The sequence below is a fragment of the Bacillus sp. FSL R5-0443 genome (assembly GCF_038608285.1).
GTDB classification, from domain to species: domain Bacteria; phylum Bacillota; class Bacilli; order Bacillales; family Bacillaceae; genus Bacillus; species Bacillus velezensis.
On the sequence record NZ_CP152013.1, the window covers coordinates 2,430,179 to 2,485,967 of the forward strand.

Here is a 55,789-nt window from a genome sequence, read left to right on the forward strand (position 1 = left end):
TTAACTCATTTATTATATCAGTTTTCACTGAGATCACAATGTATTCTTCAAAATGTTTCGCATTCATGTAACAGTCTCCGTCTGTTTTCAAGACATTTTTGTCGCTCCTTTGCCCTGCTTTTTGCTTTTTTGGCTGATGCGCGCCGCAAGCTGTTCATATGTAGTCAGCCCGACGAGGAGAATCACTCCCGCCGAACAGCCTGAAAGCCATTGATAATCCCCGACGGCTGCCGCACCCGCAATGTTGCGGATGACCGCAGCATACAATAGCTCCCCCTGGCACATGCCGAGAACAAAAAGACAAAGCCTCTCAGGGAACCGCCCCTCAACGGAAAGCGTAATAACGGTAAGCAGTATAACCGCCGCCCATTCAGGTTTTATGATAAACCAAACAGGATCATATAATGCAAAAAGAAAAATAAAGCCGTACGCCGCAGACGCCGTCAGATGAATCACAATATTACGGAGCCGTTTATGCATGCCGAGGCTTCCCGCATAAACAAATGCCGCAGCAAAAAACATGACATATGCCGCATTCAGCGTAAAATAAGCCGTAATCTGATGTATGCTTGCCATCATATTAGTCAAAATAAAGACTGATACGTAAAAACGGCTTTTCGTTTTGGCAAAAATAAAAGTCGCAAGTATCCATAAAAACCACATTGACCAGTAATAATAAAACGGTTCCATAATCGCTCCTCCTCTGATCAGTATGGAGCGGGAACGCATTTTTTAAACCAATTATGCCTGAAAGGAGCGGATAAGGATGGGAAAAGACAGACAGGAGAAAAAACTGAAAGCCTCCCGCCGGGTGGAATCTGATCGTGATGATTCGATTCACCATAAAGGAGCGACAAGCCTTGAGCAGAACGGGGAATTCCGAAAAAGAAAATCGTAAAAAACAGAAAAAGGCATGCGGGTTCGCATGTCTTTTAACGTCTGCTGAAACGGGACGTGTCAATCCCCCGTTCAGAAAGCCAGTGATGTGTGTCACCTTTTATGACCAAAGGCGCCTTTTGCAATTGGGAAACCGATCGGCATCCGAGGGCGGTCATAATCATTTTCAGCTCTTGTAAAAGCGCCGTCATCTCGTCAAACAGGCCCTCTTCTCCTTTAGAGGTGAGAGCTTTCAGGAAAGTGCCCGCCATTCCCGCGCCGGAAGCGCCGAGGGCAATCGATTTGGCGACATCCAGGGCGCTTTGCAGCCCGCCGGATGCGATAATTGATTGATCAGCGGAGAGCGAATGGATTTCCGCTAAGCTTGCGGCAGTGGAAATTCCCCACGTATTAAAAAATTGAAGCGCCTTCTCTCTGCGCATATTTTCGATCTTAGAGAAATTTGTACCGCCGTATCCGCCGGCATCAACTGCTGCTGCGCCAGCATCAAATAACTGCCGTGCCGATTCCCTGCTCATTCCGAAGCCGACTTCTTTGACAAAAACGGGCACTCCCGCTTCCGCCGCAATCCGCTCAATACGGCCGAGAGCGCCGGTAAAGCTTCTGTCACCCTCTGGCATGACGATCTCCTGAATCACATTTAAATGAATCTGGAGGGCATCTGCTTGAATCATATCAACTGCCCTTTTCGCCTGCTCGGCATCCGCCTCGCTGCCTAAATTGGCAAATATCAGCCCGTCCGGATTCTCTTTTCTGACGATCTCGTAAGAACACCGTTCGGAGGGATCTTTTAAAGCTGACATTTGCGAACCGACAGCCAGCGGCATGCCGGCTTTGCGCGCGGCTCTTGCCAGCGATCTGTTAATTTCGTATGTAAGCTGTCCGCCGCCGCCTGTCATCGCATTGATAAAAATCGGCGAACTGCTTGTGAGTCCGCCGATTTTCGTTGATATATCCACTTTTTCCAATGCTAGGTTCGGTAGGCTGACATGAACAAACGTAATATCATCAAGCCCCGTTTCCCGGTTTTGGCCGGTAGACAGCGCATGATTTATATGTTCTCTTTTTCGTTCTGCTCGTGTCACGTTTTATCACCAATTTATTTTAATTTATTAAGCTTGTCTCCGATTAAATCGCCAAGCTGGAAGCCGGTGCTCGGCTCTTCTTTCGCCTGGTATTGGCGGAAGTCCTCCTGATCGGCTTTCGGCGCTTCTTCAAGCTCACGCATGCTTAAGGAAATGCGCTCTTCGCTTTCGTTCACGTCAAGCACTTTCACTTTAACAGTCTGTCCTTCTTCAAGCACTTCATGCGGCGTTCCGATATGTTTATTGGAAATTTGCGAAATGTGCACAAGTCCTTCCACGCCCGGAAGAATTTCAACGAAGGCGCCGAAGCTTACAAGGCGCTGCACTTTTCCTTCAAGCACATCTCCCTGTTTTACCTTTTCGCCGATCTGGCTCCAAGGTCCCGGCAGCGTTTCTTTAATAGATAAAGAAATACGTTCGTTATCGCGGTCTACGGACAGTACTTTCACTTTTACGTCCTGACCTTCTTCCACCACGTCAGACGGTTTTTCGACGTGTGAATGAGACAGCTGCGAAATATGAACAAGCCCGTCAATTCCGCCGATGTCGACAAATGCGCCGAAATCAGTCAGACGCTGCACTTTTCCTTCAAGCACGCTTCCAACCTCAAGTGTTTGGAGAAAATCATGCTTTTTGGCTGTCTGTTCTTTTTCCACTACAGCCCGGTGTGACAGAATCACCCGGTTTTTATCACGGTCGAGTTCAACGACGATAAGAGAGAGGGTTTTCCCTTTATAGTCAGTGAAATCCTCGACGAAATGAGCTTCGACAAGTGATGCGGGAATGAAGCCGCGAACGCCGATATCAACGACGAGACCGCCTTTCACCACATCTTTCACTTCAGCTTCAAACACTTCTTTTGTGTCGAATTTTTTTTCAAGGTCTTCCCAAGCGCGGTCAGCATCAACGGCACGTTTAGATAAAATCAAAGCATCGTCTTCCACTTTTGTTACTTTCAGGTCAAGCTCGTCGTCAACTTTTACGACATCCGATGCTTTCTCTACATGAAGACTTGATAATTCACTGATTGGAATGATTCCGGACTGTTTGACATTGACAATTTCGACATCTACATGCTTGTCCTCTACCTTTGTCACAATCCCTTTTACTACATCTCCAACCTCTGGCACTTGAACATCAATTTGATTCATTTCCTCTGTCATTTGAATAACCTCCTTGGTCCAAACCTACACAGCTTAATTAATACGGTTTGAAAGCTGAACATGTGAATGTCCGCTTTTCAGCCGAATATGTATTAAAGAATCATCCAAAAAAGATTTTGAATGATCAATAAAAAGTTTTATTAGTATTAACTTCTAATAAATGGACTGGTTTGTCAAGCAATAACATCTTGTCTTTCGAAAAAAATTATAAAGCGCTCCGCCCGAAGTTAACGTGATTTCTGTTCGACGATCTCCAGAATTTTTCCTGCGACTTCAGCAATGCTGAGTGACGTCGTATCGATTTCAATCGCGTCTTCCGCTTTGCGCAGCGGGGAAACTTCCCTCTCTGAATCGAGTTTGTCGCGTCTGGAAATTTCTTCAATGAGCGTCTCGTAATTCACGTCATAGCCTTTTTTCTTATTCTCTTCATATCGGCGCTTCGCTCTTTCCTCTACGGACGCGAGCAGAAAAATTTTCACTTCGGCATCAGGCAGCACATGAGTACCGATATCACGGCCGTCCATGACGACACCGCCTTTTTGTCCGAGCTGCTGCTGTCTTTTGACCATTTCTTCTCTGACGCCTTTATGCTTGGCGGCGATTGATACTTGGTTGCTGACTTCGTCTTTACGGATTTCTTCTGTCACATCTTCTCCGTTTACCAGAACGATTTGTCCTTCCGGAGCGGATACAAGCTCAATTTCCGTACGCTTCAGCAGCTCTGTAAGCGCGGCTTCATCAGTTAAATCGGCATTCTGCTTGAGCGCCGTATATGTAATGGCACGATACATCGCTCCTGTATCAATGTACACATATGATTTTTTCTCAGCCACTATTTTAGCAACGGTGCTTTTTCCGGCAGCGGCCGGCCCGTCGATCGCAATTGATAATTTCTTGTCCATAATCTCTCTCCTTGCTCTTTACTCCTCTATGGATTGTATCATGAACTGCCGGAAAAGGGGCGAAAAAATTGAGCTGATTTACCGCTTTACCGTTTCAATCCATTCTTTTTTCTCCATTTTATCAACTCCCTCATATTTCACAGCTTTCGAAATATAAGGTTCAATAGGCTGATAATGAAGCAAAAATTGCACCGCGCCCAAAATTATAAGCTGAATACAGACCAATTTGACCAGCAGACGTTCAAACGTTTTCATATACGCGCACCTCCATTAGGATTAGTATGGAAAAGTGCGCTGCTGTTTATTCCGACAGACTGTTTCTTCTCTGCTGAAGCTGCGCGCGCATACAATATTGGAGTAAAAGCTGCTGTGATGCGGGATCGATTTCTGCAAATTCAAGCGTCATTTTTTGTTTATCCGCCTTTTCATCATAAAAAATCCGCTGGGTAACAGCCTCGGCCGTAATATCGGCTGTATTTTCCTTGCCGGGAAGAGAAAATGAGACATACAGCTTTTCACCTGGTTCCGCGGAAATATGCTCAGGCATCACAACAGCGATTCCGCCGGCGCTGATATTAGAGGAAACCGTTTGGAAAGCGGTTTTTTCCGCTTCCATTTTGACGGATACATCCAATACTGCGTCTGCACGGACGTATCGGCGTCTTTGAATCCGCTTCATTTCCTCCTGAGGGGGGATGTCCAATCCGATCATCGGGATGGGGTCTTTTTTCTTTCCTTTGATTATGCTTTTAAATTGATACGGCACGTGGCCATTCCCCATAAATTCCGCTGTTATTTCCAATCCTTTATGCAAAAAGACCGTCCGTCCCGAATCCAGATCGACGGGATATGAGATGTGCAGTTCGCCGTTTTCAACGCTTACTGCTTTGCTCCTCGCTTTTTTGGGCTCATTGTTCTCTATGTATTCAATCCAAATATAATCTCCGACAGCTATCATGGGCCTTCACTCTTTCATTATTTATGCTTTTATTAAAGCATGTAACGAAAAAAAGGAAAAGACTTTTAGTCCTTTCCTCCTTTATTTTTATAGGTCTTTATATATAGGTTCTGCACTTTTTAACTTTTCTATTTTTTCCTCTTTTCCGTCGTCCGCATTAATGAACATTTGATACGTGTCTTTCCCGATCGTCCCAAGCATTTCGTAGCAAAGCACTTCCTGACCGAGTTCATTCGTGATCAGCGCCTGCCGCGTCTCCCGCACTTCAACATTTTTATTCAGCTTCGCTTTCGCTTCATCAGCTGACAAAGCGGGAGCCGGAATCGTTCTCGTGCGGTGCGCCGCCAGGTAATCACGCGCGGAAAAACCGACGACTTCACCATCATCCAGCGCCACTTTCATTCGGATGGCTTCCGGATAAATGCGGACGTTTTTCTCCACGGGGATAAAAGAAAAGACGCCGATGTTATTATATTGCGCGCTTTCATCAATTTCGAGGCCTTTTGTTTCATATCCATTTTTCTTTAAAAACGCGACGGCCCGGTTAGATGCTTCATTGAGGCTGATCTTTTGTTTCTTCACGGCCCGTTTTTGAATCAAATAGACCGGATGTCCGCCTTTTTGGGTAATATCCATATAGATAAAAGACTTGTTGTCCGCGTCTTTCATGCGGATGCTGTATACGTCCCGATTCGTCTTCCTGCCGCTTTTGACCACTTTAATTGAATAATTATGATCAGGCGCAAACCGTTGTGCGATTTTGACCGCTTCTTTTTCCGTAATTTGTTTTCCTTTCAGATGCGTAAAACCTTTTCGTTCTGTATTTGCTCCCGTAAATGTGGGGCTGATGCTGTCTTCAGAAAAAGCGCCTACATTTTTTTCGACTGTTTTAAAGCTGTCGACGATCGTATTATCGCTTTGTTTTTTGTCAGAGGCGAGCGCCATCTCAACATCCATCCACCGTAAATTTTTGCTCATGACGAGATGCTGAACGCTGCGGAGCTGGTTTTGAATGTTCTCCGCCTGTTTGTACAGGCTGTTCAGTGTTGTATATTCTTTCTTATCAAGCGGTTTTTGATCTAAATCCCGGACGGATGTTTTATAGCTGAAATCTCCTATGTTGGATAAAAACTCCTCCGTCTTATTAAAAGGCATGAGAGTCAGCGGCAGCTGGCTCACATTGTTATGTGCTTCAGATGTAATTCTCCATACATCAATGAGCGCCGGAGACAGAGATTTTTTACTGTTCATTGCAAGCGTCGTCCCGATTTTGTCGTGAAGCTGATCAACATGGTACGTCAATTCATGAAAAGCCCTCTGATAATTATTTTCCGCATGCAGAAGGACCGCATCTTTTTCCTGATGCTCTTTATATCCCCAGTATCCGGTTGCGGCGATCGCGACACCGAGAACAGCGATAATGATTCCTCTAATCATGTTAACACCTCATTTTGCGTACTTTTACTCACAGAAAATGTGTTTTCCGATTCTTTTTATCTGCGGACGTCCCCAAATCCATTTGCTTGTCGCCGTATCAGGATTGAAATAATAAATCGCGTTTTCAGAAGGATCCCAGCCGTTGATCGCATCAAGAACCGCTTCTTTTGCTCTTTCATTCGGCTGCATATATATTTGGCCGTCGGCAACGGCGGTAAACGCGAGCGGTTCGAAAATGACGCCGGCCACCGTATTCGGAAATAACGGGCTTTTAATACGGTTTAAAATAACCGCGGCGATGGCAACCTGCCCTTCAAACGGCTCACCGCGTGCTTCCCCGTACACAGCCTGTGCCAGAAGATTGATGTCGTTGTTTGAGAAACCGCCAGGCATATTGGCCGCTGTCGTATTTTGCTTTTGATTTGACTGACCGCCTGTTTTGTTTTGCGGCTTTTGAGCAGGCTTATTCGTTCCCGCCGGCTTCTGCGTTCCGGCTCTCGGTTTTGTTTGGTTTTCCAATGGGACGTTGCCATAATGAGTGAACGTATTCCCTTTTTGGATCTGCTCCATTACATATTCACGGTAATATTTTGATTTAGAAATCAGCACCTGTTTGGTTTTCGCGCCGACGAGGCCGTCAACCGGCTTCATGCCGAATTTCTCCTGAAAATTTCTCACGGCCCAGTATGTGGTCCAGCCGTAAACACCATCGATTTTCCCGTTATAAAATCCGTTATATTGAAGACGGGCCTGCAATTCTATAACATCATCACCCGTCGCGCCTCTTTGAATCACTTGATTTGAAAACGCATGAACCGTTTCATGATGATCGAAGAAAGCGGCGGCGAAAGAAAATAGAATGAGACATGCCATAAAGGCTCCTTTGCACTTCATCTCTTCAAGCCTCCTACTGCAAAATTTAAAGTGTACCCGTATTGTCTGTCACGAGGTTATTTTTATGCACGTTTCCTTCTTATCCCCTGTCAAGGCATAAAAAAGAAACCGCACGCGACGCGCGGTTTCTTCACACTTGGATCATATTGACGGAGCGTGCTTTTTTTGCCTTTCGCAGCCCGAACCACCATAAAAACAGCATAAACGGCAGCATATAATATACCCAATGATTGAGGGCGGTAAGAATAAAATCGTAAGAACCGTGCAGACATGAAGGCACGGCCAGCGAAATCACAAGCCATTTGACACGGGCTTTTTTCTGCGAAAAGCGGGCTTTTCCGAGATAAAATCCCATAATCACTCCGATCAGCGCATGGCAGGAGACCGGCAGAAGCGCCCTGATGAAAGCATGCTCAACGCCGTGGCCAAATAGATACAGAATATTTTCAAGCGTGGCAAATCCTAAAGACACACTGGCCCCGTAAACGATTCCGTCATAATGCTCATCAAAATGAGCATGCGGATACACACTGATCATCAGAACGAACCATTTCACCGATTCTTCCAGAAATCCCGAAGACAAAAACGAAACGAAAAAGCTTCCTCCCCCCACATGCTCTTTTTCAAGAACATATTGGATAAACATGGTCGGAAACACAAGGACAACCCCGAGAAAAAAAGACCTCAGCACCATATGTACGGGTTCATTGTCATACTGATCTTTTAAATAAAAATAGCTTAACAGCGCAATGCCGGGAGCAATTCCTGCAGAGATGATTGCAAACATCAGGCAACCTCTTTCCTTTATATTCCTATATCTATCGTACCATGTTGTTCACATTTTTACATCTTTCAATTTTTTTAAAAAAGAGCATATGAATGATCATATGCTCTCTGCACCCAGCCGTTTTGATATTTCATTTGCGATCAAGCCGCCGTGAAAACGGCCGTTCTCGATAAAAATTTCGTTGGCGTTATTTCCAGCCGCAATGACTCCGGCGATAAAAACACCGTCAACATTTGTTTCCATCGTTTCTTCCCGGAAAAACGGCCGGCCTGATTCCGCATCAATCCGCACACCGATTTTTTCGAGGAAACCGTGATCGGGATGGTATCCCGTCATGGCAAATACGAAATCGTTTTTCAGCCGGACCGTCTCATTTCGGCCGGAGCGGAAAATGATTTCATCTTCCGTCACTTCTTCAAGACAAGCGCCGAATTCCATCCGGATTGTGCCGTTTCTGACGAGGGCCTCAAACTCAGGCAGAATCCACGGCTTGATGCTCGGGGAGTACTCATGTCCTCTGTAGAGCACCGTGACGCGCGCACCGGACTTCACCAGTTCCAAAGCCGCGTCCACACTTGAGTTTTTCCCGCCGATCACAGCAACATCTTTATCAAAATAAGGATGGCCTTCTTTAAAGTAATGAAATACCTTAGGAAGCCCTTCACCCGGTATGTTCATATAATTCGGATGATCATAATATCCTGTCGCAATGATACAAAACGGAGTGAGGTAGCGGTCTTTTGATGTTTCTACAAGAAAACGGCCGTCTTCCTGTTTCGTTACGCGCTCCACCGTTTCAAAGGCGTTTACGCGCAGCTCTTTTCTTCTGACAACCTCTCTGTAGTAAGAGAGAGCCTGTATTCGGACCGGTTTTCTGTTTTCCGTAATAAAGGCGACATCGCCGATCTCCAATTTTTCACTTGAACTGAAAAAAGTTTGGTGGGTCGGATAGTTATAAATGCTGTTTACGACATTCCCTTTTTCGATCACAAGCGCGTTCACGCCAATTTGCTTCAGATGTATAGCCGCCGATAATCCGCAAGGACCTCCGCCTATTATAATTGCTTTTTCTTCTGTCATGTCCTTCAACTCCTGCGATTGGCATTTCCATCATAAGTTTCCACTCATATAAAAAATCTCCTATATTATCATAGGAGATTTTTTTTGTTTATGCAAACGATTGGTTTATATCCAGCCTCTGAAACGCGAAGCCTCCGCCATTTTCCGCACGCCGACCATGTAAGCCGCAAGCCTCATGTCAATCCGGCGGTTTTGGGACATTTCATAAATATTATTAAACGATTTTATCATCATATTTTCCAGTTTTTCCTCGACTTCTTCTTCACTCCAGTAGAAGCCTTGGTTGTTTTGAACCCATTCGAAATAAGAAACCGTTACACCGCCGGCGCTCGCCAGAACATCGGGAACCAGCAGCGTTCCTTTGTCTGTCAGGATTTTCGTTCCTTCCAGTGTCGTCGGTCCGTTTGCCGCTTCTACAACGATTTTCGCTTTGATGCGGTCAGCGTTCTCTTCTGTAATTTGGTTTTCGATCGCCGCCGGGACAAGTATATCACAGTCCAGCTCAAGCAGCTCCTGATTCGTAATGGTGTCATTGAAAAGCTTCGTCACCGTTCCGAAGCTGTCTCTGCGATCAAGCAGATAATCAATATCAAGACCGTCCGGATCGTAAAGGCCTCCGTACGCGTCAGAAATTCCGACAACTTTCGCGCCGGCGTCATGCATAAACTTGGCCAGATAGCTGCCCGCGTTTCCGAAACCTTGTACGACGACGCGCGCGTTCTGAATATCGAGACCTTTTTTCTTGGCCGCTTCTTTTATGCAGATGGTGACGCCTTTTGCCGTCGCTGATTCCCTGCCGTGGGATCCGCCGAGTACAAGCGGTTTTCCCGTAATAAAGCCGGGTGAGTTAAATTCATCAATTCTTGAATATTCATCCATCATCCAAGCCATAATCTGTGAGTTTGTAAATACGTCAGGTGCCGGGACGTCTTTAGTCGGTCCGACAATCTGACTGATTGCTCTGACATATCCCCTGCTCAGTCTTTCAAGCTCTCTGAATGACATATTTCTCGGATCACAAACAATTCCGCCTTTACCACCGCCATAAGGAAGATCAATAATTCCGCATTTTAAACTCATCCAGATGGAAAGTGCTTTCACCTCTTTTTCAGTTACATTCGGGTGAAAACGAATGCCGCCTTTTGTCGGACCTACGGAATCATTGTGCTGCGCACGATAGCCTGTAAATATTTTCACAGACCCGTCATCCATCCGAACAGGAATTTTAACCGTTAATAATCTGAGCGGCTCTTTCAGCAGTTCATACACTTCTTCTGGATACCCCAATTTTTCCAGAGCTTTATGTATTACGGTTTGGGTTGATTTTAATACATCATGTTTGTCTTCTTCATTATGACCGGTGAATCGATCGGCTGCCATTTGAGTTAACCTCCTAAAATCTTCTGTTTCTCTCATGCTCCCTTTCAGTGACTAGTATACACCTTCAATATCTCCGTGCATAGAAGAAAGACAATGATTTTTCCATTATTTCGCTTAAAAAAAGACGGCCGCTGAAAACAGCTGCCGTTTCAAATCTTTTTTATGAAAAATGTTTCTGGATGGTCTCCACAGCATTGCCGTCCATGATGAGTTTTCCGTACTCATGGAGCCTGTAAATCGTAATCGTCGCCGGGTGTCCGTATTCAGCCAGCACCGCGATGACGCCTTCGGCGGAACGGGAGCCGAGGTCTTCAAGGCTTACATAGTATTGGTTCTCATAGTGGTAGACGGTGCCGCCGGTAATCCCGATTCGGTGAAGGCTTCCGGCAAGCTGAATGATATCTTCAAACGAATGGAACTGATAAATAATATCCGGGCTTTCGTCAAGTTTGACCTGCATCTCGATATAATCATCGTCATATTCGTCATCTTCTGCGTCCGCGTCATGATTTTTCGTTACAATCACAACCATGCCTTGTGCCTGAAGAGAATATACTTCCACCGCGATCGGACCATTCGCTTCAAAGCCGAGCTCTGTATTTGCTTCATTCATCATATCTTTAAATAACTGGTGGACTTTAAACGAGTCCTTCCAGAGGTCTTCTTTTGTCAGTCCCCGATCAGTCAGATCGTCGAGGGTTAAAAAGATTTTAATCTTATTATAGTTCAGACGCTCAAGCCGCATAATGTTCCCTCCTGCCTCTTCTTGCACACAAATCATATAACACAGTATATGAATAAATGAGTCATAGGTTCTTAATTTGTTATCAGTTTACACCGTGTACAGCGGGAAGACAAGCAGAATGCCGTTTTTTATCACCGCGGCCGGGTTTGTTTCAGGAAGACGGCTCATCCGGTCCGCACAGCGTAATCATATGCGTCTCCGGTTTCGCCCCGAGCCTCAGCGGAACTTTTGTCGTCCCGTAGCCGTTGCTGATCAGGTAATGCGCTTTTTTCACCGTTCCCGTCCCGCCCAATTCGTACGGCCCGAACCGGCCGAAACGGATTTGGCCGCCATGCGTATGGCCGCTGAACACAGCGTCAATCCCGTCTGACTCCCTCATCTGCTCATGGATGTCCGGGTTATGGCAAAGCAGGAGGTTTACTTTGTCAGCATCCGTATATCTGATTGCAGCATCGTAATCATCCATCATCATCCTGATATCATCCACGCCGCAGATCGTAACGGTTTCCCCTTTATAAGCAAACTGAACCGATTCATTTCTCAGTGGGATCACTTTGTATGCCCGTAAAAGAGAGAGCAGTTTTTGCTGGCTGACCTCGTAATCGTTATTTCCCCACACATACATGACAGGCGCGAGAGCCGTCAGACGTTTGATGTTTTCTTCAATTCTGGCGTAAGGAACTCCGCCCTCCGCCATATCACCGCCGAGCAAAACGGCATCCGGCTTATAACCTGCCGCTTCGCGGAGAAGCTTTTCATCAATTAAACGGCGGTGCACGTCAGATATAAAAAAGATGGTGAGCGGCTTCATCCCCTTCATTTTATCAAGCGTAAATGTATGTGTTTTCAGATGGCTGCCGTTTGCCGTTTTGTACATAACGGCCGCCATAACCGCAGCCGCTCCCGCCAATGAGCCGAGAATTCCCGCTGTAAGCTTCATAAACGCACTCTCCATTCTGTCATTGTCTTATATTAGACGGACAAACAAAAAAAGACGTTTCTATCCTTTCCGGAAAACGCCTCATTTTATTTGCTTTCAAAATAAAGATTGATATCATACCGATGTTTCATCAAGTGAAAAACAGATTCTCTCGCCCTCCATTTTTCAGGCTGGGGCCATAAATCCGTGCTTTTTTGGATAATTTCACATCTCAGTTTATGAAATTCACCCTCAGCTTTTTCTTCCTTTTTTTTGAAATAATAAGAAGTGCAATACGCAAAAGCGGAAGCCATAATCCAGCACAAGTAAACCGTATGGCCTAATATTTCCTGCAGAATCAGCTGCGGAGAGGCTTGGGGGGCATTAAAGCTTTTAAACATCAGCAGTATGCACATCAGGGAAAAACAAACGAGGGACGCCCACTGCCATCTTCGGCATTGTGCGGCATAATTTTCGTATTTTAATTTCCGTTTCACCAGCGCCTGAAGCATTTGTTTCGTCGGTCCGTCAGCAAATCGGTCTAATTGCTTCCATAAAGAATCCATGCGCTTCACACCTTGTCCGTTTTCATTGGTACACTATATGAAAAACGCGGTGAAAACATGCATTTATTTTAATCAGACAGCGGAATGTTCAGAACCTGGCCGGTGTACACGTCGTTTCCGTTTAATCCGTTGTAGCTGCGGATTTTTTCTTCACCCGCCCGGCTTTTATAGTATTTCATTGAAATGCGGTAAAGCGTTTCTTTCGGCTGTACAGTATGCTGTACGGTCCGCACTTTTTTTGGGACAGTCCCGGCTTGATCACTCGCCTCAGCCGGAGCCGCTTTTTCACGGACAGCCGGCGGAGACTGCTGTTTTGTCTCCGCGTATTCGGTGTCTGTCGGCTTTACTTGTTTTTCTGAGGGCGTTTCCGTTTTTTTAGGTGTTTTTTCACTTTGTTTTTCACTTGGTTTTTCTTTCGTTTTTTCAGGTGCAGCCGCTTCTTTCTTATCTTTGTCGTCAGACTTTTTTTTCGGTTGTTCTAAAAGAGCAGTTTCTGACGTTTCTTTCTGAGCGCCTTTCGGAATAACGGCAGGCGCGCTTTCACTGTGGTCTATAAAGACATCTTCATAGTCCTTCGGGTCAAATCTGCTGCTGTTCGTCATATAAAGAAGACCGAAAAAGACACCGATTGTTACGATAATGAACAGGACGGTCAGAAAAGTGAACAGCGGCGTTTTTGTTTTGGTTTTTTCCTTCACCTGCTCTTCCTTTTTTTTACGCTCCTCTTTTACAGATTGTCTTGTCGGGAGGCTGTCTTCAAGATATTCAATTTGTTCATCCGCGGCCGCGGCAACCTGCTGCTCGGCACGCAGCTGAGCTTTTCTTCTTTCAACTCTTGACATTTCCGTCATGCAAACCCCTCCTAACATATTGAAAACGGATCTGACAGGCAAATACCGCATCAATAATAAAATGCGCTGTAACCGGAACGAATAAATTGCCGGTCCATTCATAGATAAGCCCCAGCAAAAGACTGATGCCCGCAACCATCATAAACAGAAGCCACTTCGCCAAGTATCTGAAATGAAGCACGGTAAAAATGAAGCTGGCGGCCCATAAGCCGATATGTGTCTGCAGAACGCCTCTGAACAAAATCTCTTCGCTGAACGAAATGAGAAGCGTCAAAAACAAAATGTGCAGAACCGGCCTGTTCTTAAAAAGCAATACATTAATGCCGCCGTCATCATATAAATGCGAAGGACACCATTTCATCACCGCCAGATCGGCAAAAATGACAAGGACGGCAAGAGTTACACCGTACCATATGATATTATCGTCACGTATATGCCACAGCTTTAAAAAATCGTGAATGTCGGTAAAAAAGAAAAAGCCGATAATAGCTGAAACCGCCAATATGAGCAATTGGGTGGCATACAGCTGCATCACAATCTCCCGGTCTGAGAGCTGCCGGATCAATTCGCTTTGCCGTCTCAGCTGAACTCACCCGCAGACTCTGATCCGAAAATCCGGCCTAATTCCAGCTTCCAATCTTCAAACCGTTCCATATTTTTACGTTCTCCTTTTTGCTCGTACGGAGCCAGATCAAGTCCGCAGCTGCTGCAGCATTGTCCGGTTTGACCATCAGGCTCATACGGTTCATCAAAATAAGACAGCAGCGCTTCTCTTATACATTCTTTCCGCTCTAATAACGCCGAAAAACGATTCATTTTACGCAGCTTCTTTTCCACGCGGTATGTCAGTTCTTCCTGCAGCTGGTCTTTTGTGGTTTTTCCTTGCAGAAACAGATGGACGGCCGTTCGCGCCTGTGTTTCCTGGACGCCCTTATTGATCAGAACGTCCCGAAGCTTTCGTTCATCACTCGTACCGGCATCCCGTATGACGGCCAGAATGCCTTCCAGGTCATAATCAGACAGGCTTTCTGTCTGAATAATCTGCTGCTGAAGCTCGGTATCGCCGGGCGCCCTCAGCAAAATACTGACACTCGGGCTGCCGTCGCGTCCCGCTCTGCCGATTTCCTGCATAAAGGCCTCGGCCGTTTGGGGAGGATAAAAGTGAATGACAAAGCGGATATCTGACTTATCCACACCCATGCCGAACGCATTGGTGCAGCAGATGCAATCAAGCTGGTTATGGATAAATTGCTGCTGGATTAAAATCCTGTCGCCTGTATCCATTCCGCCGTGATAATAATCCGTCCGCTTTCCCGTTTTTTCGTTCAGCTCAGCCGCAAGCTCTTCCGCCCATTTTCTGGTCGGACAATATATGATACCCGGGCCTTCAAGCTTTTCGGCAAGCTCCGTGAGCCTGCTTATTTTTTCGGCATTATCAGCCAAATGTTCTGCCGCCAGGAGAATATTCGGCCGGTTGACTGAATAAAGATGACGCACCGCATGCTCAAGTCCGAGCACATCCGTCACGTCTCTGAGCGTTTCTTTTGTCGCTGTTGCGGTCAGCGCCAATACAGGCGGCTTTCCGAGTGCCTGCCTGAAAGGCCCGAGCTTCGAGTAATCAGGCCTGAAATCATGTCCCCATTCTGATATGCAATGAGCCTCATCAATAACAAATAAACTGACCGGGACATTTTTCAAACGGTTCAGCACATAAGGTGAAGAAAGGGCTTCAGGAGACATATAGAGAAATTTATACCGGCTGATGTTGCTGAGGATAAAATGCCGCTCTGCGGAATTCAGCATGCTGTTTAATGCCGCAACCCGCTTTTCTCCTTTCGCTTTCAGCTGCTGCACCTGATCTTCCATTAATGAAAGGAGCGGCGAAATAATCAGCACCAGCCCGTCCATCATGTAACCCGGGAGCTGATAGCATAATGATTTTCCCCCGCCGGTCGGAAGCATGGCGATCGTATCTTTTTTTTGGAGCACGCTAGTCATAATCTCTTCCTGCCCTTTTTTAAAGGAATGCAAACCAAAATACCTGGATAAAGCTTTATGCAGCTCAGTCATGCTGATTCACCGTCTTTGCCAGCGCCAGCCTGATCTGAAAATAGCTGAAGCGCATCTGCATTCCTTCGCGAATCCGTTTAATTTTATTCGTTTGATGCTGTTTTGCAAATGCCGTTATCATACGCTGTTCCTCTTCAGAAAGATACTGTTCTATAAAAAATGCAGGCTGATGCAATGATATTTCTACGATATGATCTTCGATTGTGGCTGTTTTTAAATTTCTGACCGCGGCGATCCGTTCAATCGGAAACCCTTTTTCCAACAGCTCAAAGGTTTTTCTGGCAGAATGTGTCAGCGCGCTTTCCGCCTGCAAATCGGACAACAGCTCGCGCAGAGCGGGATATGCACATTGCGGAAGCGATTGAATAACATAATGTACCGCTCCCCAAAACTGGACGGACACATACCATTCATCTTCGTTCAGCTGGAGAGCAAGCTGCTTATTCGTTTTGCCGATTCTGTTGAATGAAGTTAAAGAATAGACAAAAATAAGCGCCTGCCGTTCACTTACGCCTTGCAGAAGGTGAAACAGCGTCTCATGCATTTGGACGGAAAGCTCTTTAGCATCTCTGTTTTTCCGCATGAACCGTTTGACCCATCTCAGCGTCTGCACATCGTTTGTAACCGGGATATATTGACTGCATTGATGCTCTTTGTTTGACAGGACTTGAATGAGCAGGGAAAGCCGCCTCCACAGGGTAACGGCAGGCGTTTGATAATTCGCGCCGTGGCAGTGCTTCGGCCAAGGCCGCTCGGCAAACGCCCGTTCAAGCCTTTGAACGCCGCGCGCAGTCACTTTCCACGTTCCCTCTTCTTTTCCGGCTGTAATGTATGAGTTCTCGGTGAGTTTATGCAAAGAAGCCGCAATATCGCCGCGTTCACAATGTGAAGCCATGCCGAAATATTTAGCGATCTGAAATAAGCCGGCATCCTGAATGGTTTGAGACGACTTTTTTCCTTTTAATAAATGAAACACAGCACTCGGAGTCCGTTCGCCGTCTATTTTGTCCAGACAGTCGAGAACCACGGTATCAAAGTAGTTTATCGCCAATCTAAACACACCTACATTTCTTCTGTGACAAGTTTCGTTTTTTGGTTCTTTTTATTTTAACAGATTTTCATATAAATTTGACGTTTAAAGTCATCTTTTAGGGGGAAGTGCTAAAGAGAATCCCTTATGTGATAAGCATTCTCAATCATTTTTCTGTTGAAATTTGACACTAACATCATTACAATAAGTAAGAGGAATAGGTGTTATATTTAAAAATATATAAGGTAAACCATTTGTTCCAACACGAACAATCTGGGAGGTTTTATTCATGGCAAAGTACACAATTGTAGATAAAGATACGTGTATTGCATGCGGCGCCTGCGGAGCTGCGGCACCAGACATTTATGATTATGATGATGAAGGCATTGCGTTCGTTACGCTTGACGAAAATAAAGGCGTCGTCGAAGTTCCGGAAGTTCTGGAAGAAGATATGATTGACGCATTTGAAGGATGCCCTACTGATTCAATCAAAGTTGCGGATGAACCGTTCGAAGGCGACCCGCTGAAATACGAATAAAAAAGCCCTCCCCGTGAGAGGAGCTTTTTCGTCCTGAATAAGACTCCGGCTGTTATCGGCCGGAGTCTTATTTTTTTGCGTGATCAAACAATCAAAAAAGCGCCCGGTCTGTGTTTTACAGAGCGGGCGCTTTGAAGTGGTTATTGTGTCTGGATGCTGCGTTTTTGTTCAATCCAAGGTTTCAGCTTCGTAAAGATGAACGTAAAGACGATGGTGATGATAACGCCTTTTACAATGTTAAACGGCAGGATTCCTGCGACAACCGCCGTTTTTAACTGGCTGTTTGACAGTGCCGGTGAATGTAAAAACCAAGTATACGCGGGCAGGATAAGAATATAGTTCAAAATACTCATCAATACAGTCATCGCTGCGGTTCCGGCCAGCAGGCTCACTGCAAGTCCTTTAGCAGATTTGAGCTTTTTAAACATAAACGCCGTCGGCAGAATAAACAGCGTTCCTGCGATAAAATTGGCTGCCTGCCCGACAGGCACGCCGGCCATGCTTCCTTGAATGATATACTGCAGAATATTTTTAATCGCTTCAACCGCAATCCCCGCCGCAGGCCCGTAAACCAAAATGGCGATAATTGCAGGAACGTCACTGAAATCAATTTTCAAGTAATCCGGCAGCCCCGGAAACGGGAAATTTAACAGCATAAGCACAAAAGCAATACTGCTAAGCATACTGATGACAACTAATTTTTTTACTTTCACAATGCTCTCTCCTTTTCGATCAAATCTCTCGAAAAGAGGAAAGGTTCTTTTGCGCCCCAATAAAAAAACCGCTTTTGTTAAAAAGCGGGAGCTTACTAAGGCTTGGCAAAGAAACGTTTGATATAAGCATCAAAACGTCTGCTGAACCTCCATCTTCTCCCATCCAGACTATACTGTCGGCTCCGGAATCTCACCGGATCCTGCCGCCGAAGCAGCTCGCGGGCTTAGAGCATGATGCTCATCACCGCCGGTAGGGAATTTCACCCTGCCCCGAAGATTGATCTTATGAATTTATTCACATTATATATGATCAAATTGCAATTGTATAGAGAACTGCTCAAATTTAAATAAAATATTGGGGAAGCCCAATTTAAGCTGATTCAGCGGTTTCCTTTTCTCCTTTACTGCGTCAATACACATTGACACTCTATTGAGAATATGATAAATTATCAGATATTTAGTCAGCTAAACTAGGAGGAAATCTAACAATGTTTCGAGTTTTGGTCTCAGATAAGATGAGCAATGACGGCTTAAAGCCGCTGATGGAATCAGACTTTATAGAAATTGTTCAAAAAAACGTCGCGGATGCAGAAGATGAATTACATACCTTTGATGCCCTGTTAGTCCGCAGTGCCACGAAAGTAACCGAAGAATTGTTTAAAAAAATGACCTCTTTAAAAATCGTCGGCAGAGCCGGTGTCGGCGTAGACAACATCGACATTGATGAGGCCACAAAACATGGGGTTATCGTGATAAACGCGCCGAATGGAAACACCATTTCAACGGCAGAGCACACATTCGCGATGATTTCTTCATTAATGAGACACATTCCGCAAGCCAATATCTCAGTAAAATCAAGAGAATGGAACCGGACGGCTTTTGTCGGGGCGGAGCTCTACGGAAAGACTTTAGGCATTGTCGGTCTGGGCCGGATCGGAAGCGAGATTGCCCAGCGCGCCAGAGCGTTCGGTATGACGGTTCATGTATTCGATCCTTTCTTAACCGAAGAGAGAGCCGGTAAAATCGGCGTAAACAGCCGGACATTCGAAGAAGTGCTTGAAAGCGCGGATATCATTACCGTCCACACGCCTTTAACAAAGGAAACAAAAGGACTGCTTAACAGAGAAACCATTGCTAAAACGAAAAAAGGCGTCCGTCTTATCAACTGCGCAAGAGGCGGCATTATTGATGAAGCGGCGCTTTTGGAAGCGCTGGAAAGCGGCCATGTCGCAGGCGCTGCCCTTGACGTGTTTGAAGTGGAACCGCCAGTTGAATCAAAGCTTCCCGACCATCCGCTGGTGATCGCCACACCTCACTTAGGCGCTTCAACGAAAGAAGCACAGCTGAATGTCGCTGCACAGGTTTCTGAAGAAGTGCTGCAGTTTGCAAAAGGTCTGCCTGTCATGTCAGCGATCAACCTGCCTGCGATGACGAAAGATGAATTCAAAAAAATCCAGCCTTATCACCAAATTGCCGATAAAATCGGAAGTCTCGTGTCACAATGTATGAAGGAACCCGTCAAAGATGTTGCGATTCAATATGAAGGCACCATCGCCAAACTTGAAACATCATTTATTACAAAAAGCCTGCTGTCCGGTTTCTTAAAACCGCGTGTAGACTCAACGGTCAATGAAGTGAACGCCGGCGGTGTAGCAAAAGAACGCGGAATCAGCTTCAGCGAGAAGATTTCCTCCAATGAATCAGGATATGATAACTGCATCAGCGTAAAAGTAACCGGAGACCGGAGCACATTTACGTTAACGGCTACGTATATCCCTCACTTCGGTGAACGAATCGTTGAGCTGAACGGCTTTAATATTGACTTAAATCCTGCCGGCCACCTCGTTTATATCCAGCACCAGGATACGACTGGTGTAATCGGACGCGTCGGACGCATCCTCGGCGATAACGATATCAATATCGCTACCATGCAGGTAGGCCGTAAAGAAAAAGGCGGAGAAGCCATTATGATGCTTTCTTTTGATAAACATTTAGATGATAAAGTCGTCAATGAGCTGACTTCAATTCAGGATATTGTTTCCGTTAAACTGATTGACCTTCCGTAACCAACAAAAAACCCAAAACATTCATATGTTTTGGGTTTTATTAGGTTTAATGGCTTGGAAGCGGATTAGGCGCGGCAGGCACAGCGATAGGTTTTGTCACATCATAATTACCGATTTTCTTTGTATGCGCATGTGTGAACAGCACCTCAGAATAACCGAATTCCTTCGCAGTTAACAGAAGCCCTTCGATCATTAAAATCCCTTCCAGCGAATCTTCAACCTTATGTTTTTCGGACAATTGAATCCGCAGCTGCTCGCCGTCTTCCCTTTCCGATACCGATGCAATCGCATCGGCTTCTATAATGCTCGCGGTCTGTGAGCCTCCGTCTGTTGTCTTCATCCCGTCAATAGCCTGATATACTGAATAATAGGTTTGTTCAGACGGGATGAGATACTCTTGTCCCAGACTGTCGCTGTAAGAAAAATACGCCCGGTTTGTCTGTTTATGTACGGACATTTCAGCGGATATGCCGTAAGATTTATAAAAATCCTGTCCGGCTCCGTTTTGAATCTTTTTCAATTTAATCCGCTCGTAAGGACTCCATGTCAAAGTCTCTTTCAGCATCTTTTTCAATAAGTCAGCATCGGCAACTGATTCGATAGAAAGCCGTCCGTTTACCTGCACAAGCAAATCCTTCTTATCCGCCGTTACCTGCACACCTTCCAAAAGGTTCGGCACAGACAGGAAGGATTCGGGCACTTCTAGGTTTTCCGCTTCGGATAAAGCCTCTGAAACCGATTCATCCGGCTTCTTTTTTTCAAAACTGACCGGTATGACGGCGGATGTATCTGAATCGGCAAACGCCAAAGTAATGTAATTGTTTTTGTTTTCGTTAGAAACGACAAACGTCTTCTGATCCGGCTTGACAGCAGCTGACTGACTGGCTTTTTCAGCTTGACCGCTGTCAGCTGTAAGATCACCGGCAGATTTGTTTGTCATCAGGTGAGGAGATATAATCAGAGCGATGCACAATGCGCAGACGCCGGCTGCGGCGGGGCCGATCCAGCTTCGGGCCGGTTTTTTCCTGTACGGTTTACCCGTTTCAATATTCCGGTAAATGGCCTCGGGTGAACGATGATCTCTAACCGCCGGAAGTTGTCTTAACAACTCCTCTACTCTTTCTTCGTTCCAATATGACTTCATCATCCATTAGCTCCTCCCTCAAAAGCTCCATCTGTTTCCGAAGTATTTTGAGCCCTCTGTGTTGGGTCGTTTTGACTTTGCTTTCCGAGAAGCGGAGAGCGGCGGCTGTTTCCTGAATGGAATATCCCTGAATAAATCTCAAGATAATAACAGCTCTTTGATCAATGGTGCAATGATCAAGCGCGGTATAAATTTCCCGGACGTTTTCATGCTGTACGGCGAGTTCGTCCGGAAGCAAATGCTGATCTCTGACATCTTGTGTATCCCAATCAAACGTACCCATAATACGCTGTCTGATCGTCTGCTGCTTGCGGAACCAGTCAATCGCCACATGGCGTGCGATGGACAACAGCCATGTTTTTTCACTGCTTCTTCCTTCAAATGTATGATAGGAATTCAAGACGCGGATATACACTTCCTGCGTCAAATCTTCAGCCTGCGACTTATCTTTTACCATATAAAATAAAAATTGATATAAATCTTGATGGTATGCATCATATAATATCTGAAAGGTTTCTTCCATGGGAAACCCCTCCGTTCACTTTTTTGTCGTAAAAATGCGTTGAAAAGTTACATTACAACTATATTACGAGAAACTGGAATTTGGAAGGGAATTTATATTAACATATTCTTAAATTTTTAAAGGAGAAACAAATAAAAAACACCCGCAGAACATGCGGGTGTTTCGTATGGAACAAGATTGTTCGTCAATTTCAGACGTCATCCTGCGCTTTTGTCGGAATATAAAATGTAAACGTCGTCCCTTTGTCGATGCTGCTGTGAACCGCAATTGAGCCGCCGTGGGCTTCCACGATATTTTTTACGATGGCGAGTCCGAGTCCGGTTCCCGCCCTGCCTCTTGTTCTTGCTTTGTCCGCTTTATAAAAACGTTCAAAAATAAAAGGCAGGTCTTCTTCCGGTATTCCAGAGCCGGAATCTTTGATATCGATCTTCAGTCCGTCTTTTACGGTCTGAGCCGCGATATGAACGCTTCCGCCTGACTCCGTATGGCGCAGCGCATTATCTATAAGGTTGGTAAACACCTGTTCCATTTTGTCTTCATCAAAGACACACTCCGGCTGAGACACCGAGATGTCCTCTGTGAGCGAAACGCCTTTTTCCTTCGCTACCCCGGAAAATTTGCGGGAGATCTTCTCCAGAAATTCATGCAGGTTTACCGTTTCATAGTGCAGGCCCGTATGTCCGGATTCCATTCTGGCCAAATCCAGCAAATCATTGACGAGCCGGCCCATGCGAAGAGATTCATCATAAATGATCTGCGCGATTTCTTTTTTCTCCTCTTCGGTGCTTGCAATGTCGTCCACTATTGCTTCGCTGTATCCCTGCAGCATAGAAATCGGGGTTCTGAGCTCATGACTGACATTGGCAATGAAGTCTTCACGCAATTTATCCAGCCTGCGCTCTTCGGTCATATCACGGAGCACGGCCACGGCGCCGCGGACGTGTGATTCCGCATAAAGAGGCGACATCAATAAAACCCATGACCTTCCTTGAAGCGTCATTTCAATCATTTGCTCTTTTTCCGTGTTCACTGCATTTTGAAATAGCTCTTTTGCTTCAGGGGGAAGGTTGTCTCCTTCTTTAATGTTCATGTTCTGCTCATAATACCATGCCTGCAGAAAACGTTCGGCCGGCGGGTTGGTCACCAAAATGGTGCCGTCGATATTAATGGTGATGACCCCGTCTGCCATACTGCTTAAAATATTGGACAGCTGTTCTTTTTCCTGATTCAGCGCGTTAATATGGAAATTGAGCTGCCGTCCCATCTGATTAAAGGCAATGGCCAGTTCCCCGATTTCATCTTGGGTCAGAATCGGAATTTTTGTATCAAACTTTCCTTTCGCCAAGTCTTGGGCGCCTTCCCGCATTTTCCGAAGGGGATATGTCACCCTGCTGGATAAAAAGAACGCGAAAAACGTTGTCAAGACGATGGCAATGCCCGCCGCAAGAAAAATATAGCGTGTCGTATGTTTCGTCGTATCTTTGACGGCAAGCAGCGATTGGGATAAAAAAACCATGCCTTTTTTGCCGTCTTTTTCATACGGCACTCCGACGATCAGCCGTTCGTTATCCGAACCGGCATTGTTGGGGACCGCGCGTTTGCTTACTTTTTTGCGGTCTGTCAGCGCCTTGTGCAGATCCCGGTCATGTTTGATCTGCTCTAATGTAATAGAGGATAAATGATTATCGTCATTGGGCGAATACCAGACATGCTTATCATCCTGAATGATCGCGATGCTCGTTAAATTGTCCGCCAGTTCCCACGTGATGGATCTGGCAAGCGGCTGGTCTTCATGATTTTCTATTATGACCGCAATTTTATCGGCAAGCTGCGTTAAATCTTTTTCCGCTTCTTCAACGTGGTAATTTTCGATAAATTCCAGAAGCAGCACCGTTAAAATAAATAAAACAATTAACACGAGTGAAAGAATGGTAAACCAAAGCTTTCCTACTACGCTTTTCCAAAACTTCATTCAGCGCCTACCTCAAATTTGTATCCGACTCCCCATACGGTGACGATTTTTTTCGCCGCTCCCGGGGACACTTTATTTAATTTTTCACGGAGCCGTTTGACATGGGTGTCCACCGTTCTGAGGTCTCCGAAAAATTCATACTGCCACACTTCTTTTAAAAGCTTTTCCCTGTCGTACACTTTGTCCGGTGTTTTCGCCAGGAAGTACAGCAGTTCATATTCCTTCGGCGTCAGGCTCACCTCCGTGCCGTCCGCAGTCACCCTGTGAGCATCGTGATCAATGGATAGATGCGAAAAGACGAGCACATTTTTTGTCGGGGTATTGGCTGTCAGATAAGATGTTTGGGAAGCCCTTCTTAAAAGCGCCTTTACCCGAAGCACCACTTCTCTCGGGCTGAAAGGCTTGACGATATAATCGTCCGTACCCGCTTCAAACCCCTGGACGCGGTTGGCTTCTTCCCCTTTTGCCGTCAGCATGATAATCGGCGTCGCTTTTTTTTCTCTGAGCTGCCGGCATACTTCGATTCCGTCCGTTCCCGGCATCATTAAATCCAAGAGCACCAGATCATAATCTGATGCCAGCCCCATTTTAATGGCCTCGTCGCCGTTTTCCGCTTCTTCAATCACATAGTTTTCCCGTTCAAGGTACATTCTTAAAAGGCGTCGAATTCTGGCTTCATCATCTACTACTAATATTTTAGTTTCATTTGTTTGATCCATCGTTTTCCCCCTGCTTTCCTTCTGTTACTTTCATTTTAACAAACTGTGCGGCAGCTTGAGAACTGTATCGGCTTTTTGCATCTATGCGTACGAATGAAGTCCGGCAAGCACGAGATTCACAAAAATCAAGTTAAACATAATAATGGCGAAGCCGATGACGGCAAGCCACGCGGACTTTTCGCCGTGCCAGCCTCTTGACAGCCGCAAGTGCAAATACGCTGCGTAAAATAAAAAGGTGATCAGCGCCCATACTTCCTTCGGGTCCCAGCCCCAAAAACGCGTCCATGCAAGCTGCGCCCAAATCATCGCAAACACAAGCGCGCCGAGTGTAAATACCGGAAAACCGATGGAAACAGCGCGGTAGCCGACTTCATCGACCAAGTCCAGATTCACATTTTTGACGAGCGGGCTGATAAGAGCGCTGATTCTCTTTCTGAATATCAGCCTGAGCGCACCGTATAAAACGAGACCTGCGCCAAACGACCAGATCACCGTATTGACCTTTCTGCCTGAAAAAATGGCCGGAAGCTCAATAAGCGGCTTCATTGCGCCTTCCGTAAGCAATTCTCCCTCATGCGGGCCGACAAGCGCAGGCATATCATATATCATGACGCTTTTGGCTTCTTTTTTATCCACCCAATTAAATTCAGCTTTGTAGTCCGCCAGCCGGAATGCCGACGTGACGGCGATAAATGCCACGGTCGTCACGAGTATAAACATGATGACTTCAAGCCAGAACGTTTTTTTGCCCGGTCTTGATTGGTCGACATGCTTTAACAGGAAAATGACGCCGGCTACAAAACTGATCGCAAGAATCGCCTGCCCGAGCGCCGCCGTCGTGACGTGAATGTACAGCCAATTGCTCTGCAGTGACGGAATAAGCGGCGTGATGTCTGTCGGAAACATGCTTGCATATGCGATAAGCAAAAGCGCGATAGACAATGTGAACATGCCTAATGAAGGCAGTCTGTAAATAAAGTAAATAATAATAAAAGCGAGAACAAGCATCATGCCGAATGACGTCGTAAATTCAAACATATTGCTGACAGGCGCATGTCCGCTTGCCGACCATCTCGCAATGAAGTAGCCGAGATGACAAAGAAATCCGAAAATGGTTAACGTGATTCCGATAGCCGACCAGCGGCCCTTACCGTCCTTAGCACCTTTTGTTCCCCGGATGGCGCCGCCGAAAACCGGGACGGCAATTAAATAAATCAAAAAGGCAGCATAAAGAAAATTTGCGCTCAGCTCCGCCATGACACCACTCCTTTTTCACTAGGCCTGATTTTTGGCCAATTCTTTTTGATCGGCCGGCTCTTGAATCCCGGTCCCGCTAAGAACAAATTCGATATCTTTTTTCAGACCGAACCAGTTTTTGTTCGTATGTCCCGCCACAAGCACTTCATGATCACCTGTTTTGATCCAGATCCTTCTGTGCTGCCAGTACATTCCTTGAATGACGCCGATCATAAAGATCGCGCCGCCGACGGCAAGCACCCATAAGGTTAAATCTTTTCTGACGGTGAGTCCTGTAATGTTTTTCGTTTCCACATGGTCGAATTTTAATTTATACTTGTTACTTTCGGAACCTTCAACAGTCTGCTGAATCGCAACAAAACTTTTCTCCCCTTTCGGCTTGTCAGGAGCCGTGATTTCAAAGACAAAAGCCGGATTGTTAGGAACCTTCGTTTTTGTGCTCGGTTCTCCGTCCTTGTTAAAATAAAAATCAGGAAGATAACTGGCGATCTGCACTTTGTAACCGTTACCAAGATCATAGTCCGTGTCGGGATCAAGAAGATTGATCTTCAGTTTGCCGAATGACTGTTTTGTTTTTTGGTCGATCAGCTGAAATACCATCTGATCGAGCTGGTTTTCTTTATAGTCCACCTGATACACAGAATAGGAGTCAAAGCGCAGCGGTTCATTGACGCGGATATTGTTTTCTTTGACTCTTTTAAGCTTCGGCTTTTCACCGAATACAATGTCGCCTTCCCTCTTGTACAAAACCGCGTCCGTTGTGAAGGATTTGGCGACTTTGCCGTTTCCGGCTCTGTCAATGGCGTCGGCGAATACTTTTTTCTCAGTGTCTTTGTTATATGTCTGCATCGTGAACCGGTTATTTTTTAAGTAATATTTGCCGTCAGTACCGGGGATCTGGGCGGTTTCGCCTTCACGGACCCAGAGCGTTTCATCGACATACATACCGGGTACAAATCTCAGCATGGCTCCGATCAGAAAAATGATCAGGCCGATATGATTGACGTAGGGCCCCCACCTTGAAAAACGGCCTTTTTCCGCCAGAATGCTTCCCTCTTGTTCTCGCACTCTATAATGCTTTTTTTTCAATCGTGTTCTGAGGCTATCAGCCGCATCCCCGCTCAGCTCGGTTTCTGTCCGGCTGTATAGACGCTGCCTCTTCAAAAAGACCGGATTCCGCCGAACTCCTTGATTTTTCAGCGCCCTGTACAAAGGAATCACCCGATCCAGGCTGCAGATGACCAGTGATATGCCAATGGATGCGATCAGGAGCATATACCACCATGAGCCGTACAGGTGATGAAACCCCAGCAGATAATACATTTGGCCGATTATGCCGTACTGCTGTTCATAATATGTATCCGGCTGGGCGCCCGGCGGCAGATAAGCTTCCTGCGGAAAAACCGTGCCGAAAGCAGACGCCGCCAGAGTAATGACGATCAGCCATATTCCGACTTTTACGGAAGAAAAGAAGTTCCATACCTTATCTACGATTGTTTTGTTATATGTTTGCGAACGCCTTGCGCTGCCGTCGTACCGCATATCGGCAAGCGGCGATTTTTGATCATCAAGCGGCTTCCCGCACGACTCGCACAAAACCGTCCCGGCTGGATTCACGTGCCCGCATTCACATTTGACCTTTTTCATGAAGACGCCTCCGGCTTAATTAAATTCATATAGTCATGAACCATGCGTTCTGTCATCGTGCCGGTCACCACTTTCACGACTTTTCCGTCGGGATTGATCAAAAATGTCGTCGGAATAGGTGATACGCCGTACGCGTCCAGCACTTGCCGGTCAGTATCGAGCGCAACCGGGAAATTGACGCCGTATGTTTTCATAAAATTATGTACTGCAATTTTTGATTCGCCGACATTTACCGCAACCACCTCGACACCGAGGTCTTTAAAATGCTTGTATTGATTCTCCATATAGGGAAATTCCTGCTTGCACGGCTCACACCACGTTCCCCAGAAATTCAGAAAAACACCTTTTCCTTTTAACTGACTCAGTTCTATGAGTCTGCCCTCTGTATCTTTCAGCGCGAAATTCGGGGCTTTGGACCCCTCAGATATACGCTCACCGTTTGTGTATACGGCATTATAGATGGTATATCCGAGCGCGCAGAGTAAGATGAGAAGGATGCCGGTCCGAATGAATAAACGCCGCCGTTTTTTGTTCATTGTACACTGCTCCCCTCCCCTGCCTGCAAATCCATTCAATTATATCATCAACACGTTTTGTAATTTTTGAAGGTTATGTGAAAATTAGAAAGCGTTTTTACCGTGTTCAGCTAAAGCCCGCAGCCTTTTCACCTCATGCGGCGACAATTCTCTTGCGTCTCCTGTGCGCAGGCCTCTTAAATCTAAAAATGCGTATTCTTCACGTTTTAGTTTCAGCACGTCATGACCGATCGCCTCGAACATGCGGCGGACCTGTCTGTTCCGGCCTTCATGAATCGTCAGCTGAATGATGCTCGTCTGCTTTCTTTTGTCCAGGGAAAGCATTTTCGCTCTGGCCGGCGCCGTCTTGCCTTCTTCAAGCTGAATGCCGCGCTCAAGCTTTCTCAGAAGTTCCTTGGAAGGAATCCCCTTCACTTTGGCGACGTACGTCTTATCAATTTCGTATTTCGGATGCATGAGTTTGTTGGCAAACTCGCCGTCATTTGTCAGCAATAAAAGTCCGCTCGTATCATAATCAAGCCTGCCGATCGGATAAATGCGCTGCGGCACTTCTTTGAAAAAGTCGGTCACCACTTTCCGCCCTTTGTCGTCATCAGCTGCTGAGATCACTCCTCTCGGTTTATAAAGCAGAAAGTACACGGGTTCTTCCCGCTCCACCTTTAATCCGTTTACTTCAATCTGATCAGAACCGGTCACTTTTACGCCGAGCTCTGTTATTACTTTTCCATTCACCTTTACTTTTCCTTCTTTTATCAGCTCTTCCGCCTTTCTGCGTGATGCCACGCCGGCATGAGCAATAACTTTTTGCAGTCTTTCCATGTCGTTCACCTCAAGTATAATCTTACTTTTTTCCCCTTGAACAAACAAGCTTTTTCAAGGACGAGTTATTCTGATATATAAAAAGCGCCTGATTTCAGGCGCTTCCAAATAATAACGTAACTATGATGATTGATGCAACCACCCCGATCAAATCAGCAAGAAGACCAACCTTTAAAGCATCCCCCATTTTTTTGATGCCTACCGCCCCGAAATACACCGTCAGGACATACAGCGTCGTGTCAGTCGATCCCTGCATGACCGAGGCCAGTCTGCCGATAAATGAATCAGGCCCGTACACGGCGATCAGATCAGTCGTCATGCCGAGCGCCGCCGTCCCCGAAATCGGGCGGATCAGAGCAAGCGGCACGACTTCTGCGGGAATGCCGAGCGTTGTAAAGAAAGGCTTGCACAGCCCCATGACAAAATCCAGCGCGCCCGAGGCCCGGAATACGGTAATCGCCACCAGCATCCCGACCAAATACGGAATGATGGAAAACGCAATCTCAATTCCTTCTTTTCCGCCTTCAACGAACGATTCATACGTCGGCACTTTTTTGATCGTGCCGTATATCAATATACCGGCGATAATAATCGGAATCATGGCTAAAGACAGCCAATTCACCATTTCCATTCGCTTACCTCCCTTTTCTTTTGCGGCGGTACCAGAAGTAGCGGTCAATGAAAATCGCGCCGATTCCCGAAATTAAAGTCGCTAAGATGGTCGGCCCGACGATATCGGTCGGTGATTTCGCCGAGTAAGCCATGCGCACGGCAATGACGGTTGTCGGTATCAATGTAATACTCGAAGTATTTACCGCCAAAAAGGTAATCATGGAACGGCTGGCCTCAGACTTACCTCCATTCAGCTTTTTCATCTGCTCCATGGCTTTAATGCCGAGCGGTGTCGCCGCATTTCCCAGTCCGAAAAAGTTTGCCATGAGATTTGATAAGATGTATCCCATCGCCGGATGATCAGGGGGAATATCGGGAAACAGCTTAGAAATAAACGGGCGGCACATTCTGCTGAATATATCCAAAAGGCCGGACTGCTCGGCTATTTTCATCAGGCCGAGCCAGAACACGAGAACGCTCATTAATCCGAACGAGATCGTAACCGCTTCTTTCGCTCCTTTAAAAACGGCTTCATTCACATCCTGCAAGGTACCGTTAAACATCGCAAAGACAAGTCCGATTACCGTCAGACATACCCAGATTAAATTGACCATGACGAACCGCCCGCCGCGCTCATAAACAGGCTCGTAAACGTCTCAATGAAATGCTTTTTCGGTTTTTTATGGCGCTCATTTTCATAATAGACGGGGATCCTGGCGATCACTTTCCCATCATGCATAACAGTCATCCGGCCGACGACATCAGGAATGAGAGAGGCGTCCTTTTTCCAGGCTTTTTTCGGTTTTATTAAGGTTGTGCGGATTTTTACATCGTCGATTTCATCCTCTTTTAACAAATATTTGACATCCCGGGCAATAAAAGCGCGCTTTCCGTAAAACGTCTTTTTCAGCTTCGGGATGCCGCCTTTTTTAGCGACGACATAGGTTTTATAGTGCTCAAAGACATAATTAAACATATTCATATGATCATCCCAATCATCCGGATCATTTATGGTGACCGCGATGAGATCCGTTCCGTCTTTTGAGGCCGTCGAGACGAGCGTCCGTTTCGCGATTTTTGTGTAACCTGTTTTTCCGCCTGTGCTGTAACGGTAGAGCCCGGTCAGAAGCTTGTTTTTATTTTTCCATACCCGGTCCATCGTTTCCGCCTTATACACTTTTGTGCCTGAAACGGTCCGGTATTCCTTGATTTTCATCGCGTATTTAGTCAAAAGCGCCATGTCATACGCCGTTGAATATAAATTTTCATGGTCGTCCAGCCCGTGCGGATTTTGAAATTTTGTATTTTCCATCCCGATTTGCTCGGCTTTTTTGTTCATCATAAATACAAAACCGTCAAGGCTTCCGCCGACATATTCCGCTATTGCCGCAGCGGCGTCATTTCCTGACCTTAACATAAGCCCGTATACGAGATCTTTCAGCTTTACTTTTTGTCCCGGCTGAAGATAAATGGCTGAGCCTTCCGTTTTTACGGCATTCGGGGAAACCGTCACGGTCTCTTCCATCTTCCCTGATTCAATCGCCAGCACCGCCGTCATGATTTTCGTAATGCTTGCAATCCGCCGCTTATGATGTTCATCCTTGGCGAATAACACCCTGCCAGATGCTCCGTCGATTATAATCGCGCTTTTTGCGCTGACATGTATTTGGGCATGTGCCGTATTGCCGTCTGTAATGGAAAAAAGAATAACAAAAGTCAAAAGAAATACGGCAGCTTTTTTGAGAAAGCGCATGAATGCTCACGTCCTTGTTGTGGGTTTGTACAAGTTTATGCGCATGTCCATGACTTATGAATACCAATTGCATCACTTTCACATAAAAAAAACTCTCCCAAAAGGAAGAGTTTTTATCTGACTGATGCCATATTTGAGCCTGATGCTTCATATTGCGCCAATTCTTCCCGCATGCGCAGAAATTCACTGCTGAGCGAAAGCAGAAGGCTCCGCAGCGAGTCCGGCACTTGCTGGTAGAATTCAATCGCGCTTTGGCCTGTATAAGCGGCGCGGCTGTTTTCGTACCATGTATCCTTTTTCGGCATGAAAAACTCTTCCACGCACTGATGATATACTTTATACAGTGTTTTTTCCGCTCTCGCCTCATGAAACGGCTCCTGCATTAAAAGCCGCCTGCAGGCTTCCTGGGCGCCTTCGCAAAAGACGGTCATCCTCCTCAGCACACTGAGCACGTCGCGGCAGTATGCCTCATCCGCCTCTCCTTGAGCCCGCATCTCCGGCAAAGTTGTATGATTTAAATAGCTGCTGACCATCGTGACAACCTCGGCTAAAAATTCACCAGTTTCTTCAGTATGGGCCCTCACAATCGAATTTCCCATTTCCGTCCGTTTCCTTCCTCTCTTGTACGTCGTCATTTGCGTCATTCATCAATGGCCTTTCCCTACTATCGTATGATGAAAAACGATTATTATTTAATATCCTCAAAAGTTTGGTTGAAGTTTTCAAAGAATAAATCGGCTTCCTCCTGGAGAACATCTTCCTCCGCATTTTCAGGAAGCGGCGGGAGCTCCTCCAATGTTTTTAAGCCGAATTGTTCAAGAAACACCGGTGTCGTGCCGTATAAAATCGCCCGGCCGGGACCGTCGGCGCGGCCCACCTCACACAGCAGCGCTTTTGACACGAGGCTGTGCAGAATCCGCTCAGACTTCACGCCCCGGATATCTTCAATTTCCGCCCGTGTGATCGGCTGCTTGTACGAAACGATCGCCAGCACTTCCAAAGAAGCCTGTGACAGCCCTTTTGACGGCACTTCGATTAGTTTTTTCAAATAAGGCACGAATTCTTTTTTCGTTCCAAGCATATACGTATCCGCATATTCGGTAAGCTCGATGCCTCTGTCGTCTTCCTTGTACTGAGCGGCCACTTCTTCCATGATTCCGGCCAGTTCCGCTTCTTCTATTTCAAGCACCGTCACCAATTGCTTTTTGGTCAGCCCTTCATCCCCCGCCGCATACAGCAGGGCTTCCACAATCGCTTTCCAATTCACGATATCAAGCGCCATGAATGGATTCACTCCCCATAATGTATATATCTGAAAAGTTTTCTTCCTGTTCAATGATAATCTGCTGATTTTTCATCAGTTCCAGGACTGCTAAAAACGTCACGACGAGATGGTCCTTTTGCCGAGAAGGAAAAAGCTCCGTGAAGTTTATTCTTCTCCCCGCCGTTTTTAAGCTTTTTACGATTTCGTTCATTCTGTCTTCGATCGGTATTTCCTGTCTTGTAATGGTCGTTTCTTTCGGCCGCGTGATTTTTTTACGCTGAAGCACCTTTTGAAACGCGCCGATCATGTCATAAACGGTCACCGACAGCTTCTGCTCCGTCTGTTTGATTTCTTTTGCATACTCACTTAAATCACTCGGCGGCTTTGTAAATGACTTTTGTCTTTCTTCTTCCCGCTCTTTTAAATCCTTCGCAGCGGTTTTATACTTTCTATACTCAATCAGCTTTTCAATCAGCTCGTCCCGAGGGTCTTCTTCTTCAAGCATTTCGTCTTCAAACAGCTCTTCCTCTTGTTTCGGAAGCAGCATTCTGCTTTTAATGCTGAGAAGCGTCGCCGCCATGACCAGATATTCACTGGCGACATCAAGTTCAAGCTCTTGCATTGTATGTACATATAATAAATATTGTTCAGTAATGGTTGCCACGGGTATGTCGTATATGTCGATTTCAAGACGGTTAATCAGATGAAGCAGCAGGTCCAATGGGCCTTCAAACGTATCAATTTTCACTTGATATTCTACCATTATCTCACCATTTTCAATATCACTCTCATTGCCGGAAAAACTGGCTACCCTTTAGTATAATCCACCGAAATGCTCTCGTCCAATACTTTTATACACGTCATCCGTTATTTAGAAAATACTGAAAAAGAAGATATACGCCTATACCTTTAAAGGCGGATGCACATATGATAGCCGTGTAAACTTGAAACAAAGGGAGGCTGATTTCACATGAGCGGAGCTTGTTTCGGCGGAGGTTTTGCATTAATTGTCGTTCTGTTTATTTTGCTCGTTGTCGTAGGAGCATCTTACATCTGCTAGTTCCTCAGGCTTCAGACACCAAGCCGCTCTTTTTTCCTTTTCATAGCGCTGTGGTACACTGGTTTTAGCATAAAAGGAGGAAGCGGCTTGTATCCTAAAGCTTATATCGGCTTTTTGGCCGAATTTCACGCATCAAGAGATTATTTTGAGTGTCATGAACTGTTAGAGGAATATTGGAAAGAAAGCCCGGCTGAAAAGCGGAGCGTTCATTGGGTCGGCCTGATTCAGCTTGCCGTCGCTCTGTATCACCAGCGCAGGGGAAATGAAGCCGGGGCGAAACGGCTGATTGCCAACAGCTTACGTATTCTCCGGTCTGAAAAGCAGGCGGTCTGTTCTCTCGGTCTCAGCCACCCGAAGCTGATTGAGCTGATAGAAACGCTGTCAGACGATATAGAAGCGGGCCTGCCTTATAAAAGTGTTATGCTGCCGATTACAGATGAAGCCCTGAAAGAAGCATGTCTTGCCGAATGCCGCCGAAAGGGCTATACATGGGGGCAAGACGGCGTATCAGATACCTTTCTTATTCATAAACACCGCCTGCGGGACAGGACGGATGTCATTAAGGAACGCGAACGGGAAATTGAGAGAAGAAAAAAAAGCAGAGGCTGACGGTCAGCCCTGCTTTTTCTATATCAAAACAGCTCCCGAAACCGTGAAGATTCCGGGAGCATTTGTCAGTTATTATATGAGATATCCTGATCTTTTTGATGTTGACAGCGTTCAAAAAAGCTTTGCGTTAATTCATTCGGAACGAGTGCCTCCGTTTTGAACAGACGTTTTAAGGCGTCCATCATTTGCTTTCCGATTCCTTGATGGCGGTGAGAAGGATTCACGCTGATATGCCGGATTTCAACTTCTGAGTCCTTTTTTTCGACTCCGATCGCTCCGACGATATCTTCATCCTCTTTCCAAAGAAAGAGCTGGCGGCCAGTATCCGTTTCATAGTCCTTTATTGTCTGCTGAAGCTGCTTGAGATCTTTTTCATTCGGCATAAATGACAGAAGACCCATCGCAATCTTTTCAAACGATTTTTTATAACGAATTAACATAAAAACCCCTCTATATCCAAAATGTCCATTCATGTCCTATCAAACGGATACATAAAGGCGATCCGTTTCCTCACATTATATCATTTTCGCCGCTGTTTTAAACGCTTTTCAACAAATTATTCAAATGAACGGTTTAAATTTGCCATTTCAATGGCAGATACTGCGCAATCCGCTCCCTTATTTCCGGCTTTTGTTCCGGCTCGTTCGATGGCCTGCTCAATGGTTTCAGTCGTCACGATGCCGAAGATAACCGGGACGCCCGTCGCCGTTCCCGCCTGGGCAATGCCCTTTGCCGCTTCATTGCAGACATAGTCATAATGCGTTGTCGCTCCTCTGATAACCGTGCCGAGCGTAATGACGGCATCGTATTTTTTCGTTTCCGCCATTTTCTTTGCCGCAAACGGGATTTCAAACGCTCCCGGCACCCAAGCGACGTCAATGTCGTTTGATTCTACACCGTGGCGAAGCAACGTGTCTTCCGCTCCGCTTAACAGCTTGCTCGTTATAAATTCATTAAATCTGCCGACGACGATTCCGATTTTAAGTCCTGTTCCTACTAGGTTTCCTTGTATGATATTCATATGTTATCCATCCTTTTTTGTGAGATTAGTTTTTAGAAATGAAGCAGATGTCCAAGTTTTTTCATTTTGGTCTGTAAATATTGCTTGTTATGCTCACTCGCTTCCATTTGAAGCGGCACCCGTTCTGAAATGCTGAGACCGTATCCTTCGAGGCCGGCGATTTTCCGGGGGTTATTGGTTAAAAGTTTCATATGCTGAACCCCTAAGTCGCGGAGAATCTGGGCGCCGATGCCGTAGTTGCGCAGATCAGGCAGAAAGCCGAGCGCTTCGTTCGCTTCAACCGTGTCATACCCTTGTTCCTGCAATCGGTACGCCTTCAGCTTATTGATTAAACCGATCCCTCTGCCTTCCTGGCGCAAATACAATAGAACGCCGCGGCCTTCTTCAGCAATTTGCGCAAGCGCGGCATGAAGCTGAGGTCCGCAATCACAGCGATGGGATGCAAACACATCGCCCGTCAGGCATTCTGAGTGCACTCTGACAAGAACGGGTTCGCTGTTAAACGGGACATCCCCCATGACAAAGGCGAGGTGTTCTTTTCCGTCAACCTCGTTTGTATATCCGTAAACTCTAAACGTGCCGAAGTCAGTCGGCAGCGTAATATCAACTTCTCTGTTCACAAGGGTCGTAATGTTGTAACGGTACTCTATTAAGTCTTTTATCGTAATCATTTTCAGCTGGTGGCGTTCGGCGATTTCGGCTAACTCCGGCACTCTGGCCATTGTGCCGTCTTCATTCATAATTTCACAAATGACGCCCGCTCCCTGAGATCCGCAGGCTTTTGCAAGGTCAACGGCTGCTTCCGTATGGCCGGCCCGCTTCAGGACGCCTCCTTTTTTTGCGATTAAGGGGAAAATGTGGCCCGGACGCTGAAAATCGTCAGACACAGATTCTTCGTTCAACAGCGCCTGAATGGTAAAGGAACGTTCCTGCGCGCTGATGCCCGTTTTTGTCAGCCTGTGGTCAATACTGACCGTAAACGCGGTCTCATGTGAGTCCGTATTATGATCGACCATCGGGTGAAGATCCAGCCGGCCGGCGATGTCTTCAGACAGCGGCGTGCAGATCAGGCCTCTCCCATGGGTCGCCATAAAATTCACCACTTCCGGCGTGGCATGCTCAGCCAGCGCTACGAAGTCTCCTTCGTTTTCTCTGTCTTCATCATCGACAACAATGATGACTTCACCTTTTTTCAGCGCCTCTAACGCCTCTTCTATCGGATGAAACATATCGATCTTCCTTTCTAAAAGCCGTTCTCGCTTAAAAAGGCTTCCGTGATAGTTTGATTGCTTTTCGTTTGTTCTGTTTTGTGCAGAAAGCGGTATAAGTATTTGCCGATCATGTCACACTCAATATTTACGGTCGATCCGACTGTTTTCGTCTGAAAAATCGTTTCTGAGATGGTATGCGGAATGATGGATACCGTCACGCTTTCGTCTGATAAACCGAAAATCGTCAGGCTCACGCCGTCTACCGTAATTGAACCTTTCAATACGAGCGTTTTTGTCAATTCCGGCGAAAGTTTTAAATCGTAATAGACCGCGTTGCTTTTTTTCTCGATCCGCGTAATTTCCGCCGTTCCGTCCACGTGCCCTGATACAAAGTGGCCGCCGAACCGTCCGTTGGCGGACATCGCTCTTTCCAGGTTTACTTTACTGCCTTTTGACAAGCCGTTCAGCGAAGTGGCTTTCACTGTTTCCGGCATGACATCAACCGTAAATTGATTGTCAGAAAATCCGGTTACGGTCAGGCAGATGCCGTTTACCGCAATGCTGTCGCCAAGCTTCACATCACTTGTCACTTTTGAAGCGGCGATGGTTAATGCCATGGAAAGGCCTGTCTTTTTGATTGCTTGGATCGTGCCTGTTTCTTCAACGATTCCTGTAAACATCGTCACCATCCTTTCCATCTTTAGGTATGGCCGTCAGTTTTATATCCGGCCCGATTTGGGTGATTTGTGTGAAATGTAAATGGGGGACATCTTTCATTGATTGAAAACCTTCACCGGAGATCAAGCTGGGAGCAAGCGTTCCTCCGATTAATTTAGGGGCGAAATAGAAATGAAGCTCTTGGAAACAGCCTTCCTTGACAAAACTTCCGTGTACGGATGCTCCGCCTTCCACATAAACGGACATTATGCCGTTTTCAGCGAGAATACTGAGCACCTCAGGGACGTGAATGCGGTCTGTTTCCAGCGGAATAACTTTTATTCCGAGTGCGGTCAGCCGGTCTTTCTTTTGCACGTCTGCACCTTTGGCCGTAAATATCCATGTCGGCGCAGCGCCGTCAGTGAGCACATTTGCCGTTTCAGGAATGGTCAGCTTTGTATCGAGAATCACTCTGACCGGCTGCTTCACCGCATCAGGAAGCCTGCAGGTCAGGCTCGGATTATCAGCTTTGACTGTGCCTGCTCCGACAAGAATGCTTTGATGCGATTTCCTGTATTGCTGGGCATCAAGCCTTGCTGCCTCTGATGTAATCCATTTGCTGTCACCGGTTTCAGTCGCTGTTTTCCCGTCAAGGCTCGCGGCCGCTTTCAAGGTGACATACGGAAGTCCGGTCCGCATGAAGTGAAGAAACATTTTATTCAGCTCTTCTGCCTGCTGCCTGAGAAGTCCGGTTTTCACTTCGATGCCCGCTGCTTCCAGCATTCCGATGCCTTTTCCGGCTACAAGCGGATTCGGATCTTTCACAGCAATGAACACCCTTTTTATCCCCGACTTTATTATCAGTTCGGCGCATGGCGGTGTTTTTCCGTAATGGCTGCAAGGCTCCAGCGTCACATACAAATCGGCGCCTTTTGCGTGTCTGCCGGCCATATGAAACGCGTGAACCTCGGCATGCGCTTCTCCGTATTGCAAATGGGCGCCCATTCCGACGATCTGTCCGTTTTTGACGACGACAGCGCCGACAAGAGGATTGGACTGTGTCTGTCCTTCACCGCGTCTGGCAAGTTCTATTGCCGTATTCATATAATATTCTTCCATCGTTATCCCTCCCTTCTTCCACGCAATTTGGCGTCAAAAAAGCCCCGAATGTTTACACAGTTCGGGGCTTTGCCAGTTTTAATCCATAGGAAATAAGACTATACAGTAAGTTTATTTTTTGCATAGCTTCTCTCATCCTTCTCCCATCCAGACTTTCACTGTCGGCTTCAGCTTTTCACTGAATCCACCGTATACAGATGCATACGGGTCACGGGCTGTAAAGCGCAAAACGCCTTATTACCGCCGGTCGGGATTTTCACCCAGCCCCGAAGGATACAATCAATATTTTTTTGTCCTTATCCGCTATTATAACATCCTTTGCGGCAGGCGCAATGAATTTGCACCTAATTATTCAGAAAAATAAAAAGCGCCCTTTTCCCATAAAAGGCGCCTTTATTTATTCGTTCACTTTGACGACCTTCAATAAGCCGTCAATCCGGTTTGATTTGCTGAAATACGCTTTAATCTTATCTCCCTTTTTCACATCGGAGAGATCCTGCTTCAGCTTGTCGCCGTTAAAAATAATTTTTGTGCCGTTTTCTGCCGTACCGTGGTACTCAGTTCCTTCGATTTTCGTAATTTTATATGTTTTGACTGTATATTCTTCTTTTTCCTGGGACAGGGTTTGTCCGATTGCAGTCGGCACGTCTTTCAGTTCAATATCGTTTATGACCATATAACCGCCCGCTAATAACAGCAGCAGTACAAGTAAAATGGCTGCTTTTGTTTTAATTCTTCCCATTTTTCTACCTCCAGCCCGTATCAATCTATTCATTACTATGTCATATTCCTTTTGTTCATGAATAGAAAACCGTTCTTCCCTGCGTGAGTTATTCATATAACGTTTCATAAAGGGAAGATGTTTCATGTATCTGTAAAACTTTCTATCTATTAAATAGATATACGAATTTATGTTCTGTTTTTGAGGGTGGAAAGATAAATTTATATAAAAAAGCAGTTTTCCTCATGAAGAAAACTGCCTGTACGGTTTATTTCGTCTTGCGAATTTCATTAAACGGGAAGAAGACGAATTTTGATGTGCCCGCTATTTGTTTTTTCGTAAAAAGACCGAGGCCGTTGCGGCTGTCCATAGATTCTCTGCGGTTATCACCCATGACGAAATATTTGTCGTCCGGCACCTTCACCGGGCCGAAGTCTTCTGTCAGCCGGTCATAGCCGTCTTGTTTCGCCTTGTGCTTGTTTGCCGCTAAATACGGTTCGGACACTTTTTTGCCGTTGATGTACAGCTGATCGTTTTTCATTTGCACCGTGTCGCCGGGAAGTCCGATAATCCGCTTGACATAGTGCTCGTTTTCTCCGTTCAGCACGACGATCTGGCCGCGTTTGAAGTCGCTTATGTATTTGACCGTCATATTGACAAAGATTCTCTCGCGGTCATGCAGCGTCGGATCCATTGATCTTCCATCAACGAGATAAGGGGCAAATAAAAAGTTTCGGATGAGCAGTGCCAGAACGACAGCGATGATAATGGCTTTCGCCCAATCAAGTACGGCGCTTTTTTTAGAAGTTTTTTCTTTTTCTGATTTCAAGTGATTTCCTCCCATTAGCCATGGTCGTTTTTATTTTACCATGAATCCCTGCACAGAGGGCAAATAAGCCCCGTACCTCATCCATTTTTTTCATTTTATAAGCCGGATCTGCTGATTTTACGGTATTTCACGAAGCTTCCGATCCGCCAAATGCACAAATACACAAAAGCAAGTTCCATCGTTAAAACGGCGAATTCCGCCGCGTCAATGTTTTTGAAATATTGGCTGAGCACGATACGGATCGCAATAATCGCGATAATGACATATTTAAAGTTTTTATTCCGCTTGGAGTAGACAAAGCCGTCTTCCCGGATTTCATAGGCGGTTTGCGACAGCATGATGACGCCGAATACCGCGCCTAACAGTCCGGCGATGGCGAGCTCCCAAAGAGCGGGAAAATGAAACGGCTTTCCCGGGATATTCATGAGCTGGCTGATGCTGAATGTAAAAATGACGGCGATAATCAAAAGCGGGAGAATGATGCCGAAGCCGCCGCCTTTAATCGGCCTGTTCCCCTTTTTCACCCTGAACCAAATTATAAGTGCGAGAATGATAATGACAAATAAAACGGTTGCCAATTGAACCAACGTTTCTACCTCTTTTCATTGTTGTAATCGGTCTTTATCACTATACCAGAGGAACTACTATCATTCATATATGTATTTTTTCATGATTTACACATGAGAATTTTCATATACATAAAAAAACCCGCCTGAAAAAGGCGGGTTTTCCGTCATTATCCTTCTACACGGATTTCTTTCATTTTGTCTCCGTTAGACATGTTTTTCGCATGCTCTAAACCGCTTGTCACTTTTCCGAATACAGTATGAACGCCGTTTAAATGCGGCTGCGGCTCATGTACGATGAAGAATTGGCTTGAACCCGTGTCTTTACCGGCATGCGCCATTGATAAAGAACCGGCTTCGTGTTTATGCGGATTGCCTTCTGTTTCACATTTGATCGTTTTTCCGCTTCCGCCCATGCCTGTCCCAGTCGGATCTCCGCCTTGGCTGACAAAGCCCGGGATCACGCGGTGGAAAATAACGCCGTCATAAAAGCCCGTATTCGCCAGGTTTTCAAAGTTAGCGACTGTATTAGGCGCTTCATTCGGATAAAGTTCAAATTCGATTCTGCTGCCGTTTTCCATTTCGATATAACCAGTTTTCATTCTCATTCCTACTTCCGTATTGTTTTTTGTCAAAGCCTTCTTCAATATGAATTTCAATTGTAAGCCGGCTTTCTTTTTGATATTCTTTTGAAGGAAGAGGCCTCTGCTCTTCTTTTCGCGGCTATTATACCATACCTTCAGCCGGAAAACGAATCTCCCCGCTTCCGCAGAAAGAAAATGAAACCAGAACAGCTTCACAGCCGTCTATGTATCGGAACTGCTTCACGCAGGCCCTCACAAACCGCTTTAAAACGGCATTTGTGAAAAGAAGGAGGTTAACCGCTTTGAAAAAAATGTGGATTGGATTGCTGGCGGCGGCCGTTGTATTGTGCACAATACCGAAAATCAGCCTGGCCGATGCCGCAGTCGGAGATGTCATCGTCACACTGGGGGCGGATCTGTCAAACGAAAACCGTCAGAAAGTGCTTGACGAATTAAATGTCCCTGATAACGCGACAAAAGTGACGGTCACGAATAAAGAAGAACATGAATATCTGGGAAAATATATATCGAATGCCCAAATCGGCACAAGAGCCATCTCTTCATCATCCATCACGGTGGCAAAGAAAGGGTCCGGGCTTGACGTTAAGACCCATAATATCGATTCCATCACGGATGAAATGTACTTGAACGCCCTGATGACAGCAGGAGTGAAAGATGCGAAAGTATACGTGACGGCGCCGTTTGAGGTATCAGGCACCGCAGCATTAACAGGAATCATCAAGGCATATGAAGTCTCATCAGACAAAGCGATTTCAGAAGATGTAAAACAGGTCGCCAACCAAGAGCTTGTCACCACTTCAAATCTCGGGGATAAAATCGGGGATAAAAACGCCTCCGCGCTCATCGCAAACATTAAAGATGATTTCGCGAAAAACGGTGTGCCCGATACAAAAGAAGGAATCGAGAAAAAGGTCGATGATGCGGCTTCAAACCTTAACATTACACTGACTGACGCTCAAAAAGACCAGCTCGTTTCATTGTTTAATAAAATGAAAAACGCCAAGATTGATTGGGGCCAAGTCGGCAGTCAGCTTGACAAGGCAAAAGACAAAATCACGAAGTTCATTCAATCCGATGAAGGCAAAAGCTTTGTTCAAAAAGTCATTGATTTCTTCGCTTCGATTTGGAATGCGATCGTGTCTGTATTTACAGGAGACAGCGGATCAAGTTCTAACAGCTGAATGCAAAAAGAGACCGGACGCCATTGTTCCGGTCTCTTTTTTATTTATTGTTTGACCCCCGTCTTAAACGGCAGATCCAGTTTTACAATGTCTTCATAAGTTTCCCTTCTAATGACAAGATGCGCTTCGCCGTCTTCCACAAAAACGACGGCGGGACGCGGAATGCGGTTGTAGTTGTTAGCCATGCTGTATCCGTATGCTCCCGTGCAGAAAACGGCGAGAAGATCGCCTTCTTTCACTTCCGGAAGATCTATATCCCAAATGAGCATATCACCGCTTTCACAGCACTTACCCGCAATGGATACCGTTTTATCGTGGTGTTCTCCGATTCTGTTTGCCGATACGGCTTCATATTTCGCCTGATACAGCGCAGGACGGATATTATCGCTCATGCCCCCGTCAACCGCTGCATATTTACGGGTGCCGGGCACTTCTTTTTGCGAACCGATGGTATAAAGCGTCGTTCCGGCGTCTCCGACGAGCGAGCGTCCCGGTTCAATCCAGATCTCCGGAATGTCAAAAGCGTGCAGCGCTGCGTTTTCTTTTACCGCTTCGATAATTTTTTCCACATAAACGGCGGGATGAAGGGGTTCATCCTCCTCCGTGTAGCGGATGCCAAAGCCGCCCCCTAAATTCAGCACTTCAGAGACAAAGCCGAATGATTCTCTCCATTCATTCAGTTTTGCGAAGATTTTTTCTGCGGCCAGCACAAAGCCCGCCGTATCAAAAATTTGCGATCCGATGTGGCAGTGAACGCCGAGAAGGCGGATATGGTCTGACTGTAATACTTGTTCAATCGCCTTTTCTATTTGCCCGTTATGCAGATCAAAACCGAATTTGGAATCTTCCTGTCCCGTTGTAATATAATCATGCGTATGCGCCTCTACCCCCGGAGTGATCCGCAGAAGCACATCCATTGTGCGCCCTGATTTGCGGCACAGTTCCGCAAGTAAGGATATTTCATAAAAATTATCAACGACGATGCAGCCGATTTGATGATCGAGCGCCATTTTCAACTCTTCTTCGCTTTTGTTATTTCCGTGAAAATGAATCCTGTCAGCCGGAAAACCAGCCGCAACCGCCGTAAACAGCTCTCCGCCGGATACAACGTCCAGTGAGAGCCCCTCCTGCTCAGCGAGCTGTATCATCGCAACAGAAGAAAACGCCTTGCTCGCGTACGCGACCTGCGCCTTTAAATCCGCGTCAATGAATGCCTGTTTAAAGCTTTTAGCGCGCTCACGTATTAAAGCCACATCGTAAACATAAAGAGGCGTGCCGTAATGCTCCGCTAAATACAGCGCGTCCACACCTCCGATTTCCAAATGACCTAGTTTGTTTTGTCTGCTTGTGCCATGTAAGAACAATGCTCATTCCCTCTTTCTGATCCGCATATGGGTGAAAAGGACAGCTTCTTTTGAGCTGTCCTTATACAAGTCCCGTATAAGTTAAGACATACAATATCATAATCTTCTGTCGGTTTCAATGCGATTATGAACCGCTTGGCTGTCTTTGACGGTCTTTCGGGTGAACAATGCTCGGTCTGACTTTGGCTCCCGGCACTGTCGTCCGGACGAGCACCTGCCACAGCGCCTTGCCGTTAAACGGTAAAAACGGCCATAAATACGGCGTGTGAAACGAGCGGATATTCGCCATTATGATCAGCAGCAATGTAAAACCTATCACAAAGCCTTTCACTTGGAAAATGGCCACGAGCACCATTAAGATGAGGCGTATCATTTTATTGGCGAGGCTGAGCTCATAGCTCGGTGTGGTAAATGATCCGATGGCGGCGATCGATACGTACAGAATCACTTCTGCTGAAAACAGCCCCACCGCTATGGCGATTTGACCGATCAGCACCGCCGCAATCAGACCCATGGCGGTGGATAAAGCGGTCGGCGTATGGATCGCGGCCATCCTGAGAAACTCAATCCCCAAATCGGCCAAAAAGATTTGCAGAATGATCGGGATGTGCGTATTTTTATTTAAACCGATAAAATCCAATCTTTCAGGCAGAAGAGACGGTTCGAGAACAAAGAGGAACCAAATCGGAAGCAGAACGGTTGAAGCAATAATACCGAAAAACCTGATCCATCTTAAAAATGTGCCCACTGAAGGCGCCTGCCTGTATTCTTCCGCATGCTGAACATGGTGAAATATCGTTGTCGGCGTTATGATCACGCTCGGTGACGTATCGACGACGATGATGACGTGCCCTTCCAAAATGTGATTGGCTGCCACATCCGGCCGCTCTGTGTATCTGACCATCGGAAACGGATTGTAGCCTTGTTTGACGATGAATTCCTCCACCGTTTTATCAGCCATCGTCAATCCGTCAATGTCAATCGCATTCACTTCGTTTTCGACGATGCTGACAAGGTCCGGGTCCGCGATGTCTTCTATATACACAATCGCAAGATCGGTCTTAGAGCGCTCGCCGACTTTCGTAATTTTGACGCGGAGCCTTTCGTCCCTGATTCGTCTTCTGATCAATGCTGTATTAATGACGATATTTTCGATAAAACCGTCTCTTGCACCGCGGACGACCTTTTCCGTATCCGGTTCTTCAGGTGTGCGTCCGGGATAACTTCTGACGTCAACGATAAAGGCGAAGCCCGCGTCTTCAACGATAACCGCCACAAGTCCGGAAAGCACTTGATCCGTTGCTTCGTCGAGCGTTTTGACTTTTTGAACCTGCTGATTGACAAGCCTGTTTTCAACAACGTCAATCGCTTCATCCGCATTCTCGTCATAATTATTGACGTCGACGAGCTGTTCCATTAAATGAATGATAAACAAAGTATCGGTTAATCCGTTGACAAAGTAAATCTGGACTTCCCGGTCTAATACTCGAACTTTGCGGACGCCGACATCATAGCTCGTTCCCATACCGACGCGGTCTTTAAAAAATTGTTCATTTTTTCTAGGATCCCGGTACACCTTGATCATGTTTTCCGGTTTTTCCGGCATGGCTTTCGCTCCTTTCTAAAATGAATTCGACCGCCTTCATCGTGATCGGCGAGCCTTTGGATATGTCATCTTTTCTTCCCATCTTACCTATGTCGCCGATGCCCACAATGAGGGGAACGTCCAATTTATCCAGACAATACACCGTATCTCCGTTCATTCTGTGCTCGTCCATTTCTCTCATTCCGGTTTTATCGACGCCAAACTCCGTCACTTCTCCATCACGGTCAATGGAGACATCGACTTTCGTCCATTCAGCCTGATGGGTCTTAGAAGCGACCGCAATCACCCCCAGCACTTCAATGTCCTGATGTGAGGCGACATATTTCAGCGCCGTTTCGCCCGGCCCTTCCCCTTGCAGGCCTGAATCGTCAAACATGACAAACACCGGGTCATTCGGCGCGGCTTTAATCAGCTGAACAAGTTCGGGGCCGCTTCTTGTTGACGGATTGCCCTTTGATTGGGAAATACACCGTCCGCCTGCTTTTTCCGCGGCGTATTCAATTGTTTTTGCGGCGTATACGTCCCCGTCTGTCACAAGAATGACCTTCCGTTTCGTCATCAGGCATTATCCTTTCGGTTTAAAAATAACGGCTACAAGAAATGCGAATAAAATCGCTGAAGATATACCGGCGGAAGTAAGTTCAAAAATCCCCATGGCGATCCCGATAAATCCATGCTCGTGAGCTTGATGCATGGCGCCGTGCAATAAGCTGTGACCGAAGCTGACGATGGGAACCGTCGCGCCCGCGCCTGCGAATTCGATAAATTTATCATAAATTCCGAACCCATCTAACAAGGCGCCGATGACGACAAAAGTTGTCATCACATGGGCGGGTGTCAGTTTAAAAATGTCAAGCAGCAGCTGACCGATAATGCATATGATTCCCCCGCAAACAAAAGCCAACAGATATTCCATTTATGATGCACCTCCCGCCCGCTCAAATACCACACCGTGCGCGATGGTCGGAATGGTTTCCTTCTGCTGGATCATTGTCGGACTCAAAAGCGCTCCTGTCGCGACAACGAGTACCCTGTTTAGAGTCCCCGCTTTTAATTGATTAAAAATATGTGTGTACGTAACAAGCGCGGAGCAGGCGCAGCCGCTTCCGCCCGCAAACACCTGCTGGTCCGGCGTATAGATGAGAAGACCGCAGTCATCGTGTTTCGTTCCCACGGGATAGCCTTCTTCTTTGAGCAAATCTTTCACGATCGGCGAGCCGACGCCTGAAAGGTCTCCCGTTAAAATCAGATCATAATCATCCGCCGTGCGGTTTAAGTCCTGCAGGTGCTGTTTGATTGTGTCGGCGGCAGCGGGCGCCATGGCGGATCCCATATCGAACGGATCTGTTATTCCGAGGTCGCTTACTTTTCCCACTGTTGCGCTTGTAATCTTGATGTCAGAAGGGTTTTGGCTGATGATGACCGCCCCGCCCCCCGTGACCGTTGAAGTGGCGGTATCCGGTTTTTGCCCGCCATACTCCGTCGGATTGCGGAATTGCCGTTCTGCCGTCGCGTTATGGCTGCTCGTGGCTGCGATCGCCCGGTTCGCAAAACCGCCGTCAATGAGCGCGGATGCGACGGCAATCGTTTCCATTGATGTCGAACAGGCGCCGAACAGACAGAGGAACGGAATTTTCAGATGTCTGGCGACGTAGTTGGCGGTCACATTTTGATTTAAAAGATCCCCCGCGAGTAACAAATCAATATCGCTCTTTTTCAAATTCTGTTTTTGCAAAGCGGAGTTGATGGCATCTTCCATTAACTGACGTTCCGCCATTTCCCAGTTTTTCTGATTGCAATGCATTTCATCGTATGTCTTATCAAACAGCGAACCGAGCGGGCCGTCTTTTTCTTTCGGTCCGGCTGCCGTCCCCGCCGCATTTACAAATAACGGGTTTTCAAACACCCAGGTTTGCTTTCCGGTCAATTTCATTTTTTCTCCTCCTACGAAAACAGTTTTTCACAAGCAAACCGTATCAGGCCTACGATATAGGCTGCCACGACGCCGAATACAATGACGTTTCCCGCCAATTTAAACATGTTTGTCGCTACCCCGAGCACGAGTCCTTCACTTCTGTGTTCGAGAGCGGCGCTTGTCATACTGTTTGCAAAACCCGTCACCGGCACGGCTGAACCCGCTCCGGCAAACTGCCCAAGTCTGTCATAAATGCCGAATCCGGTCAAAAGGGCGGAAATTAAAATAAGAGTGGCGGCCGTCGGGTTGCCCGCTGTTTTTTCATTAAAATTAAAAAAGTGGATGTAAAAGTCTTGAAGAGCCTGCCCGATCAGACAGATCAAACCGCCGATCAGAAAGGCTTTGACGCAATTCCAAACATATGGCGGTTTCGGCTGATAGTCTTTCACTTTTGTTTTGTAATTTTCTTTTAAGTTTGTCATGTCGGTTCCTCCTTATGAATGATGGATAAAATACAGCCAATGAAATAAAGAGCCGGCTATTTTGCCGAACACAATAGCCATCAGCAATATGATGATTTTGCTGCCGAAGCCGATCCGTTTGGCAAGAATGGGAAGCACATTCAGCACTTCTGTAAGCGCGGCGGCCAGCATGCCGACAAACATGCCGGCCAAAAGCCCGACCGGAACGGCCAGCCATTCAGATAAAAAAAAATGATTCATATTTAAGGTTTCCCAGCCGCCGAACACAGCTCCTGAAATAACAGCTCCTTCGTAGGCCTGTACAAAGCGCATTGTTTTTGTCAGCTGCATAAGGCGGGGGACGATTCCCATAACGGTTAAAAAAGCCACAAAGCCCGCTCCCACGGTCAGCCCTCCGCCAAGCCCGACAAACATAACGAAAAGAATGCTAACGATCATGCAGATCTTTCATCGTCTCTTCATTTTCGTGCATTGCGACATAATGATCGAGATCAAGCTGATAATTAAACATCTCGACTTCCAGCGGGCTTGGCTCTTCATTCAGGCGTTTTTTGAAGATGTGATTAAAAAAGACGATCATACCGAGACCGAGGCCGATGCTGTACGGAATCTGAAGCAGATACGGGTATTCATTCCGTTCGCCCGTTATGATTTCATATAAGGCGATATGAACTTCTCTCATACTGACATCTTCATGAAAATTCATAATGGCAAGACATGAACCGATAAAAAGCAGGAGCCAGACACCGACGAACAAAACGGCTGACAGCTGCTTTTTTTGGTAATGGATTTCCACTATCGTTACAGCGCCGCCGACGGTCTGTACATCAAGCGCGGGAAAAGCGGTATGAATGGTTTTCAGCACTTTTATAATGTCAAGCACGACGATATTTTTGTCTTTTTTCGTGACCTTATACAGCGGCAGTGCCGACAGTTTTTTTTTCAGCTTTTGCTGTCCCGCGATCTGCGCGGCGTCGCCGATTGTGATGATATCTCCGGTATGAGCCTTCACGCGGTGGCGAAGTCTGAGAAATATTCGTCTTTCCATCTTGCATCACCATCTTTCGGGTGGTTATATATGTAGTATGCGGTTCACTTTTGTTCTCATTCATCAGCGGCAAAAGACCATAAATTACCACCGATGCACAAATAAAAAAAGCCGGCCCGTAAAAGGTCAGCTTTCCGTATGATCCATCTGCACTTTAATCTGCTTTAATATTTTTTTCTCCAGCCTCGATACCTGGACTTGGGAAATCCCGAGCCGTTCGGCTACTTCCGACTGTGTCTGATCTTTATAATATCTCAGATAGACAATGAGTTTTTCCCGTTCTTCCAAATCACTGATCGCTTCCTTGAGAGCGATTTTGTCAAACCACTTCTCTTCTGAATGATCGGCGATCTGATCAAGCAGGGTGATCGGGTCTCCGTCATTTTCATACACGGTCTCATGAATGGATGAAGGCGCCCGCACCGCTTCCTGCGCAAGCACCACATCCTCCGCATCAATTTCTAAATGATCCGCGATTTCCTGGACGGTCGGCACTCTTCCGTATGTTTTTGACAGTTCATCTTTCGCCCGGCGTATTTTATTGCCGAGCTCTTTTAAAGACCTTGATACTTTGACGGTTCCGTCATCGCGGATGAAGCGCTGGATTTCTCCGATAATCATCGGCACGGCATAAGTTGAAAAACGGACATCATAGGACAAATCGAATTTATCAACGGATTTTAACAATCCGATACAGCCGATCTGAAACAGATCGTCCGGCTCATAGCCTCTGTTTAAGAACCTTTGAACGACGGACCACACAAGACGCATGTTTTTTTCTATGAGGAGGTCTCTTGCCTGCTGGTCGCCCTCTTGGCTCTTTTTGATTAATTCTTTGACTTCATGGTCCTTGAGCTGCGCGTTTTTGCTGTTTTTCTTAACCTCCACATCCATAACAAATCTCCTTAATTACAAAGCGCTTTGCTTTTTGATAGGTGTTTTGTTAAGCGTATCGTCGTTCCCATCTCCGGCGAGGAGTCAATCGTGACATCATCCATGAAGTTTTCCATAATGGTAAAGCCCATTCCGGAGCGCTCAAGCTCGGGTTTTGTCGTAAAGAGCGGCTGGCGCGCTTCCTCAAGATCCGTGATCCCGAGACCTTCATCACGTATGGTCAGATAGACGACATGATCCTCCAGCGTAACGGAGATGTACACCTTTCCGTCGCAGTTTTCTTCATAGCCGTGGATGATTGCGTTTGTTACCGCTTCTGATACGACGGTCTTGATTTCCGTCAGCTCATCCATCGTCGGGTCGAGCTGTGCGATAAAAGAAGCAACTGTTACGCGCGCAAACGATTCGTTCTGACTGAGGGCTGAAAATTCAAGATGCATCTCGTTTTTCATGATGCCACCCCCAACGTTAAAAGCGCTTTTTGTTCTGATTGTTCGAACCTGATGATTTTAAACAGGCCGGACATGTCAAACAGACGCCTCACCGCGGGTGAAATCGCGCACACGACCATTTCTCCGCCGAGCTGTTTAATTTGTTTATAACGCCCTAAAATCACGCCGAGGCCGGAGCTGTCCATGAAGGTAAGATCTTCAAGGTTCAGCACGATGTGACGGATGCCGTCAGCCTCCAGCGATTCAGTAACCTTTTGTTTTAATGATTCTGCCGTATGATGGTCGAGTTCACCTGTTAATCGAATACAAAGCACGGATTCTTTGACATGAAAGTCAATTCCAAGGCTCATGCTCATTCCTCCTTGATATGATCGGATAATGAGTGTTTCGATTTTCGGGAAAGCAATTCCTTCACTATGACAAAACTAGTGCCCGTTCGCCACGATTATTTAAATTTTGTCCAATCTCCCATCGTGCGCTTCAGAAAAGTGAGAAAACCCGCTTTTTCCATGTCGTCTTTTGCCGTGACCGGGCTTTCAACGAGCACCTTTCCGTCTTTTTTCAGAACGAGGCTGCCGAGCACCTCTCCTTTTTTAACCGGAGCCGTTACATTGCCGTTGATTTTCACTTCTTTTTTTACTTTGTCCATGTTCTCTCCCTTTTTGGCCAGAAGAGAAATCGGCTCAGACGTGGTCAGCTTGATCAGTTTCTTTTTTCCTTTTATCACTTTTACCGTTCCGACGATTTGATCCCGTTTGTACAGCGGGTGTGTTTTGAACTGGCTGAAGGCGTAATCAAGCATTTTGGTCACTTGGGCATTTCTTTCTTTCGGAGTGCTGGCTCCGAAAACGACAGCAATGACCCTCATATTTCCTTTTTTAGCGGTGGCGGTTAAACAATACTTTGCTTCGCCTGTAAAGCCCGTCTTCACGCCGTCTACACCCGGATAAAATTTGATCAGCCGGTTTGTATTGACGAGCCAGAACTTTTTGTCTGTATTTTCTCTTAAATAATCCTCATACGTTCCCGTAAATTGAGTGATTTTATCATACTTTAATAATTCCTTCGCCATTTTCGCCATGTCATAAGCAGAGCTGTAATGGTCTTTTTCAGGCAGTCCCGTCGGGTTTTTGAAGGAGGTATCTTTCAATCCCAATTCTTTTGCTTTTTTGTTCATCCGGCTGACGAAATCCTCTTCTGAACCGGCAATATACTCCGCCATTGCGACAGATGCGTCATTTCCGGAAGCTATCGCAATTCCTTTGAGCATTTCTTTTACCGTCATTTCTTCTCCGGGTTCAAGGAAAATCTGTGATCCGCCCATGGACGCGGCATGTTCACTCGTCCTGACTTTATCGCCCATCTTTATTTTCCCTTTGTCAAGCGCTTCCATGATTAAAAGCATGGTCATGATTTTTGTCATGCTTGCCGGCGCCAGACGCTCCCGGCTGTTCTTGTTATAAAGAATGCTTCCCGTATCGCGTTCAATCAGCACGGCGCTTTTGGCTTCATGAGCGAGCTCCGATGTATGTTTTCCGTCCGGCTTTGCAAAAGCGGACGGTGCTGATGCCGTTAATAAAATGCCAATCAACAAAGTGGATATAAGACGTTTCATCTCCAAAGCCCTCCATTTCATAATCCTTTTTATTTTTTCCAAATCCGGTGGTTTTATACGCCTCATCTGGAAAATGTTTCGTGTTGAGGGCACAAAAAAACAGCTGCTTCCGAAGAAACAGCTGACTTATGCTGACTTATTTTTGAGATCGTGCGACTACGGCTTTTACAAGCTTCAAAAAGCCGCCTTTTACTTTTTCCGTCATTTCCATTACTTCTTCATGGGATAACGGCTGGTCAAGAATACCTGCCGCCGCGTTGGAAATGCATGAGATGCCGAGCACGCGCATCCCCGCGTGGTTGGCGACGATGACTTCCGGCACGGTCGACATGCCGACAGCGTCAGAACCCATCGTTCTTAAAAACCGAACCTCAGCAGGCGTTTCGTAAGACGGCCCCGTAACAGCTGTATACACTCCTTTTTGAACAGGAATGCCTAGCTCATCGGCCGTTTTTTCAGCCAAGCCTGACAGCTCTTTGTCATAGGCTTCTGACATGTCCGGGAATCTCGGTCCGAATTCAGCTTCGTTCGGCCCGATTAACGGGTTGGTGCCCGTAAAGTTGATGTGGTCTGTAATAATCATCAGATCGCCGGCGCGGAATTCAGTGTTGATACCGCCGGCTGCATTCGTCACGACGAGAGATTCAACGCCGAGCGCCTTCATCACGCGGACGGGAAATGTGACCTGATCCATTGAGTAGCCTTCATAGTAATGAAAGCGGCCCTGCATCGCGATGACCTGCACACCTTCAAGCGTTCCCATCACAAGCTGGCCGGCATGGCCTTCTACCGTTGAGACCGGAAAATCAGGGATCGTTTCATATGTAAGCTTGACAGCTCCTTCAATTTCATCGGCCAATACGCCGAGCCCTGACCCTAAAATCAGACCGATCTTTGGTGTTTCTTTCACGTGTTCTTTAATAAATGCAGCAGCACGTTCGATCTTTTGTTTCAAAAAAAGTCCCCCTACTGTAATCTTGATAAAAAGCTTTTTCCGTATTTCGGCTTTTCCGTTTTGAAATTATCCGCAATGGTTGCGCCGATATCGGCAAATGTATCCGCAAGCGGCAGCTGTTCAGTGTGTTTGTGCTTTTTGCTGTACACAAGAAGCGGCACATACTCCCGCGTGTGATCCGTGCCGTGATGGACAGGATCATTGCCGTGATCCGCAGTGATGATAAGCAGATCGTCTTCTTTCATTTTCTCAAACACTTCCGGAAGCCTCGCGTCGAATTCCTCGAGCGCTTTTCCGTACCCTTCTGGATCGCGGCGGTGTCCATACAGCGCGTCAAAATCAACGAGGTTGGCAAAGCTCAGGCCCGTGAACTCTTCACCGAGCGTTTCAATCACTTTGTCCATGCCATCCATATTAGATACCGTGCGGCGGGAAGATGTAATGCCTTCTCCGTCATAAATATCAGAAATTTTGCCGATGGAAATGACGTCTAATCCGCTGTCTTTCATTCCGTTCATTACCGTGCGGCCGAACGGTTTGAGCGCATAATCATGACGGTTCGGCGTGCGTTTGAAGCTGCCCGGTTCTCCGACGAACGGTCTTGCGATAATCCGGCCGACCATGTATTTCGGATCAAGCGTCAGTTCTCTGGCCGTTTCACAGATGCTGTACAGTTCGTCAAGCGGAACGACATCTTCGTGAGCCGCAATCTGCAGTACGGAATCTGCTGATGTATAAACGATCAGCGCACCCGTTTCCATATGTTCTTTTCCGAGCTCGTCCAGAATCGCCGTGCCTGAAGCCGGCTTATTTCCGATGATTTTCCGTCCTGAACGCCGCTCAAGTTCCTGAAGAAGTTCATCCGGAAATCCTTCCGGGAACACTTTAAACGGTTTTTCAATGTAGAGGCCCATAATCTCCCAGTGCCCCGTCATCGTATCTTTCCCGTTTGACGCCTCCTGCATTTTTCCGTAGTACGCAAGAGGGTGCTCCGTTTTTTCCACGCCCTTAATGTCTCCGATCAGTCCGAGACCGAGCTGCGCCAAATGGGGCATATGTAAGCCGTTCATGTGCTCTGCGATGTGTCCGAGCGTATTTGCGCCTATATCATTAAAATCGGCGGCGTCCGGCGCTTCACCGATTCCGACAGAATCCATTACGATCAAAAATACCCGGTTATATTTGTATTCAGACATCATAAAAGCCTCCTTTTCTTCCATCTGTCCATTGTAGCTTACAGAGGTCAGACAACTCAAGTATAAACCGTTTACATTCTTGTTGACAATGCCGATTCAAATAATTAGAACCTTCTCTGTATTCCGCCAATCCGGCAAAAAAGCCGCGGCCCCTCTGGCAGCGGCTCCTAAGCGCGCGGATGATACTGTTTGTACACGTCCTTCAGCCTTGTTTTCGTCACATGCGTATAAATTTGCGTGGTGGAAATATCGGCATGTCCGAGCATCTCCTGCACGGCGCGCAGATCCGCCCCGTTTTCGAGCAGGTGCGTTGCAAAGGAGTGCCGGAGCGTGTGCGGTGTCAGCTCTTTTTTAATCCCCGCTTCAAGTGCGATTTTTTTTAGGTTTTTCCAGAATCCCTGACGGCTGATCTGCCTGCCGTGATGATTCAGAAAAAGCGCTTCGGTTACGTTTTTCTTTAATAATTTCCCTCTGGCTTTTTCAATGTATGCTTCTATCGCATGAGAAGCGGCTTCACCAATCGGCACAATCCGCTCTTTCCGCCCTTTTCCGAAGCAGCGGACAAATCCCATCGTCAAATGGACGTCGGATAATTTCAGCTCGATCATCTCGCTGACCCTGATGCCGGTTGCGTACAGCAGTTCAAGCATGGCTTTATCCCTGAGACCGAACGGGCTGTCAAGCTTAGGCGTGTCCAATAACCGCTCAACTTCGTGAAGCGCCAATACTTTCGGAAGCGTCCGCTCTGTTTTTTGTGTTTCAATATGTACCGAAGGATCTTTATCCGCGGCTTTTTCCCTTAACAGAAATTGATGAAAAGACCGGATCGACGCCAAATGCCTCGCAGACGTCTTGCCGGATTTCCCGGAGTCCTTTATATGCTTTAAATATTGAATAATATGAAGACGGGTCACATCATTCCATGAAGTGATCTGAAGGCTTTCAGTTAAGAAGAGAGAATAACTTTTCAGATCACGCTCATAGGACATCATCGTATTTTGGGACAGCCCTCTTTCAACCCTCACATAATGGATGAAATCCTTAATTTGATCCTTCACTCTTGATCTACTCCCCGTTTTGGTAAAAAAAGATCAATCGGCCGAACCAGCCGTCTTTATCCTCTTGTTCCGTTTTGGCCACTTTGACGGCGGAGCCTTCCGGTTTATCGTACCGATGATAGTTTTCATACTCTGAATTCACCCATATCATAGCATAATAGAACAGCGCGGTAAAACCTGTGAACAGAATAAACACTTTGATCGTATCCGCGGCTGTTTTTAGGAATCTGCCCATCTTTCGATCGACCCTTTCTTTTGGCGGCTGTTAGTACACCTTATGCCAATTTCAAAGGCTTTTATACATAAAAACAGCAAAAAACCCTTTCCTGGCAGAAAAGGTTCGTAGGCTTTTACTCTGTTTCATCCCCGCGGCAGCGGTGGCAGATTCCGTGAAAAGTCAATCTATGATCTTTAATTTTAAATTTCCAATCACGTTCAATCACTTCTTCAACGTCTTCAAGCAGATCTTCTTCAATTTCATCGACGGCTCCGCACTCCATACACACCAAATGGTGATGAAAGTGAGCCGCGCCTTCTTTGCGAAGGTCGTAGCGGGATACGCCGTCCCCGAAGTTAATTTTATCAACGACTTTTAATTCTGTTAATAATTCTAATGTACGGTATACTGTAGCGAGACCAATTTCAGGAGATTTCTCTTTTACGAGGAGGTATACATCTTCTGCGCTTAAATGGTCTTCTTCGTTTTCAAGCAGCACTCTTACCGTTGCTTCCCGCTGTGGCGTAAGCTTGTAGCTTGACGAGTGCAGCTGCTTTTTAATTCGATCAATACGGTTTTCCATGTCTTTCCCTCCTACGCCGCATTCCATGACTCATTATAACAAAATACGCGCAGAGTTCCAACTATAATTATTATAAACTGATAAATAAAAGTATTATTTTGTGATAATCATTCTAAAATATGCGTGATGACAGCTTTTCCATAAACAGCGGAGACACGTACGCCTCGAGCAGCGAGGCGATGACCGAGAAGAAAACGATGAGAATCAGCACGAAGGCGTAACGTCCGAACCATTGGATCGGCGCGTCATGAAGGCTGCGTTTGACAAACAGCTGCCGGATCAGTTTCAGTGAAAAAGCGATGGAGCATGTCCCCATGATAAGATACGCCGGAATGAGAACGATGTTTTGCGGCAGAACCGAAATAAATGACAGGAAAAACCCGTTCATCCCCATTTGATTCACTAAAAAACCGACCGTGAAGCCGACGACGATTCCTTTTAAGAACACCATAATGAAAATAACCGGAAGACCGATCACGGAAATACCGAGAATCCACA

66 protein-coding genes and 2 riboswitches (1 of these 68 only partly in view) are annotated in these 55,789 nt (G+C 46.4%); of the genes, 6 read left to right on the top strand and 60 right to left on the bottom strand.

Going from position 1 to position 55,789, the window contains the following annotated elements:
• Positions 1–87: 87 nt before the first annotated feature.
• Entirely contained in the window at positions 88–690 is a 603-nt protein-coding gene (locus tag NYE28_RS12140; protein ID WP_053573269.1) for a hypothetical protein, read from the bottom strand.
• A gap of 76 nt (positions 691–766) precedes the next feature.
• Between NYE28_RS12140 and NYE28_RS12145 the strand changes: the two genes are divergently transcribed.
• Positions 767–898, top strand: coding sequence for a YpzI family protein (locus NYE28_RS12145; protein ID WP_003153429.1), 132 nt, complete (start codon positions 767–769; stop codon positions 896–898).
• 34 nt (positions 899–932) lie between these two features.
• Here NYE28_RS12145 and fni read toward each other — a convergent pair whose 3' ends face one another.
• From fni to NYE28_RS12230, 17 genes are all read right to left on the bottom strand, one after another.
• Positions 933–1,982, bottom strand: a complete 1,050-nt coding sequence (fni, locus tag NYE28_RS12150) for a type 2 isopentenyl-diphosphate Delta-isomerase (protein WP_040237980.1) — start codon at positions 1,980–1,982, stop codon at positions 933–935.
• 14 nt (positions 1,983–1,996) lie between these two features.
• A complete protein-coding gene (gene rpsA, locus NYE28_RS12155) occupies positions 1,997–3,145 on the bottom strand; it encodes a 30S ribosomal protein S1 (RefSeq protein WP_003153426.1) in 1,149 nt (382 codons plus the stop codon).
• Between the two features lie 227 nt (positions 3,146–3,372).
• Positions 3,373–4,047 (bottom strand): (d)CMP kinase, encoded by a 675-nt coding sequence (gene cmk / locus NYE28_RS12160; RefSeq protein WP_015240110.1) that lies wholly within the window; start codon positions 4,045–4,047, stop codon positions 3,373–3,375.
• A gap of 78 nt (positions 4,048–4,125) precedes the next feature.
• Positions 4,126–4,302, bottom strand: coding sequence for a YpfB family protein (locus NYE28_RS12165; RefSeq protein ID WP_003153420.1), 177 nt, complete (start codon positions 4,300–4,302; stop codon positions 4,126–4,128).
• Positions 4,303–4,348: 46 nt separating this feature from the next.
• Entirely contained in the window at positions 4,349–5,005 is a 657-nt protein-coding gene (locus tag NYE28_RS12170) for a flagellar brake domain-containing protein (RefSeq protein ID WP_032870093.1), read from the bottom strand.
• A gap of 87 nt (positions 5,006–5,092) precedes the next feature.
• Entirely contained in the window at positions 5,093–6,442 is a 1,350-nt protein-coding gene (ypeB, locus tag NYE28_RS12175; protein WP_007409448.1) for a germination protein YpeB, read from the bottom strand.
• A gap of 24 nt (positions 6,443–6,466) precedes the next feature.
• Positions 6,467–7,336, bottom strand: a complete 870-nt coding sequence (gene sleB, locus NYE28_RS12180; protein ID WP_025284936.1) for a spore cortex-lytic enzyme — start codon at positions 7,334–7,336, stop codon at positions 6,467–6,469.
• A gap of 130 nt (positions 7,337–7,466) precedes the next feature.
• Positions 7,467–8,123 (bottom strand): glutamic-type intramembrane protease PrsW, encoded by a 657-nt coding sequence (gene prsW, locus NYE28_RS12185; RefSeq protein ID WP_003153415.1) that lies wholly within the window; start codon positions 8,121–8,123, stop codon positions 7,467–7,469.
• Between the two features lie 96 nt (positions 8,124–8,219).
• Positions 8,220–9,203 carry a YpdA family putative bacillithiol disulfide reductase gene (locus NYE28_RS12190; protein WP_012117874.1) on the bottom strand — a complete coding sequence of 328 codons (984 nt, stop codon included), beginning with the start codon at positions 9,201–9,203 and terminating at the stop codon, positions 8,220–8,222.
• A 105-nt stretch (positions 9,204–9,308) separates the two neighbouring features.
• The gene (gene gudB, locus NYE28_RS12195) at positions 9,309–10,583 is read right to left on the bottom strand and encodes an NAD-specific glutamate dehydrogenase (protein WP_003153413.1); all 1,275 of its coding nucleotides are present in this window, start codon (positions 10,581–10,583) and stop codon (positions 9,309–9,311) included.
• Between the two features lie 160 nt (positions 10,584–10,743).
• Complete coding sequence (locus NYE28_RS12200; RefSeq protein ID WP_003153412.1) at positions 10,744–11,328, bottom strand: genetic competence negative regulator; 585 nt, start codon at positions 11,326–11,328, stop codon at positions 10,744–10,746.
• A 151-nt stretch (positions 11,329–11,479) separates the two neighbouring features.
• Complete coding sequence (locus NYE28_RS12205; RefSeq protein ID WP_025284937.1) at positions 11,480–12,268, bottom strand: metallophosphoesterase; 789 nt, start codon at positions 12,266–12,268, stop codon at positions 11,480–11,482.
• A gap of 86 nt (positions 12,269–12,354) precedes the next feature.
• Positions 12,355–12,813, bottom strand: a complete 459-nt coding sequence (locus tag NYE28_RS12210) for a YpbF family protein (RefSeq protein ID WP_007409443.1) — start codon at positions 12,811–12,813, stop codon at positions 12,355–12,357.
• A gap of 68 nt (positions 12,814–12,881) precedes the next feature.
• A complete protein-coding gene (locus NYE28_RS12215) occupies positions 12,882–13,664 on the bottom strand; it encodes a LysM peptidoglycan-binding domain-containing protein (RefSeq protein WP_025284938.1) in 783 nt (260 codons plus the stop codon).
• Complete coding sequence (locus NYE28_RS12220) at positions 13,642–14,229, bottom strand: CPBP family intramembrane glutamic endopeptidase (RefSeq protein ID WP_015240111.1); 588 nt, start codon at positions 14,227–14,229, stop codon at positions 13,642–13,644. The genes NYE28_RS12215 and NYE28_RS12220 overlap by 23 nt, the downstream gene beginning before the upstream one ends.
• Before the next feature lie 14 nt (positions 14,230–14,243).
• Positions 14,244–15,734 (bottom strand): ATP-dependent DNA helicase RecQ, encoded by a 1,491-nt coding sequence (locus NYE28_RS12225; protein WP_160223146.1) that lies wholly within the window; start codon positions 15,732–15,734, stop codon positions 14,244–14,246.
• Complete coding sequence (locus tag NYE28_RS12230) at positions 15,727–16,785, bottom strand: helix-turn-helix domain-containing protein (RefSeq protein ID WP_160223147.1); 1,059 nt, start codon at positions 16,783–16,785, stop codon at positions 15,727–15,729. Before NYE28_RS12230 ends, NYE28_RS12225 begins: the two co-directional genes overlap by 8 nt.
• Before the next feature lie 268 nt (positions 16,786–17,053).
• Here NYE28_RS12230 and NYE28_RS12235 point away from each other — a divergent pair, with 268 nt between their 5' ends.
• Positions 17,054–17,302, top strand: a complete 249-nt coding sequence (locus tag NYE28_RS12235) for a ferredoxin (RefSeq protein WP_003153403.1) — start codon at positions 17,054–17,056, stop codon at positions 17,300–17,302.
• Between the two features lie 140 nt (positions 17,303–17,442).
• Here NYE28_RS12235 and NYE28_RS12240 read toward each other — a convergent pair whose 3' ends face one another.
• A complete protein-coding gene (locus tag NYE28_RS12240; protein ID WP_015240114.1) occupies positions 17,443–18,015 on the bottom strand; it encodes an ECF transporter S component in 573 nt (190 codons plus the stop codon).
• A gap of 147 nt (positions 18,016–18,162) precedes the next feature.
• A riboswitch (FMN riboswitch) is annotated at positions 18,163–18,297 on the bottom strand.
• A 206-nt stretch (positions 18,298–18,503) separates the two neighbouring features.
• Here NYE28_RS12240 and serA point away from each other — a divergent pair.
• Positions 18,504–20,081 carry a phosphoglycerate dehydrogenase gene (gene serA, locus NYE28_RS12245; RefSeq protein ID WP_007409437.1) on the top strand — a complete coding sequence of 526 codons (1,578 nt, stop codon included), beginning with the start codon at positions 18,504–18,506 and terminating at the stop codon, positions 20,079–20,081.
• Between the two features lie 46 nt (positions 20,082–20,127).
• Here the strand turns inward: serA and NYE28_RS12250 are convergent, their stop codons facing one another.
• From NYE28_RS12250 to NYE28_RS12315, 14 genes are all read right to left on the bottom strand, one after another.
• Complete coding sequence (locus NYE28_RS12250) at positions 20,128–21,189, bottom strand: sugar dehydratase (RefSeq protein WP_072589347.1); 1,062 nt, start codon at positions 21,187–21,189, stop codon at positions 20,128–20,130.
• Entirely contained in the window at positions 21,164–21,748 is a 585-nt protein-coding gene (gene sigX / locus NYE28_RS12255; protein WP_003153399.1) for an RNA polymerase sigma factor SigX, read from the bottom strand. Before sigX ends, NYE28_RS12250 begins: the two co-directional genes overlap by 26 nt.
• Before the next feature lie 190 nt (positions 21,749–21,938).
• Entirely contained in the window at positions 21,939–23,720 is a 1,782-nt protein-coding gene (locus NYE28_RS12260; protein ID WP_025284944.1) for an ATP-binding protein, read from the bottom strand.
• Complete coding sequence (resD, locus tag NYE28_RS12265; protein WP_003153397.1) at positions 23,717–24,439, bottom strand: DNA-binding response regulator ResD; 723 nt, start codon at positions 24,437–24,439, stop codon at positions 23,717–23,719. Before resD ends, NYE28_RS12260 begins: the two co-directional genes overlap by 4 nt.
• Positions 24,440–24,520: 81 nt before the next feature.
• Positions 24,521–25,696 carry a c-type cytochrome biogenesis protein CcsB gene (ccsB, locus tag NYE28_RS12270; protein WP_007409434.1) on the bottom strand — a complete coding sequence of 392 codons (1,176 nt, stop codon included), beginning with the start codon at positions 25,694–25,696 and terminating at the stop codon, positions 24,521–24,523.
• An 18-nt stretch (positions 25,697–25,714) separates the two neighbouring features.
• Complete coding sequence (locus NYE28_RS12275) at positions 25,715–27,343, bottom strand: cytochrome c biogenesis protein ResB (protein ID WP_136396474.1); 1,629 nt, start codon at positions 27,341–27,343, stop codon at positions 25,715–25,717.
• Positions 27,340–27,879, bottom strand: a complete 540-nt coding sequence (locus NYE28_RS12280; protein ID WP_003153391.1) for a thiol-disulfide oxidoreductase ResA — start codon at positions 27,877–27,879, stop codon at positions 27,340–27,342. The genes NYE28_RS12275 and NYE28_RS12280 overlap by 4 nt, the downstream gene beginning before the upstream one ends.
• An 84-nt stretch (positions 27,880–27,963) precedes the next feature.
• Positions 27,964–28,698: a 23S rRNA pseudouridine(2605) synthase RluB gene (gene rluB / locus NYE28_RS12285; RefSeq protein WP_007612296.1), complete on the bottom strand. Its 735-nt coding sequence runs from the start codon at positions 28,696–28,698 to the stop codon at positions 27,964–27,966.
• Between the two features lie 94 nt (positions 28,699–28,792).
• Positions 28,793–29,329, bottom strand: coding sequence for a spore maturation protein (locus NYE28_RS12290; protein WP_033574735.1), 537 nt, complete (start codon positions 29,327–29,329; stop codon positions 28,793–28,795).
• A 4-nt stretch (positions 29,330–29,333) separates the two neighbouring features.
• Entirely contained in the window at positions 29,334–29,924 is a 591-nt protein-coding gene (locus NYE28_RS12295; protein WP_003153385.1) for a nucleoside recognition domain-containing protein, read from the bottom strand.
• Complete coding sequence (locus tag NYE28_RS12300; protein ID WP_342490081.1) at positions 29,912–31,063, bottom strand: D-alanyl-D-alanine carboxypeptidase family protein; 1,152 nt, start codon at positions 31,061–31,063, stop codon at positions 29,912–29,914. The genes NYE28_RS12295 and NYE28_RS12300 overlap by 13 nt, the downstream gene beginning before the upstream one ends.
• 113 nt (positions 31,064–31,176) lie before the next feature.
• Positions 31,177–31,662, bottom strand: a complete 486-nt coding sequence (locus NYE28_RS12305) for a DUF3907 family protein (RefSeq protein WP_015240120.1) — start codon at positions 31,660–31,662, stop codon at positions 31,177–31,179.
• Between the two features lie 89 nt (positions 31,663–31,751).
• Entirely contained in the window at positions 31,752–32,345 is a 594-nt protein-coding gene (scpB, locus tag NYE28_RS12310; RefSeq protein ID WP_007409428.1) for an SMC-Scp complex subunit ScpB, read from the bottom strand.
• Complete coding sequence (locus tag NYE28_RS12315; protein WP_060674357.1) at positions 32,335–33,090, bottom strand: segregation/condensation protein A; 756 nt, start codon at positions 33,088–33,090, stop codon at positions 32,335–32,337. The genes scpB and NYE28_RS12315 overlap by 11 nt, the downstream gene beginning before the upstream one ends.
• A gap of 207 nt (positions 33,091–33,297) precedes the next feature.
• Here NYE28_RS12315 and NYE28_RS12320 point away from each other — a divergent pair, with 207 nt between their 5' ends.
• Positions 33,298–33,387, top strand: a complete 90-nt coding sequence (locus tag NYE28_RS12320; protein ID WP_003153376.1) for a YjcZ family sporulation protein — start codon at positions 33,298–33,300, stop codon at positions 33,385–33,387.
• Between the two features lie 87 nt (positions 33,388–33,474).
• A complete protein-coding gene (locus NYE28_RS12325; RefSeq protein ID WP_064107547.1) occupies positions 33,475–33,996 on the top strand; it encodes a DUF309 domain-containing protein in 522 nt (173 codons plus the stop codon).
• Positions 33,997–34,061: 65 nt separating this feature from the next.
• Here NYE28_RS12325 and ribT read toward each other — a convergent pair whose 3' ends face one another.
• The 9 genes from ribT to NYE28_RS12370 all read right to left on the bottom strand — a co-directional run bounded on the left by ribT (position 34,062) and on the right by NYE28_RS12370 (position 40,722).
• A complete protein-coding gene (gene ribT / locus NYE28_RS12330) occupies positions 34,062–34,436 on the bottom strand; it encodes a GNAT family N-acetyltransferase RibT (protein WP_003153373.1) in 375 nt (124 codons plus the stop codon).
• 116 nt (positions 34,437–34,552) lie between these two features.
• Entirely contained in the window at positions 34,553–35,017 is a 465-nt protein-coding gene (gene ribE / locus NYE28_RS12335) for a 6,7-dimethyl-8-ribityllumazine synthase (protein WP_003153372.1), read from the bottom strand.
• Between the two features lie 32 nt (positions 35,018–35,049).
• Positions 35,050–36,246, bottom strand: coding sequence for a bifunctional 3,4-dihydroxy-2-butanone-4-phosphate synthase/GTP cyclohydrolase II (locus tag NYE28_RS12340; RefSeq protein ID WP_003153371.1), 1,197 nt, complete (start codon positions 36,244–36,246; stop codon positions 35,050–35,052).
• A 14-nt stretch (positions 36,247–36,260) separates the two neighbouring features.
• Entirely contained in the window at positions 36,261–36,908 is a 648-nt protein-coding gene (ribE, locus tag NYE28_RS12345; protein WP_007409425.1) for a riboflavin synthase, read from the bottom strand.
• A complete protein-coding gene (gene ribD, locus NYE28_RS12350; RefSeq protein ID WP_094031816.1) occupies positions 36,889–38,004 on the bottom strand; it encodes a bifunctional diaminohydroxyphosphoribosylaminopyrimidine deaminase/5-amino-6-(5-phosphoribosylamino)uracil reductase RibD in 1,116 nt (371 codons plus the stop codon). The genes ribE (NYE28_RS12345) and ribD overlap by 20 nt, the downstream gene beginning before the upstream one ends.
• Before the next feature lie 131 nt (positions 38,005–38,135).
• A riboswitch (FMN riboswitch) is annotated at positions 38,136–38,282 on the bottom strand.
• A gap of 119 nt (positions 38,283–38,401) precedes the next feature.
• A complete protein-coding gene (locus tag NYE28_RS12355; protein ID WP_007409423.1) occupies positions 38,402–38,746 on the bottom strand; it encodes a hypothetical protein in 345 nt (114 codons plus the stop codon).
• Between the two features lie 247 nt (positions 38,747–38,993).
• Positions 38,994–39,569, bottom strand: a complete 576-nt coding sequence (gene lepB / locus NYE28_RS12360; RefSeq protein ID WP_032861567.1) for a signal peptidase I — start codon at positions 39,567–39,569, stop codon at positions 38,994–38,996.
• Positions 39,570–39,649: 80 nt separating this feature from the next.
• Positions 39,650–40,141: a CcdC protein domain-containing protein gene (locus tag NYE28_RS12365; protein WP_015240128.1), complete on the bottom strand. Its 492-nt coding sequence runs from the start codon at positions 40,139–40,141 to the stop codon at positions 39,650–39,652.
• A 149-nt stretch (positions 40,142–40,290) separates the two neighbouring features.
• Positions 40,291–40,722 carry a peptidylprolyl isomerase gene (locus tag NYE28_RS12370; protein WP_003153363.1) on the bottom strand — a complete coding sequence of 144 codons (432 nt, stop codon included), beginning with the start codon at positions 40,720–40,722 and terminating at the stop codon, positions 40,291–40,293.
• Between the two features lie 284 nt (positions 40,723–41,006).
• Between NYE28_RS12370 and NYE28_RS12375 the strand changes: the two genes are divergently transcribed.
• Positions 41,007–41,906, top strand: a complete 900-nt coding sequence (locus NYE28_RS12375) for a DUF1002 domain-containing protein (RefSeq protein ID WP_014418285.1) — start codon at positions 41,007–41,009, stop codon at positions 41,904–41,906.
• A gap of 44 nt (positions 41,907–41,950) precedes the next feature.
• Here the strand turns inward: NYE28_RS12375 and lysA are convergent, their stop codons facing one another.
• From lysA to spoIIM, 18 genes are all read right to left on the bottom strand, one after another.
• A complete protein-coding gene (lysA, locus tag NYE28_RS12380) occupies positions 41,951–43,270 on the bottom strand; it encodes a diaminopimelate decarboxylase (RefSeq protein WP_012117893.1) in 1,320 nt (439 codons plus the stop codon).
• Positions 43,271–43,394: 124 nt separating this feature from the next.
• Positions 43,395–44,876, bottom strand: a complete 1,482-nt coding sequence (locus tag NYE28_RS12385; RefSeq protein ID WP_007409417.1) for a spore germination protein — start codon at positions 44,874–44,876, stop codon at positions 43,395–43,397.
• The gene (locus NYE28_RS12390; RefSeq protein WP_025284950.1) at positions 44,830–45,438 is read right to left on the bottom strand and encodes a stage V sporulation protein AE; all 609 of its coding nucleotides are present in this window, start codon (positions 45,436–45,438) and stop codon (positions 44,830–44,832) included. The genes NYE28_RS12385 and NYE28_RS12390 overlap by 47 nt, the downstream gene beginning before the upstream one ends.
• A 3-nt stretch (positions 45,439–45,441) precedes the next feature.
• Positions 45,442–45,792, bottom strand: a complete 351-nt coding sequence (gene spoVAE / locus NYE28_RS12395) for a stage V sporulation protein AE (protein ID WP_007409415.1) — start codon at positions 45,790–45,792, stop codon at positions 45,442–45,444.
• Complete coding sequence (gene spoVAD, locus NYE28_RS12400) at positions 45,793–46,809, bottom strand: stage V sporulation protein AD (protein WP_015240132.1); 1,017 nt, start codon at positions 46,807–46,809, stop codon at positions 45,793–45,795.
• A gap of 11 nt (positions 46,810–46,820) precedes the next feature.
• Positions 46,821–47,273 carry a stage V sporulation protein AC gene (gene spoVAC / locus NYE28_RS12405; protein WP_003153353.1) on the bottom strand — a complete coding sequence of 151 codons (453 nt, stop codon included), beginning with the start codon at positions 47,271–47,273 and terminating at the stop codon, positions 46,821–46,823.
• 12 nt (positions 47,274–47,285) lie between these two features.
• Positions 47,286–47,711 (bottom strand): stage V sporulation protein AB, encoded by a 426-nt coding sequence (locus tag NYE28_RS12410; protein ID WP_014418289.1) that lies wholly within the window; start codon positions 47,709–47,711, stop codon positions 47,286–47,288.
• Entirely contained in the window at positions 47,701–48,321 is a 621-nt protein-coding gene (locus tag NYE28_RS12415; RefSeq protein WP_342490082.1) for a stage V sporulation protein AA, read from the bottom strand. Before NYE28_RS12415 ends, NYE28_RS12410 begins: the two co-directional genes overlap by 11 nt.
• Positions 48,322–48,447: 126 nt before the next feature.
• Entirely contained in the window at positions 48,448–49,215 is a 768-nt protein-coding gene (gene sigF / locus NYE28_RS12420; protein ID WP_003153348.1) for an RNA polymerase sporulation sigma factor SigF, read from the bottom strand.
• Positions 49,216–49,226: 11 nt separating this feature from the next.
• On the bottom strand, positions 49,227–49,667 hold the full coding sequence (spoIIAB, locus tag NYE28_RS12425; protein WP_003153347.1) for an anti-sigma F factor: 441 nt from the start codon (positions 49,665–49,667) through the stop codon (positions 49,227–49,229).
• Positions 49,664–50,017, bottom strand: coding sequence for an anti-sigma F factor antagonist (gene spoIIAA / locus NYE28_RS12430; RefSeq protein WP_007409411.1), 354 nt, complete (start codon positions 50,015–50,017; stop codon positions 49,664–49,666). Before spoIIAA ends, spoIIAB begins: the two co-directional genes overlap by 4 nt.
• A gap of 95 nt (positions 50,018–50,112) precedes the next feature.
• Positions 50,113–51,282, bottom strand: a complete 1,170-nt coding sequence (locus NYE28_RS12435; protein ID WP_094031818.1) for a D-alanyl-D-alanine carboxypeptidase family protein — start codon at positions 51,280–51,282, stop codon at positions 50,113–50,115.
• Positions 51,283–51,418: 136 nt separating this feature from the next.
• The gene (locus tag NYE28_RS12440; RefSeq protein WP_007409407.1) at positions 51,419–52,237 is read right to left on the bottom strand and encodes a purine-nucleoside phosphorylase; all 819 of its coding nucleotides are present in this window, start codon (positions 52,235–52,237) and stop codon (positions 51,419–51,421) included.
• An 11-nt stretch (positions 52,238–52,248) separates the two neighbouring features.
• On the bottom strand, positions 52,249–53,433 hold the full coding sequence (deoB, locus tag NYE28_RS12445; RefSeq protein WP_025284951.1) for a phosphopentomutase: 1,185 nt from the start codon (positions 53,431–53,433) through the stop codon (positions 52,249–52,251).
• Positions 53,434–53,600: 167 nt separating this feature from the next.
• Positions 53,601–54,491: a site-specific tyrosine recombinase XerD gene (xerD, locus tag NYE28_RS12450; RefSeq protein WP_007612347.1), complete on the bottom strand. Its 891-nt coding sequence runs from the start codon at positions 54,489–54,491 to the stop codon at positions 53,601–53,603.
• Between the two features lie 7 nt (positions 54,492–54,498).
• The gene (locus NYE28_RS12455; protein ID WP_015240136.1) at positions 54,499–54,726 is read right to left on the bottom strand and encodes a YqzK family protein; all 228 of its coding nucleotides are present in this window, start codon (positions 54,724–54,726) and stop codon (positions 54,499–54,501) included.
• A 115-nt stretch (positions 54,727–54,841) separates the two neighbouring features.
• Positions 54,842–55,291 carry a ferric iron uptake transcriptional regulator gene (gene fur, locus NYE28_RS12460; protein ID WP_003153330.1) on the bottom strand — a complete coding sequence of 150 codons (450 nt, stop codon included), beginning with the start codon at positions 55,289–55,291 and terminating at the stop codon, positions 54,842–54,844.
• A gap of 112 nt (positions 55,292–55,403) precedes the next feature.
• Positions 55,404–55,789, bottom strand: the 3' portion of a protein-coding gene (gene spoIIM / locus NYE28_RS12465) for a stage II sporulation protein M (protein WP_007409404.1). It continues 259 nt past the right edge of the window; the window shows 386 of its 645 coding nt (coding positions 260–645); the start codon falls outside the window, past its right edge; it ends in the stop codon at positions 55,404–55,406.

What these genes read in the sequence shown, in the direction of transcription:
- NYE28_RS12140 (WP_053573269.1), bottom strand. Translation starts at nt 690, where the DNA reads ATGGAACCGTTTTATTATTACTGGTCAATGTGGTTTTTATGGATACTT.
- NYE28_RS12145 (WP_003153429.1), top strand. Translation starts at nt 767, where the DNA reads ATGGGAAAAGACAGACAGGAGAAAAAACTGAAAGCCTCCCGCCGGGTG.
- rpsA (WP_003153426.1), bottom strand. Translation starts at nt 3,145, where the DNA reads ATGACAGAGGAAATGAATCAAATTGATGTTCAAGTGCCAGAGGTTGGA.
- cmk (WP_015240110.1), bottom strand. Translation starts at nt 4,047, where the DNA reads ATGGACAAGAAATTATCAATTGCGATCGACGGGCCGGCCGCTGCCGGA.
- NYE28_RS12165 (WP_003153420.1), bottom strand. Translation starts at nt 4,302, where the DNA reads ATGAAAACGTTTGAACGTCTGCTGGTCAAATTGGTCTGTATTCAGCTT.
- NYE28_RS12170 (WP_032870093.1), bottom strand. Translation starts at nt 5,005, where the DNA reads ATGATAGCTGTCGGAGATTATATTTGGATTGAATACATAGAGAACAAT.
- ypeB (WP_007409448.1), bottom strand. Translation starts at nt 6,442, where the DNA reads ATGATTAGAGGAATCATTATCGCTGTTCTCGGTGTCGCGATCGCCGCA.
- sleB (WP_025284936.1), bottom strand. Translation starts at nt 7,336, where the DNA reads ATGAAGTGCAAAGGAGCCTTTATGGCATGTCTCATTCTATTTTCTTTC.
- prsW (WP_003153415.1), bottom strand. Translation starts at nt 8,123, where the DNA reads ATGTTTGCAATCATCTCTGCAGGAATTGCTCCCGGCATTGCGCTGTTA.
- NYE28_RS12190 (WP_012117874.1), bottom strand. Translation starts at nt 9,203, where the DNA reads ATGACAGAAGAAAAAGCAATTATAATAGGCGGAGGTCCTTGCGGATTA.
- gudB (WP_003153413.1), bottom strand. Translation starts at nt 10,583, where the DNA reads ATGGCAGCCGATCGATTCACCGGTCATAATGAAGAAGACAAACATGAT.
- NYE28_RS12200 (WP_003153412.1), bottom strand. Translation starts at nt 11,328, where the DNA reads ATGCGGCTTGAGCGTCTGAACTATAATAAGATTAAAATCTTTTTAACC.
- NYE28_RS12205 (WP_025284937.1), bottom strand. Translation starts at nt 12,268, where the DNA reads ATGAAGCTTACAGCGGGAATTCTCGGCTCATTGGCGGGAGCGGCTGCG.
- NYE28_RS12210 (WP_007409443.1), bottom strand. Translation starts at nt 12,813, where the DNA reads ATGGATTCTTTATGGAAGCAATTAGACCGATTTGCTGACGGACCGACG.
- NYE28_RS12215 (WP_025284938.1), bottom strand. Translation starts at nt 13,664, where the DNA reads ATGACGGAAATGTCAAGAGTTGAAAGAAGAAAAGCTCAGCTGCGTGCC.
- NYE28_RS12225 (WP_160223146.1), bottom strand. Translation starts at nt 15,734, where the DNA reads ATGACTGAGCTGCATAAAGCTTTATCCAGGTATTTTGGTTTGCATTCC.
- NYE28_RS12235 (WP_003153403.1), top strand. Translation starts at nt 17,054, where the DNA reads ATGGCAAAGTACACAATTGTAGATAAAGATACGTGTATTGCATGCGGC.
- serA (WP_007409437.1), top strand. Translation starts at nt 18,504, where the DNA reads ATGTTTCGAGTTTTGGTCTCAGATAAGATGAGCAATGACGGCTTAAAG.
- sigX (WP_003153399.1), bottom strand. Translation starts at nt 21,748, where the DNA reads ATGGAAGAAACCTTTCAGATATTATATGATGCATACCATCAAGATTTA.
- NYE28_RS12260 (WP_025284944.1), bottom strand. Translation starts at nt 23,720, where the DNA reads ATGAAGTTTTGGAAAAGCGTAGTAGGAAAGCTTTGGTTTACCATTCTT.
- resD (WP_003153397.1), bottom strand. Translation starts at nt 24,439, where the DNA reads ATGGATCAAACAAATGAAACTAAAATATTAGTAGTAGATGATGAAGCC.
- ccsB (WP_007409434.1), bottom strand. Translation starts at nt 25,696, where the DNA reads ATGGCGGAGCTGAGCGCAAATTTTCTTTATGCTGCCTTTTTGATTTAT.
- NYE28_RS12275 (WP_136396474.1), bottom strand. Translation starts at nt 27,343, where the DNA reads ATGAAAAAGGTCAAATGTGAATGCGGGCACGTGAATCCAGCCGGGACG.
- NYE28_RS12280 (WP_003153391.1), bottom strand. Translation starts at nt 27,879, where the DNA reads ATGAACAAAAAACGGCGGCGTTTATTCATTCGGACCGGCATCCTTCTC.
- rluB (WP_007612296.1), bottom strand. Translation starts at nt 28,698, where the DNA reads ATGGAAAGACTGCAAAAAGTTATTGCTCATGCCGGCGTGGCATCACGC.
- NYE28_RS12290 (WP_033574735.1), bottom strand. Translation starts at nt 29,329, where the DNA reads ATGGAAATGGTGAATTGGCTGTCTTTAGCCATGATTCCGATTATTATC.
- NYE28_RS12295 (WP_003153385.1), bottom strand. Translation starts at nt 29,924, where the DNA reads ATGGTCAATTTAATCTGGGTATGTCTGACGGTAATCGGACTTGTCTTT.
- NYE28_RS12300 (WP_342490081.1), bottom strand. Translation starts at nt 31,063, where the DNA reads ATGCGCTTTCTCAAAAAAGCTGCCGTATTTCTTTTGACTTTTGTTATT.
- NYE28_RS12305 (WP_015240120.1), bottom strand. Translation starts at nt 31,662, where the DNA reads ATGGGAAATTCGATTGTGAGGGCCCATACTGAAGAAACTGGTGAATTT.
- scpB (WP_007409428.1), bottom strand. Translation starts at nt 32,345, where the DNA reads ATGGCGCTTGATATCGTGAATTGGAAAGCGATTGTGGAAGCCCTGCTG.
- NYE28_RS12315 (WP_060674357.1), bottom strand. Translation starts at nt 33,090, where the DNA reads ATGGTAGAATATCAAGTGAAAATTGATACGTTTGAAGGCCCATTGGAC.
- NYE28_RS12320 (WP_003153376.1), top strand. Translation starts at nt 33,298, where the DNA reads ATGAGCGGAGCTTGTTTCGGCGGAGGTTTTGCATTAATTGTCGTTCTG.
- ribT (WP_003153373.1), bottom strand. Translation starts at nt 34,436, where the DNA reads ATGTTAATTCGTTATAAAAAATCGTTTGAAAAGATTGCGATGGGTCTT.
- ribE (WP_003153372.1), bottom strand. Translation starts at nt 35,017, where the DNA reads ATGAATATCATACAAGGAAACCTAGTAGGAACAGGACTTAAAATCGGA.
- NYE28_RS12340 (WP_003153371.1), bottom strand. Translation starts at nt 36,246, where the DNA reads ATGTTTCATCCGATAGAAGAGGCGTTAGAGGCGCTGAAAAAAGGTGAA.
- ribE (WP_007409425.1), bottom strand. Translation starts at nt 36,908, where the DNA reads ATGTTTACAGGAATCGTTGAAGAAACAGGCACGATCCAAGCAATCAAA.
- ribD (WP_094031816.1), bottom strand. Translation starts at nt 38,004, where the DNA reads ATGGAAGAATATTATATGAATACGGCAATAGAACTTGCCAGACGCGGT.
- NYE28_RS12355 (WP_007409423.1), bottom strand. Translation starts at nt 38,746, where the DNA reads ATGGGAAGAATTAAAACAAAAGCAGCCATTTTACTTGTACTGCTGCTG.
- lepB (WP_032861567.1), bottom strand. Translation starts at nt 39,569, where the DNA reads ATGGGAGGAAATCACTTGAAATCAGAAAAAGAAAAAACTTCTAAAAAA.
- NYE28_RS12370 (WP_003153363.1), bottom strand. Translation starts at nt 40,722, where the DNA reads ATGAAAACTGGTTATATCGAAATGGAAAACGGCAGCAGAATCGAATTT.
- NYE28_RS12385 (WP_007409417.1), bottom strand. Translation starts at nt 44,876, where the DNA reads ATGCCGGAAAAACCGGAAAACATGATCAAGGTGTACCGGGATCCTAGA.
- spoVAE (WP_007409415.1), bottom strand. Translation starts at nt 45,792, where the DNA reads ATGGAATATCTGTTGGCTTTTGTTTGCGGGGGAATCATATGCATTATC.
- spoVAD (WP_015240132.1), bottom strand. Translation starts at nt 46,809, where the DNA reads ATGAAATTGACCGGAAAGCAAACCTGGGTGTTTGAAAACCCGTTATTT.
- spoVAC (WP_003153353.1), bottom strand. Translation starts at nt 47,273, where the DNA reads ATGACAAACTTAAAAGAAAATTACAAAACAAAAGTGAAAGACTATCAG.
- NYE28_RS12410 (WP_014418289.1), bottom strand. Translation starts at nt 47,711, where the DNA reads ATGATCGTTAGCATTCTTTTCGTTATGTTTGTCGGGCTTGGCGGAGGG.
- NYE28_RS12415 (WP_342490082.1), bottom strand. Translation starts at nt 48,321, where the DNA reads ATGGAAAGACGAATATTTCTCAGACTTCGCCACCGCGTGAAGGCTCAT.
- sigF (WP_003153348.1), bottom strand. Translation starts at nt 49,215, where the DNA reads ATGGATGTGGAGGTTAAGAAAAACAGCAAAAACGCGCAGCTCAAGGAC.
- spoIIAB (WP_003153347.1), bottom strand. Translation starts at nt 49,667, where the DNA reads ATGAAAAACGAGATGCATCTTGAATTTTCAGCCCTCAGTCAGAACGAA.
- spoIIAA (WP_007409411.1), bottom strand. Translation starts at nt 50,017, where the DNA reads ATGAGCCTTGGAATTGACTTTCATGTCAAAGAATCCGTGCTTTGTATT.
- NYE28_RS12435 (WP_094031818.1), bottom strand. Translation starts at nt 51,282, where the DNA reads ATGAAACGTCTTATATCCACTTTGTTGATTGGCATTTTATTAACGGCA.
- deoB (WP_025284951.1), bottom strand. Translation starts at nt 53,433, where the DNA reads ATGTCTGAATACAAATATAACCGGGTATTTTTGATCGTAATGGATTCT.
- NYE28_RS12455 (WP_015240136.1), bottom strand. Translation starts at nt 54,726, where the DNA reads ATGGGCAGATTCCTAAAAACAGCCGCGGATACGATCAAAGTGTTTATT.
- fur (WP_003153330.1), bottom strand. Translation starts at nt 55,291, where the DNA reads ATGGAAAACCGTATTGATCGAATTAAAAAGCAGCTGCACTCGTCAAGC.